The organism is Amnibacterium sp. (assembly GCF_051956055.1).
Taxonomy (GTDB): domain Bacteria; phylum Actinomycetota; class Actinomycetes; order Actinomycetales; family Microbacteriaceae; genus Amnibacterium.
Genome location: NZ_JBQCGC010000001.1, coordinates 1 through 56,167, shown reverse-complemented (window position 1 = coordinate 56,167; position 56,167 = coordinate 1). Strand labels below are relative to the sequence as shown.

At 73.4% G+C, this 56,167-nt stretch carries 53 protein-coding genes and 4 tRNA genes (1 of these 57 cut by a window edge); 43 read left to right on the top strand and 14 right to left on the bottom strand.

Annotated elements, in window-relative coordinates; genetic code table 11:
- Window positions 1-12, bottom strand: the beginning of a protein-coding gene (locus tag ACTHLI_RS00285; RefSeq protein WP_440180609.1) for a sulfurtransferase. Its footprint begins 894 nt before the window's first position; 12 of the gene's 906 nt are visible here — the first part of the coding sequence; the start codon lies at window positions 10-12; the stop codon falls past the left edge of the window.
- Between the two features lie 196 nt (window positions 13-208).
- On the opposite strand from ACTHLI_RS00285, the gene zapE reads away from it, so the two are divergent.
- Together zapE and ACTHLI_RS00275 are read left to right on the top strand one after the other, a co-directional pair.
- Window positions 209-1,174, top strand: coding sequence for a cell division protein ZapE (zapE, locus tag ACTHLI_RS00280; RefSeq protein WP_440180627.1), 966 nt, complete (start codon window positions 209-211; stop codon window positions 1,172-1,174).
- 215 nt (window positions 1,175-1,389) lie between these two features.
- Entirely contained in the window at window positions 1,390-2,685 is a 1,296-nt protein-coding gene (locus ACTHLI_RS00275) for an ammonium transporter (RefSeq protein ID WP_440180607.1), read from the top strand.
- A gap of 287 nt (window positions 2,686-2,972) precedes the next feature.
- Here ACTHLI_RS00275 and ACTHLI_RS00270 read toward each other — a convergent pair.
- Window positions 2,973-3,045 (bottom strand) — tRNA-Val (locus tag ACTHLI_RS00270).
- Window positions 3,046-3,175: 130 nt separating this feature from the next.
- On the opposite strand from ACTHLI_RS00270, the gene ACTHLI_RS00265 reads away from it, so the two are divergent.
- The 3 genes from ACTHLI_RS00265 to ACTHLI_RS00255 all read left to right on the top strand — a co-directional run bounded on the left by ACTHLI_RS00265 (window position 3,176) and on the right by ACTHLI_RS00255 (window position 3,463).
- Window positions 3,176-3,247: transfer RNA gene (locus ACTHLI_RS00265), tRNA-Gly, on the top strand.
- Between the two features lie 47 nt (window positions 3,248-3,294).
- Window positions 3,295-3,365: transfer RNA gene (locus ACTHLI_RS00260), tRNA-Cys, on the top strand.
- 23 nt (window positions 3,366-3,388) lie between these two features.
- A tRNA-Val gene (locus ACTHLI_RS00255) sits at window positions 3,389-3,463 on the top strand.
- Between the two features lie 55 nt (window positions 3,464-3,518).
- Here the strand turns inward: ACTHLI_RS00255 and ACTHLI_RS00250 are convergent.
- Window positions 3,519-5,198, bottom strand: coding sequence for a hypothetical protein (locus tag ACTHLI_RS00250; RefSeq protein ID WP_440180605.1), 1,680 nt, complete (start codon window positions 5,196-5,198; stop codon window positions 3,519-3,521).
- Window positions 5,199-5,330: 132 nt separating this feature from the next.
- On the opposite strand from ACTHLI_RS00250, the gene ACTHLI_RS00245 reads away from it, so the two are divergent.
- Window positions 5,331-7,061 carry a hypothetical protein gene (locus ACTHLI_RS00245; RefSeq protein ID WP_440180604.1) on the top strand — a complete coding sequence of 577 codons (1,731 nt, stop codon included), beginning with the start codon at window positions 5,331-5,333 and terminating at the stop codon, window positions 7,059-7,061.
- On the opposite strand, the gene ACTHLI_RS00240 is transcribed toward ACTHLI_RS00245, so the two are convergent.
- Entirely contained in the window at window positions 7,058-8,245 is a 1,188-nt protein-coding gene (locus tag ACTHLI_RS00240) for a hypothetical protein (protein WP_440180602.1), read from the bottom strand. The two genes, ACTHLI_RS00245 and ACTHLI_RS00240, sit on opposite strands and share 4 nt — an antisense overlap.
- A 196-nt stretch (window positions 8,246-8,441) precedes the next feature.
- Here ACTHLI_RS00240 and ACTHLI_RS00235 point away from each other — a divergent pair, with 196 nt between their 5' ends.
- The 16 genes from ACTHLI_RS00235 to ACTHLI_RS00160 all read left to right on the top strand — a co-directional run bounded on the left by ACTHLI_RS00235 (window position 8,442) and on the right by ACTHLI_RS00160 (window position 25,527).
- Complete coding sequence (locus ACTHLI_RS00235; RefSeq protein ID WP_440180600.1) at window positions 8,442-10,496, top strand: glycosyltransferase; 2,055 nt, start codon at window positions 8,442-8,444, stop codon at window positions 10,494-10,496.
- A gap of 44 nt (window positions 10,497-10,540) precedes the next feature.
- Window positions 10,541-11,992 (top strand): hypothetical protein, encoded by a 1,452-nt coding sequence (locus ACTHLI_RS00230; RefSeq protein ID WP_440180598.1) that lies wholly within the window; start codon window positions 10,541-10,543, stop codon window positions 11,990-11,992.
- A gap of 184 nt (window positions 11,993-12,176) precedes the next feature.
- Window positions 12,177-13,112, top strand: a complete 936-nt coding sequence (locus ACTHLI_RS00225; RefSeq protein WP_440180597.1) for a sulfite exporter TauE/SafE family protein — start codon at window positions 12,177-12,179, stop codon at window positions 13,110-13,112.
- Window positions 13,105-14,298 (top strand): adenylyl-sulfate kinase, encoded by a 1,194-nt coding sequence (cysC, locus tag ACTHLI_RS00220; RefSeq protein ID WP_440180595.1) that lies wholly within the window; start codon window positions 13,105-13,107, stop codon window positions 14,296-14,298. The genes ACTHLI_RS00225 and cysC overlap by 8 nt, the downstream gene beginning before the upstream one ends.
- A complete protein-coding gene (locus tag ACTHLI_RS00215; protein ID WP_440180593.1) occupies window positions 14,295-15,071 on the top strand; it encodes an inositol monophosphatase family protein in 777 nt (258 codons plus the stop codon). Before cysC ends, ACTHLI_RS00215 begins: the two co-directional genes overlap by 4 nt.
- Window positions 15,068-15,982, top strand: coding sequence for a sulfate adenylyltransferase subunit CysD (gene cysD, locus ACTHLI_RS00210; protein WP_440180591.1), 915 nt, complete (start codon window positions 15,068-15,070; stop codon window positions 15,980-15,982). The genes ACTHLI_RS00215 and cysD overlap by 4 nt, the downstream gene beginning before the upstream one ends.
- Window positions 15,982-17,244 (top strand): sulfate adenylyltransferase subunit 1, encoded by a 1,263-nt coding sequence (locus ACTHLI_RS00205; RefSeq protein ID WP_440180589.1) that lies wholly within the window; start codon window positions 15,982-15,984, stop codon window positions 17,242-17,244. Before cysD ends, ACTHLI_RS00205 begins: the two co-directional genes overlap by 1 nt.
- A gap of 29 nt (window positions 17,245-17,273) precedes the next feature.
- Window positions 17,274-17,933: a hypothetical protein gene (locus ACTHLI_RS00200; RefSeq protein WP_440180588.1), complete on the top strand. Its 660-nt coding sequence runs from the start codon at window positions 17,274-17,276 to the stop codon at window positions 17,931-17,933.
- Window positions 17,934-17,992: 59 nt separating this feature from the next.
- Window positions 17,993-20,032 carry a threonine--tRNA ligase gene (thrS, locus tag ACTHLI_RS00195; RefSeq protein ID WP_440180626.1) on the top strand — a complete coding sequence of 680 codons (2,040 nt, stop codon included), beginning with the start codon at window positions 17,993-17,995 and terminating at the stop codon, window positions 20,030-20,032.
- Entirely contained in the window at window positions 20,029-20,589 is a 561-nt protein-coding gene (locus ACTHLI_RS00190; RefSeq protein WP_440180586.1) for an HIT family protein, read from the top strand. Before thrS ends, ACTHLI_RS00190 begins: the two co-directional genes overlap by 4 nt.
- 164 nt (window positions 20,590-20,753) lie before the next feature.
- Window positions 20,754-21,689: a pyridoxal 5'-phosphate synthase lyase subunit PdxS gene (pdxS, locus tag ACTHLI_RS00185; RefSeq protein ID WP_440180585.1), complete on the top strand. Its 936-nt coding sequence runs from the start codon at window positions 20,754-20,756 to the stop codon at window positions 21,687-21,689.
- Window positions 21,683-22,285, top strand: coding sequence for a pyridoxal 5'-phosphate synthase glutaminase subunit PdxT (gene pdxT, locus ACTHLI_RS00180; RefSeq protein WP_440180583.1), 603 nt, complete (start codon window positions 21,683-21,685; stop codon window positions 22,283-22,285). The genes pdxS and pdxT overlap by 7 nt, the downstream gene beginning before the upstream one ends.
- Window positions 22,286-22,419: 134 nt before the next feature.
- The gene (locus tag ACTHLI_RS00175) at window positions 22,420-23,586 is read left to right on the top strand and encodes a glycosyltransferase 87 family protein (protein WP_440180581.1); all 1,167 of its coding nucleotides are present in this window, start codon (window positions 22,420-22,422) and stop codon (window positions 23,584-23,586) included.
- Between the two features lie 80 nt (window positions 23,587-23,666).
- Window positions 23,667-24,431 carry a YebC/PmpR family DNA-binding transcriptional regulator gene (locus tag ACTHLI_RS00170; protein WP_440180579.1) on the top strand — a complete coding sequence of 255 codons (765 nt, stop codon included), beginning with the start codon at window positions 23,667-23,669 and terminating at the stop codon, window positions 24,429-24,431.
- Window positions 24,432-24,438: 7 nt separating this feature from the next.
- Window positions 24,439-25,029 (top strand): crossover junction endodeoxyribonuclease RuvC, encoded by a 591-nt coding sequence (gene ruvC / locus ACTHLI_RS00165; protein WP_440180578.1) that lies wholly within the window; start codon window positions 24,439-24,441, stop codon window positions 25,027-25,029.
- A gap of 27 nt (window positions 25,030-25,056) precedes the next feature.
- Complete coding sequence (locus ACTHLI_RS00160; protein WP_440180577.1) at window positions 25,057-25,527, top strand: hypothetical protein; 471 nt, start codon at window positions 25,057-25,059, stop codon at window positions 25,525-25,527.
- A 5-nt stretch (window positions 25,528-25,532) separates the two neighbouring features.
- Here ACTHLI_RS00160 and ACTHLI_RS00155 read toward each other — a convergent pair whose 3' ends face one another.
- Window positions 25,533-26,582 (bottom strand): hypothetical protein, encoded by a 1,050-nt coding sequence (locus ACTHLI_RS00155; protein WP_440180576.1) that lies wholly within the window; start codon window positions 26,580-26,582, stop codon window positions 25,533-25,535.
- Between the two features lie 84 nt (window positions 26,583-26,666).
- Here ACTHLI_RS00155 and ACTHLI_RS00150 point away from each other — a divergent pair, with 84 nt between their 5' ends.
- The 7 genes from ACTHLI_RS00150 (at window position 26,667) to ACTHLI_RS00120 (ending at window position 34,375) form a co-directional block, all read left to right on the top strand.
- On the top strand, window positions 26,667-26,954 hold the full coding sequence (locus tag ACTHLI_RS00150; RefSeq protein WP_440180574.1) for a hypothetical protein: 288 nt from the start codon (window positions 26,667-26,669) through the stop codon (window positions 26,952-26,954).
- A 91-nt stretch (window positions 26,955-27,045) separates the two neighbouring features.
- Complete coding sequence (gene ruvA / locus ACTHLI_RS00145; RefSeq protein WP_440180573.1) at window positions 27,046-27,636, top strand: Holliday junction branch migration protein RuvA; 591 nt, start codon at window positions 27,046-27,048, stop codon at window positions 27,634-27,636.
- Entirely contained in the window at window positions 27,633-28,658 is a 1,026-nt protein-coding gene (gene ruvB / locus ACTHLI_RS00140) for a Holliday junction branch migration DNA helicase RuvB (protein ID WP_440180571.1), read from the top strand. Before ruvA ends, ruvB begins: the two co-directional genes overlap by 4 nt.
- Window positions 28,659-28,775: 117 nt before the next feature.
- The gene (gene yajC, locus ACTHLI_RS00135) at window positions 28,776-29,201 is read left to right on the top strand and encodes a preprotein translocase subunit YajC (RefSeq protein ID WP_440180569.1); all 426 of its coding nucleotides are present in this window, start codon (window positions 28,776-28,778) and stop codon (window positions 29,199-29,201) included.
- 116 nt (window positions 29,202-29,317) lie between these two features.
- On the top strand, window positions 29,318-31,015 hold the full coding sequence (gene secD, locus ACTHLI_RS00130) for a protein translocase subunit SecD (protein WP_440180567.1): 1,698 nt from the start codon (window positions 29,318-29,320) through the stop codon (window positions 31,013-31,015).
- Window positions 31,015-32,061: a protein translocase subunit SecF gene (gene secF / locus ACTHLI_RS00125; protein WP_440180566.1), complete on the top strand. Its 1,047-nt coding sequence runs from the start codon at window positions 31,015-31,017 to the stop codon at window positions 32,059-32,061. Before secD ends, secF begins: the two co-directional genes overlap by 1 nt.
- A 55-nt stretch (window positions 32,062-32,116) precedes the next feature.
- Window positions 32,117-34,375, top strand: a complete 2,259-nt coding sequence (locus ACTHLI_RS00120; RefSeq protein ID WP_440180564.1) for a RelA/SpoT family protein — start codon at window positions 32,117-32,119, stop codon at window positions 34,373-34,375.
- 7 nt (window positions 34,376-34,382) lie between these two features.
- Here the strand turns inward: ACTHLI_RS00120 and ACTHLI_RS00115 are convergent, their stop codons facing one another.
- From ACTHLI_RS00115 to ACTHLI_RS00105, 3 genes are all read right to left on the bottom strand, one after another.
- Complete coding sequence (locus tag ACTHLI_RS00115) at window positions 34,383-34,904, bottom strand: hypothetical protein (RefSeq protein ID WP_440180563.1); 522 nt, start codon at window positions 34,902-34,904, stop codon at window positions 34,383-34,385.
- Window positions 34,905-35,000: 96 nt separating this feature from the next.
- Window positions 35,001-36,230: a DUF349 domain-containing protein gene (locus tag ACTHLI_RS00110; RefSeq protein WP_440180625.1), complete on the bottom strand. Its 1,230-nt coding sequence runs from the start codon at window positions 36,228-36,230 to the stop codon at window positions 35,001-35,003.
- An 89-nt stretch (window positions 36,231-36,319) separates the two neighbouring features.
- Window positions 36,320-37,087 carry a peptidylprolyl isomerase gene (locus ACTHLI_RS00105; RefSeq protein ID WP_440180562.1) on the bottom strand — a complete coding sequence of 256 codons (768 nt, stop codon included), beginning with the start codon at window positions 37,085-37,087 and terminating at the stop codon, window positions 36,320-36,322.
- Between the two features lie 103 nt (window positions 37,088-37,190).
- Between ACTHLI_RS00105 and ACTHLI_RS00100 the strand changes: the two genes are divergently transcribed.
- From ACTHLI_RS00100 to nusB, 14 genes are all read left to right on the top strand, one after another.
- The gene (locus tag ACTHLI_RS00100; RefSeq protein WP_440180560.1) at window positions 37,191-38,531 is read left to right on the top strand and encodes a replication-associated recombination protein A; all 1,341 of its coding nucleotides are present in this window, start codon (window positions 37,191-37,193) and stop codon (window positions 38,529-38,531) included.
- A 285-nt stretch (window positions 38,532-38,816) separates the two neighbouring features.
- The gene (gene rpsD / locus ACTHLI_RS00095; RefSeq protein ID WP_440180559.1) at window positions 38,817-39,446 is read left to right on the top strand and encodes a 30S ribosomal protein S4; all 630 of its coding nucleotides are present in this window, start codon (window positions 38,817-38,819) and stop codon (window positions 39,444-39,446) included.
- A 175-nt stretch (window positions 39,447-39,621) separates the two neighbouring features.
- On the top strand, window positions 39,622-39,795 hold the full coding sequence (locus tag ACTHLI_RS00090) for a hypothetical protein (protein WP_440180557.1): 174 nt from the start codon (window positions 39,622-39,624) through the stop codon (window positions 39,793-39,795).
- Complete coding sequence (gene alaS, locus ACTHLI_RS00085; protein WP_440180556.1) at window positions 39,795-42,452, top strand: alanine--tRNA ligase; 2,658 nt, start codon at window positions 39,795-39,797, stop codon at window positions 42,450-42,452. The genes ACTHLI_RS00090 and alaS overlap by 1 nt, the downstream gene beginning before the upstream one ends.
- 23 nt (window positions 42,453-42,475) lie before the next feature.
- A complete protein-coding gene (gene ruvX / locus ACTHLI_RS00080) occupies window positions 42,476-42,937 on the top strand; it encodes a Holliday junction resolvase RuvX (protein ID WP_440180555.1) in 462 nt (153 codons plus the stop codon).
- A 5-nt stretch (window positions 42,938-42,942) separates the two neighbouring features.
- Window positions 42,943-44,124 (top strand): endolytic transglycosylase MltG, encoded by a 1,182-nt coding sequence (mltG, locus tag ACTHLI_RS00075; RefSeq protein WP_440180554.1) that lies wholly within the window; start codon window positions 42,943-42,945, stop codon window positions 44,122-44,124.
- Window positions 44,121-44,918: a shikimate dehydrogenase gene (locus ACTHLI_RS00070; RefSeq protein ID WP_440180552.1), complete on the top strand. Its 798-nt coding sequence runs from the start codon at window positions 44,121-44,123 to the stop codon at window positions 44,916-44,918. The genes mltG and ACTHLI_RS00070 overlap by 4 nt, the downstream gene beginning before the upstream one ends.
- A gap of 110 nt (window positions 44,919-45,028) precedes the next feature.
- A complete protein-coding gene (gene aroC, locus ACTHLI_RS00065) occupies window positions 45,029-46,246 on the top strand; it encodes a chorismate synthase (protein WP_440180550.1) in 1,218 nt (405 codons plus the stop codon).
- 29 nt (window positions 46,247-46,275) lie between these two features.
- Entirely contained in the window at window positions 46,276-46,776 is a 501-nt protein-coding gene (locus ACTHLI_RS00060) for a shikimate kinase (protein ID WP_440180623.1), read from the top strand.
- Between the two features lie 88 nt (window positions 46,777-46,864).
- Complete coding sequence (gene aroB / locus ACTHLI_RS00055) at window positions 46,865-47,938, top strand: 3-dehydroquinate synthase (RefSeq protein ID WP_440180549.1); 1,074 nt, start codon at window positions 46,865-46,867, stop codon at window positions 47,936-47,938.
- A 49-nt stretch (window positions 47,939-47,987) separates the two neighbouring features.
- Window positions 47,988-48,974, top strand: a complete 987-nt coding sequence (locus ACTHLI_RS00050; protein WP_440180547.1) for a cation diffusion facilitator family transporter — start codon at window positions 47,988-47,990, stop codon at window positions 48,972-48,974.
- A gap of 9 nt (window positions 48,975-48,983) precedes the next feature.
- Complete coding sequence (locus tag ACTHLI_RS00045; RefSeq protein ID WP_440180545.1) at window positions 48,984-49,433, top strand: type II 3-dehydroquinate dehydratase; 450 nt, start codon at window positions 48,984-48,986, stop codon at window positions 49,431-49,433.
- A 58-nt stretch (window positions 49,434-49,491) separates the two neighbouring features.
- The gene (gene efp / locus ACTHLI_RS00040) at window positions 49,492-50,052 is read left to right on the top strand and encodes an elongation factor P (RefSeq protein ID WP_440180543.1); all 561 of its coding nucleotides are present in this window, start codon (window positions 49,492-49,494) and stop codon (window positions 50,050-50,052) included.
- A 2-nt stretch (window positions 50,053-50,054) separates the two neighbouring features.
- The gene (gene nusB, locus ACTHLI_RS00035) at window positions 50,055-50,477 is read left to right on the top strand and encodes a transcription antitermination factor NusB (RefSeq protein ID WP_440180541.1); all 423 of its coding nucleotides are present in this window, start codon (window positions 50,055-50,057) and stop codon (window positions 50,475-50,477) included.
- Between the two features lie 2 nt (window positions 50,478-50,479).
- Here the strand turns inward: nusB and ACTHLI_RS00030 are convergent, their stop codons facing one another.
- The 6 genes from ACTHLI_RS00030 to ACTHLI_RS00005 form a co-directional block, all read right to left on the bottom strand.
- Window positions 50,480-51,340: a glycerophosphodiester phosphodiesterase gene (locus ACTHLI_RS00030; protein ID WP_440180539.1), complete on the bottom strand. Its 861-nt coding sequence runs from the start codon at window positions 51,338-51,340 to the stop codon at window positions 50,480-50,482.
- Window positions 51,337-52,410: an ABC transporter ATP-binding protein gene (locus ACTHLI_RS00025; protein WP_440180537.1), complete on the bottom strand. Its 1,074-nt coding sequence runs from the start codon at window positions 52,408-52,410 to the stop codon at window positions 51,337-51,339. Before ACTHLI_RS00025 ends, ACTHLI_RS00030 begins: the two co-directional genes overlap by 4 nt.
- On the bottom strand, window positions 52,407-53,276 hold the full coding sequence (locus ACTHLI_RS00020) for an ABC transporter permease (protein WP_440180536.1): 870 nt from the start codon (window positions 53,274-53,276) through the stop codon (window positions 52,407-52,409). The genes ACTHLI_RS00025 and ACTHLI_RS00020 overlap by 4 nt, the downstream gene beginning before the upstream one ends.
- Complete coding sequence (locus ACTHLI_RS00015; RefSeq protein WP_440180534.1) at window positions 53,273-54,229, bottom strand: ABC transporter permease; 957 nt, start codon at window positions 54,227-54,229, stop codon at window positions 53,273-53,275. Before ACTHLI_RS00015 ends, ACTHLI_RS00020 begins: the two co-directional genes overlap by 4 nt.
- Window positions 54,230-54,233: 4 nt before the next feature.
- A complete protein-coding gene (locus ACTHLI_RS00010) occupies window positions 54,234-55,400 on the bottom strand; it encodes an ABC transporter substrate-binding protein (protein ID WP_440180532.1) in 1,167 nt (388 codons plus the stop codon).
- A gap of 62 nt (window positions 55,401-55,462) precedes the next feature.
- Window positions 55,463-56,167, bottom strand: a 705-nt coding sequence (locus tag ACTHLI_RS00005) for an FAD-dependent oxidoreductase (RefSeq protein WP_440180531.1), incomplete at its 5' end; no start/stop codon positions are given.

Sequence of the window (56,167 nt, the reverse complement as noted above, 5' to 3'; positions counted from 1 at the left end):
CTCAACCGCCATCGTTCCTCCTCGGGTCGTCCGGCCGGCTCCGCCAGGTGCCGGCGATACGCTGCCTCGGCCGTTCCCGCGGCCGATCCGACCATACGCACCCGAAGGTGACCGCCGTGCCGCGAGCCCTGTTCTGTGACGCCCGGTGGCGCCCGTGACCGCGCACCGCCGCCTGGCGGACCTCGTCCCGCAGGTCGATCCGGCGCGGATGGCCGCGTCGCTCGTGCCGCCGCGCCAGTTCGCCGACGCGCGCCTCGAGAACTACCGGCCCGACCCGGAGCACCCGTCGCAGGCGGACGCGGTGGAGGCGGTCAGGGCCTTCGCGGCGAGCTGGTCGGGCCGGCCCCGCTCCGGAGGCCTGTTCCGCAGGGCGCCGAAGGGCCAGGAGCAGCGCCCGGGGCTGTACCTGGACGGCGGGTTCGGCGTGGGGAAGACCCACCTCCTCGCCGCGCTCTGGCACCTCGCGCCCGGCCGGAAGTACTTCGGCACCTTCATCGAGTACACGGCGCTCGTCGGAGCGCTCGGGTACGCGGAGGCGGTCCGCCTCCTGTCCGGCGCCAGCCTGATCGCGATCGACGAGTTCGAGCTCGACGATCCCGGCGACACGATGCTGATGTCCCGGTTCCTCGGCGAGCTCGTCGCCGGTGGCACCCGGATCGGCGCGACCTCGAACACGCCCCCGAACGCGCTGGGGGAGGGGCGGTTCGCGGCCGCGGACTTCCTGCGCGAGATCCAGGGCCTCGCCGACCGGTTCACGACCGTGCGCATCGGCGGCCTCGACTACCGGCGGCGTGACGCCGCCGAGTCGGCGGTGGTCGCGGGTGACGCGGCGGTCGAGGCGCTCCCGGACGACCCCGGGACGACCGTCGACGAGTTCGACGCGCTCATCGCCCACCTCGCGACCGTGCACCCCGCGCGCTACGTCGGCCTGGTGGACGGGCTGCGCACGGCCGGACTGCTGGACGTCCGCGCACTGCCCGGCCAGACCGAGGCGCTGCGCTTCGTCGCGCTCGTCGACCGCCTGTACGACGCGCAGGTCCGCATCGTGGCCGGCGGTCTGCCGCTCGACCGCGTGTTCGGCGAGGACATGCTCGCCGGGGGCTACCGCAAGAAGTACCTCCGGGCCATCTCCCGCCTCGTCGCCATGACCCACGCCGCGCCCGAGTCGATCTGAAGCGCTCTCCTGGGGTCCTCGTGGGCCTTCGAAACACAGCGTTCACACACCCGGGCGATTCGTAACGCGCGGGAAACCTGGGACGTCGGGCCGCGAAACGTGCCTCCGGGACACTCGTCGCGGGTTCCTGTGCGTCGCTCCCGAATGCGGCGGCTCGCAGCGGCCGCGGCACCGGAACCTCCCTCCCGCACGCAACAGAGAGGTCCCCGGCTCCAATGGCCCCGATTGCATACGACGCGACCACGGACGCGATCACCACCAACGTCAACTCGCTGTGGCTCCTCGTGGCCGCGGCGCTCGTGCTCCTGATGACGCCCGGCGTGGCGTTCTTCTACGGCGGCATGGTCAAGGCGAAGAGCGTCATCAGCATGATGATGATGAGCTTCGGCGCGATCGCGCTCGTCGCCGTCCTCTGGGTCCTGTACGGCTACTCGATGTCCTTCAGCCAGGGCAGCGACTGGATCATCCCGCACGTCATCGGCAGCCCCTTCGCGCACGCCGGGCTGATCGACTTCCTCGGCCCGAAGGCGGACGGCACCCTGTCGCCGAACCTGAACTCGCTCGCGTTCGCCGGCTTCCAGGCGACCTTCGCGATCATCACGGTCGCGCTGATCTCCGGCGCGATCGCCGACCGCGCGAAGTTCGGTGCGTGGATGGTGTTCGCGGGCGTCTGGGTCACCCTCGTGTACTTCCCGGTCTGCTCGTGGGTGTTCAACCTCGGCGCGGACGGCGGCTGGATCCAGGGGATCGGCGTGAACGACTTCGCCGGCGGCACCGCGGTCCACATCAACGCCGGGGCCGCGGGTCTGGCGCTCGCCATCGTGCTCGGCCGCCGCGTCGGCTTCGCGAAGGGCATGGTCAAGCCGCACAACGTGCCGCTGACCCTCCTCGGCGCCGCGCTGCTCTGGTTCGGCTGGTTCGGCTTCAACGCCGGATCCGAGGCCGCGGTCGACGGCATCGCGGGTCTCGCCTGGATCAACACGCTCGCCGCGCCCGCCGCGGCCACGCTCGGCTGGCTGATCGTCGAGAAGATCAAGGACGGCAAGGCGACCTCGATCGGTGCCGCATCGGGTGCCGTCGCCGGCCTGGTCGCGATCACCCCCGCGTGCAACATCCTCACGCCGTTCTGGGGCATGGTCCTCGGCCTCCTCGTCGGCGCGGTCTGCGCGGTGGCGATCGACCTGAAGTGGCGTCTCGGCTTCGACGACTCGCTCGACGTGGTCGGCATCCACTTCGTCGGCGGGTGGATCGGCACGCTGTTCATCGGCCTCTTCGGCAACGGCCGCGGCCTCTTCTTCGGCTTCGGCCCGGCGTCGCTCGGTGAGCAGTTCGTCGGCGCCCTCGCGGTGACCGTGTTCTCCTTCTTCTCCGCGGCGCTCATCGGCTGGATCATCCAGAAGACGATGGGCTTCCGGATCACGAGCGAGGACGAGGTGGCCGGCGTGGACACCACCGTCCACGGCGAGGAGAGCTACGTCTTCGACGAGTCCGACATCCCCGTCAAGGCCTAGCGACCGCTCGGCCTGCTCGAGGCCCGTCCCGGCTCGCCGGGGCGGGCCTTCGCGCGTCCCCGCGCCCTGTTCCGCCTCGGCCGCCGGGCGGAGTATGTCGGCACCCAGGAGGGCGGAGGCGGAGCGGGCTGAGCACTTCGGCAGGCTCTGCTCACCTCGGCAGGCTGCTGGAGCCGCTTGCAGCCTGCTCACGCGAGAACAGCCTGCCGAAGTGCTCGGATGCGGGGGCTCGGCACCAGCGCGGACGACGAAGCCCCGCTCCTGCGACAGGAGCGGGGCTTCCGCGGTGGGCGATGCCGGACTCGAACCGACGACCTCTTCGGTGTGAACGAAGCGCGCTACCAACTGCGCCAATCGCCCGCGGCCACCCATGATGCCACAGCGGAGGAGGCGCCGAAGAAGCGCCCACGGCACGCGGACGGGGCGTGTCGCACGGTTCGCACCACGGCTCAGGATCGGCTACAGTCGTTCCCGCCCCGAGAGGGGCGATGCGGATGTGGCGCAGTGGTAGCGCATCACCTTGCCAAGGTGAGGGTCGCGAGTTCGAATCTCGTCATCCGCTCGGTGGGACCAGCCGGATCCCGGCGGGCCGACAGGTCAGCCCACGGTGGTGGGGTGGCCGAGAGGCGAGGCAACGGCCTGCAAAGCCGTGTACGCGGGTTCGAATCCCGTCCCCACCTCGACGAAGCCCTGTGCTTCGCTCGGGCGATTGGCGCAGTGGTAGCGCGCTTCCCTGACACGGAAGAGGTCACTGGTTCGAACCCAGTATCGCCCACCATCGGAACCCCTGCCCAGGCAGGGGTTCTTCGTTCTCCGGAGGTCGACGCGGCGGCTCACCCGGCGGCCGGGAGCGGCCCCGAGCTGAACGCATCCGGGGTCGTCGAGACGGCCCACACCACCGTCCCGCCTGGCGGGGTGCGGCTCCCGGCGGGCGCCAGGACCAGTCGCGCCGACCCGCCCGCGGGGATCGTCCGGGGGCCGGTGACGATCCGCAGCGGAGCGCCGAGCGCTCCCGGCCGTCCGACGGAGTAGCGCGGGCGCACCGGAGCCGCGCTGCGGTTCGTGACGTCGACGGTGATCACCGCCGGGCCGGAGCCCGTCGACTGCGGAGCGTGCGCCCGCAGCGCGAGCGGTCCGGGCAGGAGGACCGCGACGGCCGTGACCACGAGCGCGGCAGCGAGCAGGGCGGGCGCCAGGAGGCGGCCGGCGAGCGCGATCGGTCTCCGCTGCGCCGCGGGAGGCGGCCACCCCGCCGCGGGAGCCGGGGGCACGGCGCTCGCCCACACCATCCACACGGGTGCGAGGGCGACCAGGTACGCGGCGTTCGACCTGGCGCTGAGCAGGAAGACCGCGGCCGGGAAGACGGCGACGGCCGGCGCGACACGGCGGATCCGCGCCGCGGTGAGCACGAGCAGCCCGAGCAGCGCGAGCGCGGTGGCGACGCCGAAGAGCGAGAAGTCCCCGGCCTGGCGGAGCACCGTGAGCGGCAGCAGGACCGCCCCGGCGCCGTACGGCAGCGCGTGCTGGGTGAGCACCGCGAGCATGCCCGACAGCCAGGCCGCGGGATCCCGGACGAGGAAGGGCAGGTCGAGCAGGAGGAAGACGCCGACCGCGATCGCGGCGAAGCGTCCGGTCACTGCCAGCGCCCGGCGCGGCAGGAGCTCCCGCCACCGGAGCGCCGCGACCGCGACGACGACGAACGGGGCGACGAACCAGGCCAGCTGGTGCGCGCCGATCGCGAGGCCGAGCGCGACCGCCTGCACCGTGCCACGGCGACCGAGCGTCCCCTGCCGACCGATGTCCGCCCAGCGCCAGGCCACGACGAGCAGGAAGGGGAGGGCCACGATGACGGGGAACCCGCGCGCGGTGAACGAGTCGAGCAGTCCGAAGCCCATCACCACCGGCACGGCGAGGGCGCGGTACGGGCGCGGGAGCGCGAAGGAGGCGATCAGCAGGGCGGCGACCACCGCGAGCGCGGCCACGACCCAGGGCTCGCCGAGCGGCGCGGCCAGCACGTGCAGCACGGCACCGAGCTCGAGCGTCAGCGGCGGATACGAGTAGCGCGTGACGACGCCGCCGTCGAACAGCACCGTGCCGCCCGGGAGGTGCGCCAGCTGCGGGTAGTCCGCGCGGTAGGGGTCGCCGCCCGCGAGGAGCGTCGCAAGCGCGAAGTGGCCGAGGTACGACTCGTCGTTCGCGACCTGGGCGAGATGACCCGGCGCGAGGAAGGACCTCCTGAGCCCCAGGAACAGCACCGCCGCCATCGCGACCGCCGCGACGTCGACCCGGTCCAGCCCTCGGGGGCGCCGCACGGTGCAGGCGAGCACGACGAGCAGCACCGCGGCGGAGAAGCCGAGGAGCACAAGCACGGCGCCGGACGGGGTCGAGGCCGTGGTGCGCCAGGCCGGCAGGAGTACGGCGAGCAGCGACACGCCGCCGACGAGGCTCACCGCCCGGCGCGGGCCGTCGACCAGGCCGGGTCCGGGCACCGGCGGCTCCGTGGGCGGTCGCACGCTCGGAGTGTAGGAACGCCGATCGTCACGGAGGCCCTCGAGGCCGCCGCCCGGCGGGTTCGTCGGCACCCCGTCACGAACCGGACACCGGACGGCCGCCCGGCGGCCACCTCCGGTCCGCATCGTCGCCGGGTGCCAGCGATGCGAAGGCGATCCAGCACCGTGCGGCAGGACGGGATCGGAGCCGCTCGTCGCGCGGTGACCCTCGTGGCGGTCGCGCTGCTGCTCGTGCAGGCGCACGGCTGCTGGCTCGCCGCGACCGCACCGGTCGACCCGTCGCTCGGGCGCCTGCAGGGGAGCCAGGTCACGCACACCGTCGGGACGCTGCTCGCGGTGGCGGCCACCGCAGCGCTGCTCCTCCTCGGCATCGTCGCGTTCGGCGTCCGGACGCGGCGCTGGGCCGCGGTCGTCGACGCCGCGCTGCTCGCGACGGGCGCCGTCCTGGCCATCGCCCTGCTCGTGATCGACCACGTCGTGAGCGACGAGGGCGTGCTGACGAACCGCGCCGCCGGGGCCCTGCTGAGCGGCGCACCGGTCTACGACGCCCCGTGGCCGCACCTGTTCACCGGGCTCATCCCGGTGACGCCGACGATGGACGGCGGGATCGACGACACCTACGGGTATCCGCCGGGCGCGGTGCTGCTCGTCGCGGGCTTCCGCGCCGTGGCCGGCCACGCGTCGATCGCGCCCGCCGCCGTCGGCACCGTCGCGCTGCTCGCGATCGCGCTGACGGCCTGGCTCGCCGTCCCGGTCGAGTGGCGATCCCTCGTCACGATCATCGTGCTCGGGGTGGAGGTCCTGCCGGCCGACGCCCGGGCCGGGTTCCCGTCCGTGATCGCACTGGCGCTGCTCGTGCCGGTGCTCGTGCGCTGGCATCGGATCGGTGAAGGCGGCCGGCTCGGTCGGGGCGGGGTGCTCCGCGGCGTCCTGCTCGGGGCCGCGTGCGGCACGCAGCAGCTCGCGTGGTTCCTCGTGCCGTTCCTGCTCGCCGGACTGCTGTCGCTGCGGCTGCCGGAGGTCGGCGTGCGGCGGACCGCGGGTCTGCTCGCCCGGTTCGCCGCCGTCGCCGCGGGCGCCTGCGTACTCCTGAACGCGCCGTTCCTTCTCACCGAGCCGGTGCGCTGGGCGAAGGGCATGCTGCTGCTGCTCACCCAGGGTGCGATCCCGCACGGCCAGGGGATCCTCGAGGTCGCCCGGCTCCTCACCGGCGGCAGCGGTGCGCTGTGGGCGTCCACGGCTGCGGGCCTCGCCGCGCTGCTCGGCCTGCTCGCCGGGATGCTCCTCCTGCCGGAACGGCTCGCGCCCGCGCTGCCGCTGCTGCCGTTCGCCCCCTTCTTCGTCGGCCCGCGCTCGGCGTGGGAGTACTTCCTCGTCTTCAGCTGCCTCTGGATCGTGACGGCCCTGACCGTGCCGCGCGGAGCCTTCGACGGGGCGTGGCGCCCGCTGCCGGTCCACACCGATCGACTCGGCGCGGCGCTCATCGCGCTGCTGCTCGCGCCGGCCGCCGCGCTCGTGGCGGTCGCCCTGCTCACCCCCGCCCCGTTCGTGGTCCGCGCGGCCGCGGCGCGCACGGCGGGAGGCGCGGTGACCGAGGTGGAGGTGGCGGTCGCGAACCGGTCGGGGACGGCCCTCCGACCGCATTTCCTGTGGTCCGCGGGGACGACCCCGTCGACGTGGTGGCCGGTCCGCTCCGGGCCGCTCGCCGTGCCGCCGGGCGCCACGGCCCACTACGTGCTGCGGCCGCCGTCCGCGTCCGTCGCGCGACGCGCGGCGGGCAGCGGCTCGCTCGCGTCGCTCGTCGTGTTCACCGATCGGCCGGCGACGATGACGGTGACCGCGATGCCGGCGGCGTCGCCCGGCTAGCGCTCCGGGCGCGCGACGACCCCGAGGCGGCGCGTGACGGCCGGCCGGACCCCGAGGACCCTGTCGGCGAGGCATCGGAGCGGCGGGATGCGGCGGACCGTCGCGCGGGCGAGCGCGAGCCGGAGGTCGACCGGACGGCTGCGTGTGCGGTACTGGCGCTCGATCGCGCCGGCGAGCGCCGCGACGGCCGCGTCGAGCACCTGCTCCGGGTCGGCGTCCTCCGGGCCGAGTCCCGGCCCGTCGGACTCGGCACCGACGAGCTCGGCCGGCGCACCCACGACGCTCCAGGGGCCCGTCGCGATCCGGTCCGCCAGGTCGGCGCCGTAGGCCCTGGCCCAGGCGCTCCGCTCCGGAGGGAGGCGCAGCCTGCCGCTCTGCGGCCGCTGCCCGAGGACCCCGTGCGCGAGCGGCTCCTTCACGGCGTGCATGTAGAACCAGTCGGGCACGTCCGCGCCGAGCCGCTCGTTCATGCGACGGAGGAGCTCCGCCTCCGCGATGCCGAGGGAGGCGTTCCCGCGAGCGCCCGCGAGATCGATGCCGCTGCCGTCGACCCCGACCAGCTCCGCGAAGCGGTCCCACAGGAGGCTCCTCGGGGCGGACGGCGGCGGCAGGGTCAGGACGTGGATGCGGCTCGGGTCCACGTGACGCGACCACAGCTCGAGGAGCGCCGCGGTGTCGTGCGCCTGCCAGAACCCGAACCGCCGCCGATCCGGGTCGACGGACTCGACGTCGATCACGCTCGACACCCACTCGGTCCAGGGCACGGTGCTGCGGTGCTTGACCGTCTCCTGCCATTCGGCGGGCACGAGCGACACCATGTCCCTGACGGACAGCACGACGTGCAGCTCCGCGCCCGTGAACGGGGCGACCGCGCGCGCGATGCCGCGCTCGTCCGCGAGGCAGATGAGCTCGTGGGAGATCACGGCGGTGCCCGGCGCGGCCGCGGCCTGCGCGGCGAGCGCCTCCCACGCCCCCTCCCACGCGGGCGCCGGATCGCCGTCGACCCGCCGCATGCCGAGGAGGTCCTGCGTGGCGCGGAAGTGGTCGTGCGGCGTCGCGCCCGGGAGGAGCAGCCCCCGATCGGCGAGCAGCGACCGGTTGTGCCACAGCGTCTGCTGGATGAAGGTCGTGCCGGTCTTGGGTTCGCCGATCTGCAGGAAGACCGTGCCCGTCGGGCTTGACATTCCAGGGACGCTAGCGCCGCGGCGGGGCCCTGGCGGGGCGGCAACCGGATGGCCCTCCACGGGGAATCCGGCGGTCACGTCGACGTCACCGCCCGTTCACGTCGGCGAGGCGCCCTGGAGGGCACGACGCGTGCACCTCGCGCGCCACCGGAGGGAGACCACCCATGGGCCACAGCAGGACGACGGGTCGCATCGCGTGAGCCCCGCGCAGCAGGAGCTCCTGATCGGTCACCGGACCGGCGGCCCCGCCACGGTCGAACCGGTGCGGGGACGCACGGTGCTGCAGCGGGTGGTGCTCCCCGCCTCCGCGACCGCCGATCCGGACGTGCTGCCCCTGTACGTGGAGACGCGGCCCGACCGGGGGATGGAGGCGCCGAGCGAGGAGCCCCGCCGCAGGCGGCCCGACGCCCAGGCGGAGGACTCGGGCACGCGGGCCGCCGCGGTCGGGCTCGCCCAGGACTCCGTGCGCTTCGGCGCGGTCCCGGGACCGGCCGGCCGGGGCTCGTGCGTCGTCGAGGCGCAGCGCCGGGTGTCGTTCGCGACCTACTTCAACGCGTTCCCCGCCGCATACTGGCGCCGCTGGACCCCCGTGCGGCGCGTGAGCCTGCAGCTCCGCGTCGAGGGCGAGGGATCGGTCCTGCTCTACCGCTCGACGGCGTCCGGCCGCAGCCACCGGGTCGCCGTGCACCACCTGCGCGGCGGCGTCGAGGACGTCACGCTGGCTGCGCCCCTCGACGGGTTCGCCGACGGCGGCTGGTACTGGTTCGACGTGATCGCCGGCGCCGGGCCGGTGCGCCTCCACGAGGCGGCGTGGACCACCGCCGTGGAGCCGCAGCCCGATGCGCGCATCAGCATCGGGATCACCACCTACAACCGTCCGGAGTCGGTGACCGAGCTGCTCGCCGCCATCGGGTCGAGCCCCGAGCTCCTCGCGATCCTCGACGCGGTCTACCTCGTCGACCAGGGCGACCGGCATCCCGACGAGACGGCGGCGTGGGCGGTCTCGGTGGCCCCGCTCGGCGACCGGCTGCGACTCGTCCGGCAGGCCAACGTCGGGGGATCCGGCGGCTTCGCGCGGGCGATGCTCGAGGCCGTCGAGGCGGACCGGAGCGACCAGCTGCTCCTGCTCGACGACGACATCGAGCTCGAGCCGGAGGGCGTGCTGCGCGCCGTCGCGTTCGCCGGGCTCGCCACCGACCCGACCATCGTCGGCGGCCACATGTTCTCGCTCCACGACCGCTCCGTGCTGCACGCGCTCGGGGAATCGGTGGAGCCGCGCCGGTTCTGGTGGGGGCCCGCGCCGGCCACCAGGCCGTCGCACGACTTCGGCCGGCGCGGCCTCCGGCACACCCCGTGGCTTCACCGTCGGGTGGACGTCGACTACACCGGGTGGTGGACCTGCCTCATCCCGGTGAGCGTCCTGAAGCGGATCGGCCTCTCCGCGCCGATGTTCATCAAGTGGGACGACGTCGAGTTCGCCCTGCGGGCGCGGAAGGCGGGCGTGCCGACGGTGACCCTGCCGGGCGTCGCCTCGTGGCACGTCCCGTGGGAGGACAAGAACGACGAGCTGGACTGGCAGGCGTACTTCCACGTGCGCAACCGCCTCATCACGGCGCTGCTGCACTCGCCGTTCGAGCGGGGCGGCGCGGTCGTCAGCGAGGTGCTGCAGGTGCAGCTCCAGCACCTGCTGTCGATGCAGTACAGCACCGCGGCGCTCCGGATCCGGGCGATCGAGGACGTGCTCGCGGGGCCGGAGGCGCTGCACGCCGGGCTGGCGACCAAGCGCGCGGAGCTGCGGGCGCTCACCGAGCACCTGCCGGACGCCGGGCTCGCCCCCGACGCGGCGCAGTTCCCGCCCGCCCGTCAGCGGCGCCCCCAGCGGAGCGGTGCCCGGGCCCCCCGCAACCCCGTCGACCTCCTCGTCAAGGCGGCGCTCGCGACGGCGCACCAGCTGGTGATGCCGGTCGGCGCCGCGTCCAGGACGAGCCCGGCGTCGGAGGTGGCCTACCAGGACGCGGTGTGGTGGCGGCTCACCGACCTCGACAGCGTGCTGGTCTCCGCCGCGGACGGCACGGGCGTCGCCTGGTACCGCCGCGACCCGGCGGGGTTCCGGCGTCAGCTGGCCAGCAGCGTCGCGCTGCACACGCGGCTCTGGAGGCGGTGGGGGAGGCTGGCGGCCGTCTACCGGGCCGCCATGCCCGAGCTGACGTCGCCCGAGCGCTGGGACGAGACGCTGCGGAGCAGCGACTGAACGCGTCGGCCGACCGGCCGATCGCGAGGCGCACGGGCATCGCGGTGGCCGGTGTCGCCGCCGCGGCGGCGGCCGCGGTCGGCCTCGATCGGCCCGGCCTGGGGTACGACGAGTCGGCCAGCCGCTGGGCCGCGGGACTGCCGGTCCCCGAGCTGTTCCACCTGCTCGGGAACATCGACGCCGTGCACGGGCTGTACTACCTCCTCCTGCACGCCTGGGCGGCGCTCGGATCGGACCCGACGTGGCTGCGGGTGCCGTCCGCGCTCGCGTCGGTGGCGGCCGCGGTGTGCGTCGCCGCCCTCACCGCGGGCCTGACCGGTTCCGCGGTCGCCGCCGCGGTCGCGGGGGTGCTGCTGGCGGCGTCGACGAGCGTCGTCTACTACGCCCAGACGGCCCGCTCCTACGCGGTCGTGCTGTGCGCCGTGTGCCTCGGCACGCTGCTGCTCGCGGGGCTCGTGGCCGGCGGCGAGCCGGGACGCCGCCGCGGTGCGCGATGGGTCGGGTACGCACTCTGCATGCTGGCGGCCGCCTGGCTGAACGAGCTGTCGGTGCTTGCGCTCGTGGCCCACGGCACGACCGTGCTGCTCCTGAAGCCGGGGCGACGCCGGATCGCCGCGTGGGCCGCGGTCGCGGTCGTGGTCGCGGTGCTCGTGCTCCCGCTCGTCCTGGTGAGCCGCACGGAGGCGGCCGCGATCGCGTTCCTCCGGCGCCCGGGGTTCGCGGATGCGATCACGCTCGCCCGGGCGGACCTCGGCGCCGACGCCGGCACGATGGGGCTCGTCCTGGTCCTCGCGGTCGTCGGGGCGGTCGTCCCGCGCCGTGCCGCCACGCGTCCACGAGCGGTCGCCGCGGTCGCGCTCCCGCTGGTGCTGCTGCCGCCCGCGATCCTGGCGATCGCGTCGAGACTCGGCCCGCAGTCGTACTACTCCGAGCGCTACGTGCTGTACACCGTGGCGGGGGTCGCCGTGCTCGCCGGCGCGGGCGCGGGGGCGGTCGCCCGGGTCCTCGCCGGGGCGACCCGGCGACGATGGGTCGAGGCGGTGCTCGCCGTCGCGGTCTGCGTCGCGCTCCCTGCGACCCAGCTCGGCGCCGAGCTGCGGGTCAGGTCCCCGCAGGCGCGCCAGTTCGACTTCGGTCCGCCCACCGCGCTCGTCGCCGCGCAGAAGCGGCCGGGCGACGTGGTGCTGTTCGCCGGGCGGTTCTTCCGGATGGCCGCGCTCGGGTACCCGGAGCGGTTCGCCGGGGTGCGCGACGTCGCGATCGCCGTCCCGCCCGCCGCCGCCGGCAGCTTCACCGGCATCGAGTCGTCCTGGCCCGCGGTGGCGGAGCGGGTGCTCGCCGCGCGGCGGGTCTGGGTCGTCGGCGCCCTGCCGGTCGACCCCGACGCCGCGCGGCGCATCGGCCAGGAGGCGCGGCTGCTGACCGAGCGGTACCGGCTCGTCCGGGCCGAACGGGCGAAGGGCGTCACCGCGTCGCTCTGGGAGCGTGCCGGATGACCGCGCGGGACGCAGCGCGCGTCGCCACGCCAGGCGCCGCTCGGTCGTTCATGTTCCAGCCATGGATTCGCGAGGTATCGGCGCGTCGGGTGGACCCGTCCTCCGATCGTCGGGTTGCGTGCCCGTGGACGGGGACCCACCCGTCGTCTCGCGCCCGCGAGCCGCTGGACCTGGCTGGAGCCGCATGAGCATCGACCCGGCGATGACCGTCGTCGGTCTCGTCATCGGCGCGCTCGTCGGCCTGACCGGGATGGGCGGCGGTGCGCTGATGACGCCCGTGCTCGTGTTCCTCTTCGGCGTCGACGCCCTCACCGCGATCTCCAGCGACCTCGTGATCAGCCTGTTCATGAAGCCGTTCGGCGGGATCGTGCACCTCGTGCGGCGCACCGTCGACCTCCGGCTCGTCGGGCTGCTCATGATCGGCAGCGTGCCGGCCGCGTTCGTGGGCGCCTTCGCCACGACGCTGCTGCCAGGCGACCGCGTCCAGTCGGTGCTCCTCGTGCTGCTCGGCGGCGCGCTGCTCCTCGCCGCCGCCGGGCTGATCGTCCGCGCCTGGATGCAGATGGTGCGCGCGCGCACCCCGCTCGGCGAGGGCGCGGCCCGCATGGGGCGCCCCGCCGTCCGCGTCCGTCCCGCCTCCACGATCGCGCTCGGCGCGCTCGCGGGCCTCATGGTCGGCCTCACCTCGGTCGGCGCCGGATCGGTCGTCATCGTCGTCCTCCTCCTGCTGTACCCGGCGATGAAGGCCTCGCAGCTCGTCGGCACCGATCTCGTGCAGGCCGTGCCGCTCGTCGCCGCCGCGGCGCTCGGGCACGCCCTCACCGGCACGGTCGACCTCGGCATCGCGGGTTCGGTGCTGATCGGCGCGATCCCGGGTGTCGTCGTCGGTGCCTGGCTGTCCTCGCGCGTGCCGGGCGGGATCATCCGGCGCGTGCTGGCGGTGCTCCTCGTCGCCAGCGGCCTGAAGCTCCTCGGCGTGCCGACACCGGTCGTGATCGCGACCGCCGTCGCGGCGATCGTCGTCGGCAACGCGCTCTGGATCGTGCTGCGCCGTCGGTTCAGCGCGACGCTCCGTGCGGCGCGCGAGGCGACCCCGAGGTGCGAGGAGCGGCATGCCTGACCTCGTCGTGTCGGGCGCCGACCTCGACCTGCTCGAGCTCGCGCTGCTGCCCGGCGGCCCCCGGCTGCCCCTCCGGTCGTCGGCCGTACTCACCGATCCCGAACGCACGCCCGTCGCCGAGGTCGGTCAGGACGGCGGCGTCCGCGCCGTGCGGCCGCTCGCGCCCCGGCCGGAGCTGCTCGTGACCCCGGCCAGCAGGCCGGAGGATCCCGCGGTCCGCGCGGCGCGTTCCGCGCTCGTCCTCGACGTGCTGCCGAGCCGGTCGCAGATCGCGCTCGCGGACGCCCTGCCCGAGGGACCGGTCGCCTGGGTCGCGCTCGTCGGCCGCGAGCGCCGCGGCGTCCAGGCCGGCCCCCTGCTCGCCGCCGTCCACGCCGCAGCCGAGGCCTGGGCGGCGAGGACCGGGCGCGAGGCGATCGTGGTGGCGCTGCCGTGGACGCTCGACGCGGCGCCGCGGGTCCTCCCGCTCCCCGACGCGCTCGCGGACGGAGCGGCGCTCGCGACCTGGCTGGCCGGCGCGCTCGGCCTCGACGAGGTCGTCGTGCTCGGGGAGAGCGACGAGCACCGCGCCCTCGCGGCCCTGGAGGCGGACGCGGCCGGGGCGGCGCGCGCGCTGCTGAGCCCGGAGGTGCTGCCGTTCCACCGCGGCCGGGACGCGGGCGGTCTCGTCGTCCTGTTCACCGGCCTGTCCGGATCCGGCAAGTCCACGGTCGCCCGAGCCGTCGCCGCCCGGCTGGAGGAGCGCGGGGAGGTGGTGAGCGTGCTGGACGGCGACGAGGTGCGCCGGCTCCTGTCCGCGGGGCTCGGCTTCGACGCCGAGAGCCGAGCGCTCAACGTGCGGCGCATCGGGTGGGTCGCCGCGCAGATCGGCAGGGCGGGCGGTGCGGCGATCGCGGCGCCGATCGCGCCCTTCGCGGCCGGCCGGGCCGAGGTGCGGCGGATGGCCGAGGAGGCGGGGGCCCGGTTCGTGCTCGTGCACGTCGCGACGCCGCTCGAGGTCTGCGAGGCGAGGGACCGCAAGGGGCTCTACGCCGCGGCCCGGGCCGGCCGGGTGGCCGAATTCACCGGTATCTCGTCGCCCTATGAGGCCCCTTCGGACGCGGATGTGACCATCGACACCGCCATCGGCACGGTCGACGACGCGGCGGCGGCGGTGCTCGCCGTGCTGCGGGAGGGAGCGCGATGACCACCACGGAGGACGCGGCGCTCGCCGCGGCGCTGGCGGCGGAGGCCGTCACGGCGCTCGAGGCGCTCCAAGCCGATTCCGACCTCGAGGGCCGGGCGCTGAAGGACGCGGGCGACGCCGCGGCGCAGCGCCTCCTCGCCGCACGGCTCGCCGCCCTGCGGCCGGACGACGCCGTGCTGTCCGAGGAGGCGGCGGACGGTCCGCGGCGTCTCGCCGCGGACCGGGTGTGGATCGTCGACCCCCTGGACGGCACGCGGGAGTTCTCCGAGCGCCGGGACGACTGGGCGGTGCACGTCGCGCTCTGGGAGCGCGGCACCGGGCTCACCGCGGGCGCGGTCGCGTCGCCCGGCTCGGTGCACGCCACGGCGACCCCCGCGCCGGTCGCCCGCGACGTCGACCCGGTGCTGGCAGGGGACCGCCCGCTCCGGCTGGCGGTGAGCCGGAGCCGCCCGCCCGCCCTGGTCGCCGAGCTCGCCGATCGGCTGGGCGCCGAGACCGTCCCGATGGGCTCGGCCGGGGTGAAGACGATGGCGGTCGTCGACGGCGTCGTCGACGCCTACGTGCACGGCGGCGGCCAGTACGCGTGGGACTCCGCGGCTCCGGTCGCGGTCGCGCGCGCCGCCGGCCTGCACACGAGCCGGCTCGACGGCCGGGCGCTGGAGTACAACCGCGCGGATCCGTGGCTGCCCGACCTCGTGGTGTGCCCGCCCGCGCTCGCCGGGCTGCTGCTCGCCGCCATCGCGGGGATCCACGACCAGGAGGAGGACGCATGAGCACGACCGCGAGGAGCTACGCCCTCCCCACCCTCCGGGCGCTCGAGGCGGAGAGCATCGGGATCATCCGGGAGGTCGCCGCGGAGATGCAGCGGCCGTGCCTCCTGTTCTCCGGCGGCAAGGACTCGGTCGTGCTCTCGTACCTGGCGAGGAAGGCGTTCGCGCCCGCGCGGGTGCCGTTCCCGATCATGCACGTGGACACCGGGCTGAACTTCCCCGAGGTCATCGCGTTCCGCGACGAGTGGGTCGCGGCGCAGGAGCTGCGGCTCGTCATCGCCTCCGTGCCGGACGCCATCCGGCGGGGGCTCGTGCAGGAGGAGCCGAACGGCTCCCGCAACCGGATCCAGACCCCGGTGCTGCTCGAGGCCGCCGAGGCGAACGGGTTCGACGCGCTGTTCGGCGGCGCGCGGCGCGACGAGGAGAAGGCGCGGGCGAAGGAGCGGGTCTTCTCCTTCCGCGACGAGTTCGGTCAGTGGGACCCGAAGGACCAGCGCCCGGAGGTGTGGTCGCTCTACAACGGCCGCGTGCACGCGGGGGAGTCGATCCGGGTCTTCCCGCTGTCGAACTGGACCGAGCTCGACATCTGGAGCTACATCGAGGCGGAGGGGATCCCCCTGCCGTCGCTGTACTACGCGGCCGAGCGGGAGGTGATCGACCGGGGCGGGATGCTCTACGCGGTGAACGAGTTCGTCCCCCTCCTGGACGGGGAGACGAGTCAGCGGCGCTCCGTGCGCTACCGCACCATGGGCGACGCCAATCTGACCGCCGCGGTGGCGTCCGACGCCGCCGACGTGCACGCGGTCGTCGCCGAGATCGCCGCGGCGCGGGTCACCGCGCGCGGCGCCCCCCGCGCCGACGACCGGGTGAGCGAGGCCGCGATGGAGGACCGCAAGCGAGAGGGGTACTTCTGATGGCCGACCTGGTCCGCTTCGCCACCGCAGGCAGCGTCGACGACGGCAAGAGCACGCTGATCGGGCGGCTGCTGTACGACTCGAAGTCGCTGTTCGACGACCACCTCGAGAGCGTCGAACGCGTCAGCCGCGAGCGCGGCGACGATTACACCGACCTGGCGCTGCTCACCGACGGCCTCCGCGCCGAGCGGGAGCAGGGCATCACGATCGACGTGGCGTACCGCTACTTCGCGACGCCGAAGCGGAAGTTCATCGTCGCCGACACGCCTGGCCACGTGCAGTACACGCGCAACATGGTGACGGGCGCGTCCACCGCCGATGTCGCCCTGATCCTCGTGGATGCGCGCAAGGGCGTCTCGGAGCAGTCGAGGCGGCACGCGTTCCTGGCGAGCCTGCTCGGGGTGCCGCACCTCGTCCTGCTCGTCAACAAGATGGACCTCGTCGACTGGGACCAGGAGGTGTTCGAGCGCATCGCGCAGGAGTTCTCGGACTTCGCGAGCCGGCTCAGGATCCACGACCTGACCTTCATCCCGGTGTCGGCGCTGCTCGGCGACAACGTCGTGGACCGGAGCGCCCACATGCCCTGGTACGAGGGGAGCACGCTGCTCGGTCATCTCGAGCGCGTGCACGTGTCGTCGGACCGCAACCTCGTCGACGTGCGGTTCCCGGTGCAGTACGTCATCCGCCCGCAGTCGGCCACGGCGGTCGACTACCGCGGGTTCGCGGGCACGATGGCGTCCGGCGTGCTGAAGCCGGGCGACCGCGTGGTCGTGCTGCCGAGCGGGTTCGAGACGACGGTCGCGGGCATCGACGGGCCGACCGGTCCGGTCGACGAGGCGTACCCGCCGATGTCCGTGGTGGTGCGGCTGACGGACGAGATCGACGTGAGCCGAGGCGACATGCTCTGCCGGCCCGCGAACGCGGCGACCGCGACGCAGAACCTCGACGCGCAGCTGTGCTGGATGGACGAGCGCGCCCCGCTCACCGCCGGGCGGATCTACAGCCTCAAGCACACGACCAGGTGGGCGCGAGCGAAGGTCGCCGAGATCGCCTACCGGGTCGACGTGAACACCCTCCACCGCGACCTGGAGGCGACACAGCTGGGGCTCAACGAGATCGGACGGGTGCGCCTCCGCACCACCACCCCGCTGTTCGTCGACGCCTACCAGGACAATCGCACGACGGGATCGTTCATCCTGGTGGACGAGTCGACGAACCGGACGGTGGCCGCCGGCCTCCTCACGGGGGCGCACGGCGCCTGACCGCGGTCGCCGGCCGGCAGGGGGAGGCGATGAGCGAGCGCGTGCCGGACGATCTGACCGGACCCGTGTGGGTGCGGCGCGCCGTCGAGGAGGAGGCCGACGAGGGGCTCCTGCTCGCGGAGTACGCGACCCGGATGCGCCTGAAGAACCGGATCATCGTCGACACGGTCACCGCGGAGGGCTCGGTGGACCCCGCCGCGTGGGCGGACGAGGTGCGGCTCGCGCTCGGATCCCTCCGCATCGAGGCGGAGGGATCCGCCAGGCGGATGGAGCAGGAGGCCTCGGTCGCCAGGCTGACGGAGGGCAGCGCGCTGCACGAGCACGACTACCGCGCCTCCGACGCCGACAACCTGGACCGACGACGCCGGGTGTACCGCCTGGTGGCGAGGCGGCTGCTCAGCTGGGAGAACGACGCCACGCAGGTGGCCGCGCTCCTCGAGGCGGCGCGACGCGATGCGCAGGAGGAGATCGATGCGGCGCTCACGCGCGCGGTCAGCGGCGACCCGGTGGCCCATGTGGAGGACGCGGCGCGACTGCAGCAGCGGCTGCGCCTGATCGCCACGGTCGACCTCCCCGCGCTCGAGGCGGCCGTGCGGGGGGAGGCGCCGAGGATCCCCGTGCCCCCGCCGCGCCGCCCCTGGTGGCGGCGCCTGCTCGGCGGGTCGGACCGTCCGATGCGCGGCGCCTAGGCTTGAGGACCGCACCCCGACCGAGGAGGAACGTCGACGTGAGCGCCACCGACCCCAGCATCGTCCCGCAGGGCGAAGGGCCGCAGGTGACGACGGGACGGACGCTCTTCGGCGAGGACCGCGAGATCATCGCCGCGCGGGTCGACGGCGCCCTGTGGGACCTCGACCGGCCCCTGCCGGGCGGCGCCCACGTCGAGCCGGTCCCCATCGGGTCGCCGGACGGGCTGGCGATCCTCCGGCACTCCACCGCGCACGTGCTCGCGCAGGCCGTGCAGCGCATCAACCCCGAGGCCCGGCTCGGCATCGGGCCGCCGATCACCGACGGGTTCTACTACGACTTCGACGTCGCCCGGCATTTCACCCCGGAGGACCTGAAGGCGCTGACGAAGGAGATGGAGCGCATCCAGCGCGCGGGTCAGCGCTTCCAGCGCCGGGTGGTGACGGAGGAGGAGGCCCGCGAGCTGTTCGCGGACGAGCCGTACAAGCTCGAGCTCATCGGCCTGAAGGGCGGCACCGCCGCGTCGTCGGAGGAGTCCGTGGAGGTCGGCAGCGGCGAGCTCACCGTCTACGCCAACGTCGACCGCTCGAGCGGCGAGGTGGTCTGGCAGGACCTCTGCCGCGGTCCGCACCTGCCGAACACCGGCCTGATCCGCAACGGCTGGGCGCTCACCCGCGTCGCCGCCGCCTACTGGCGCGGCAGTGAGAAGAACCCGCAGCTGCAGCGCATCTACGGCACCGCCTGGCCCTCGAAGGACGAGCTGCGCGAGTACCAGCACCGCATCGAGGAGGCCGCGAAGCGCGACCACCGCAAGCTCGGCGCCGAGCTCGACCTGTTCAGCTTCCCCGACGAGATCGGGTCGGGCCTCGCCGTGTTCCACCCGAAGGGCGGCATCGTCCGCCAGGAGATGGAGCAGCACGCCAGACGGCGTCACGTCGAAGCCGGGTACACCTACGTCTACACGCCGCACATCGCGAAGGAGGACCTCTTCCTCCAGTCGAACCACCTCGTCACGTACCGGGAGGGCATGTTCCCGCCGATCGTGATGGACGAGGAGGTCGACGCGGCGGGCGAGGTCGTGAAGCAGGGCACCGACTACTACCTGAAGCCGATGAACTGCCCGATGCACATCCTCGTCTACAAGGCGCGGGCGCACAGCTACCGCGACCTGCCGATGCGCCTCGCGGAGAACGGCACGGTCTACCGCAACGAGCTGTCCGGCGCCCTGCACGGGCTCACCCGCGTGCGCGGGTTCACGCAGGACGACTCGCACCTGTTCGTCACGCCCGACCAGCTCGAGGCGGAGGCGACGAAGGTCCTCGAGTTCGTGATCTCGATGCTCCGCGACTTCGGCCTCGACGACTTCGAGCTCGAGCTCTCCCTCCGCGACGACGAGAAGTCGAAGTGGATCGGTTCGGACGAGTTCTGGGACTACTCGACGAACGCCCTCCGCAACGTGGCCGCCGCGAGCGGGCTGAAGCTCACGGAGATCCCGGGTGAGGCGGCGTTCTACGGCCCGAAGATCGACCTGAAGACCCGCGACGCCATCGGGCGCACCTGGCAGCTGTCGACCGTGCAGGTGGACGTGAACCTGCCGGAGCGGTTCGAGCTCGAGTACACCGACCGGGACGGCACGCGGAAGCGGCCGATCATGATCCACCGCGCCCTGTTCGGCTCCATCGAGCGGTTCTTCGCGATCCTGCTCGAGCACTACGCGGGCGCGTTCCCGGTGTGGCTCTCGCCCGTCCAGGCGGTCGGCATCCCGGTCGCCGACGAGTACCTGCCCTACCTGGAGGGGGTGCTGGCCCGACTGGCGTCCGCAGGCGTCCGCGTCGAGCTCGACGCCTCCGACGACCGCATGCAGAAGAAGATCCGCACGCACACGCTGCAGCACGTGCCGTTCCTGCTCATCGCGGGGGAGCAGGACCGGGACGCGGGCGCGATCAGCTTCCGCTTCCGGGACGGCACGACCCGCAACGGCGTGCCCGTCGACGAGGCGATCACCCTGATCACGGAGGCGATCCGCGGTCACCTGCAGGTGTCGACGGCCGACGACCTCGAGCCGGACGGCGCGGACGCCGCGGCCGCGGGCGCGATGTGACCGAGGACGCGGAGGTCGACGCGGGCGGCGCCACCGGCGTCCCCGACGCCTACCAGCGCCTGTGGGTGCCGCACCGGATGGCCTACATCGCGACCAACCACACCGGGCCGGCGGCCGGGTCGTCGCCGGACGGCTCCTGCCCGTTCTGCGATGCGCCCGCGCGCAGCGACGAGGACGCGCTCATCGTGCACCGCGGTGAGCACGCCTACGTGCTGCTCAACCTCTTCCCGTACAACTCCGGCCACCTCCTCGTGTGCCCGTACCGGCACGTCGCCATGTACGACGACGCGACGGAGGAGGAGACCGCGGAGATCGCGTCGCTGACGCAGACGGCGATGCGGGTGCTGCGCGACGACTCGCGGTGCGACGGGTTCAACATCGGGATGAACCAGGGGGCCGTCGCCGGCGCGGGCGTGGCCGGCCACCTGCACCAGCACATCGTGCCGAGGTGGGCAGCCGACGCGAACTTCTTCCCGATCATCGGCGGCACGAAGGCGCTCCCGGTGCTCCTCGGGGAAACCTGGCGCTCCCTCAGCGAGGCCTGGCCCACCTCCTGACCGTGTTCGCGGATCCGGAGATCGTCCGCGGTTCCGGAGTTCCTCCGCGACACGCCGACTCGATGCCCCGAGCGTCGGCGCGTCGCCGGGTTTCTCCGGATCCGCGAAGGGTGCCGACGGGTCGTACGCTTGATGACTGACTTCCAGTGGTTAGGACGCACCCCATGACCGACACGCTCACCCCCTCCACCGCCTCCGGCAGCGGCGACTCCGCAGGTCCCGGCACCGGGACCGCCCGAGTGAAGCGCGGTCTCGCCGAGATGCTCAAGGGCGGCGTGATCATGGACGTGGTCACCGCCGAGCAGGCGAAGGTCGCCGAGGACGCCGGCGCGGTCGCGGTGATGGCGCTCGAGCGGGTGCCGGCCGACATCCGCGCGCAGGGCGGCGTCGCGCGCATGAGCGACCCCGACCTGATCGCCGACATCGTTGACGCGGTGTCGATCCCGGTGATGGCGAAGGCCCGGATCGGGCACTTCGTCGAGGCGCAGGTGCTGCAGCACCTCGGCGTCGACTACATCGACGAGTCCGAGGTGCTCTCGCCGGCCGACTACGTCAACCACATCGACAAGTGGCCGTTCACCGTGCCGTTCGTGTGCGGGGCGACGAACCTCGGGGAGGCGCTCAGGCGCATCACCGAGGGCGCCGCGATGATCCGCTCGAAGGGCGAGGCCGGCACCGGCGACGTCTCCGAGGCGACCAGGCACATCCGCACCATCCGGGGCGAGATCGCGGCCCTCACGGCGAAGTCGCCCGACGAGCTGTACGTCGCGGCGAAGGAGCTGCAGGCCCCCTACGAGCTGGTCGCGGAGGTCGCGCGCCTCGGCAAGCTCCCGGTCGTCCTCTTCACGGCGGGCGGTGTCGCGACCCCGGCGGACGCGGCGATGATGATGCAGCTCGGCGCGGACGGTGTGTTCGTCGGCTCCGGCATCTTCAAGTCGGGCGACCCCGCCAAGCGCGCGGCCGCGATCGTGAAGGCGACGACCTTCTTCGACGACCCGGAGGAGATCGCGAACGCCTCCCGGGGGCTCGGCGAGGCGATGGTCGGGATCAACGTCGCCGACGTGCCCGCGCCGCACCGGCTCGCCGAGCGCGGTTGGTGACCGGCCCGCGCGTCGGCGTCCTCGCCCTGCAGGGCGACTTCCGGGAGCACCTCGCGGTGCTCGCGGGCCTCGGCGCGGACGCCGTGCCCGTCCGGCGGGAGCGCGAGCTCGACCTCGTGGCCGGCCTCGTGATCCCGGGCGGCGAGTCGACGGTGATGGACAAGCTCTCGCGCGCCTTCGGGCTCCGGGACCCGCTCAGGGCGCGGATCGCCGCGGGCATGCCGGTCTACGGCACGTGCGCGGGCCTGATCATGCTGGCCGACCGGGTGCTGGACGCCCTGCCCGACCAGCAGACGCTGGGCGGCCTCGACGTGACGGTGCGCCGGAACGCGTTCGGGAACCAGCTCGACTCGTTCGAGACCGACCTCGCGGTCCCGCTGTTCGGCGGTCCTCCCGTGCACGCCGCGTTCATCCGCGCACCCGTCGTCGAAGCGGTCGGGCCGGCCGCGGAGGCGCTCGCGACGCTCGACGGTGCACCGGAGGGCGCGAGCGGCCGCGTCGTCGCGGTGCGGCAGGGCAACCTGCTCGGCACCGCGTTCCACCCGGAGATCACGGGCGACACCCGCTTCCACGAGCACCTCCTCTCGCTCCTCTGAGCAGGGAGCGCCGGCGCCCCCGCCGACCTGCTCGATCGCACCGGAGACGGCGGATGGGCAGGGCGCCGTCGCGCCCGTTGCGATGGCAGTCATGCTGCGATTGCGTGGATCCGGTGCCGGGAGAGCATGATCGCGTGGTGCAGCGGATCGTGCGCTCGGGCGCGGGCCGGGCGGTCGATGCCGTCTGGGGTGTCCTGCTGCGCCGACCCGCGCTCTGGCTCGCGATCTGGTCGGTGCTGCTGATCGGCGTGCAGGGCGCGGCCGACAGCCGGTCGATGAGCTCGTGGTTCTACATCGTCCGCGGCGTCCACACGATCCTGGGTCCGCAGCCGCTCAGCCTCTTCGCCATGCATCCCGAGCTCCAGATGGGGCCGCTCGCGTTCGTGCTGAGCGCGCCGTTCGTCCTGCTGCCGCACCCCGCCGGGACCATCGCGGCAGCAGTGATGATGCAGGGCGCCGGCCTCCTCGCGGTCCTCGCGGCGCGCGGGCTGCTGCGCCCCTCCGATCGGTTCGGCGACCGGCGCTGGTTCGCCGGGGCCGTGATCACCATGGCCGCCTGGACCGAGCTCGCCGTCCGGTACGGACACGCGGACGACGTGCTCGCGCTGCTGGGAGGCGTGCTCGCGCTGCGCCTGCTGCACGACGGGGCCGTGCTGCGCGCGGCCCTCCTGATCGGGCTGGCCGTGGACTGCAAGCCGTGGATCGCGCCGCTCGCCTTCGTGCTGCTCATGGCGCCGCGGCGCCGCTGGCTGCCGGCGGCGAGCGTGGTCGTGCTCGTCGTCGCAGCGGTCTGGGTGCCGTTCTTCATCGACCCCCACTGGGTGCGCGCGCTCCGCTTCACCATCGCGGTGGATCCGACCGCGACCATCCGCCTGCTCGGTCTCGCCGATGCGCGCACGCCGGCGTGGTGCCGGCCCGCCCAGATCCTGCTGGGGGCCGGTGCCGTCGCGCTCGCCGCACGGCGCGGCAGGCCGGAGTCGACGCTCCTGCTCGTGGTGGTCACGCGCCTCCTGCTCGATCCCGGCGCCCACCTCTACTACGCCGCGGGCGCCGTGCTGGGCGGCTGTCTGCTCGACCTGACCGCCGTGGTGCCGGTCGCCGCTTCGCTGGCGCTGCTCGGCCTCGAGCTGCCGCCGTACGTGTTCCCGTTCCAGGACCTGACGCAGGCGGTCATCCGGGTCGTCACGCTCGGCCTGCTCGGCGTGCTGGCGATCGCGGGGCCGCGCCGCAGGTCTGCGGTGCGGGTCGGTGCGTCGACCGCCTCGTCGCGGTCGGAGCGCGTCGTCTCCGTCCCCGGCTGACGCGCGCCCGTCCGGGCACCGCGGCCGCACCTCTACAATCGATCCCCGAATCCGTGGGACGAACACTCGAGGAGGTGCAGATGTCCGGACACTCCAAGTGGGCGACCACCAAGCATCAGAAGGCGGTCAAGGACGCCCGTCGCGCGAAGTCCTTCGCGAAGCTGATCAAGAACATCGAGGTCGCGGCCAAGATGGGCGGCGCCGACCTCTCCGGCAACCCGACGCTCGTCGACGCCGTGCAGAAGGCGAAGAAGACCTCGGTCCCGAACGACAACATCGACCGCGCGATCAAGCGCGGAGCGGGCCTCACCGGCGAGACGATCAACTACGACACGATCATGTACGAGGGCTACGGCCCGAGCGGCGTGGCCCTGCTGATCGAGTGCCTCACCGACAACCGCAACCGCGCCGCGGCCGAGGTCCGCACCGCGATGAGCCGCAACGGCGGCACGATGGCCGACCCCGGCTCGGTCGCGTACAACTTCAGCCGCAAGGGCGTCATCCGGGTCGCGAAGACGGACGGCGTCACGGAGGACGACGTGCTGGGTGCCGTGCTCGACGCGGGCGTCGAGGACGTGGCCGACCACGGCGAGGAGTTCGAGGTCGTCACGGAGCCGAGCGACCTGGTCGCCGCCCGCACCGCGCTGCAGGGCGCCGGCATCGACTACGAGTCGGCGGACAGCGAGTTCGTGCCCGGCGTCACCATCGAGATCGACGACGTCGACGTGGCGAAGAAGATCCTGCGGCTCGTCGACGCGCTCGAGGAGAGCGACGACGTGCAGAACGTGTTCGCGAACTTCGACTTCTCGGAGGACGTGTCCTCGGCGCTCGACGAGGACGAGTAGTCCTCGCGTGCGGGTCCTCGGCGTCGACCCGGGACTGACCAGGTGCGGCGTCGGCGTCGTCGACGTCGCACCGGACCGCACCGCGCGGCTCGTGCACGTGTCCGTGCTGCGCACCCCGGCCGATCAGGCGCTGGAGCTGCGCCTCCTGCACATCGCGCGAGGGCTGCAGGCGCTGCTCGACCAGCACCGTCCTGACGCGTTCGCGATCGAGCGCGTGTTCGCGCAGGCCAACCTGCAGAGCGTGATGGGCGTGGCGCAGATCAGCGGGGTCGCGCTGCACCTCGCGGCGGAGCGCGGCCTGCCGATCGGCCTGCACACGCCGAGCGAGGTGAAGGCCGCGGTGACCGGGTACGGCAACGCGGACAAGCGCCAGGTGACCACCATGGTGACCCGGCTGCTCGGGCTCGCGGAGGCGCCGAGACCGGCCGACGCCGCCGACGCGATCGCGATCGCCGTGTGCCACGCGTGGCGGCAGGGCCCGGTCGCGCCTGCCCGAGGCGGGGCCGCGACCACCCCCGCGCAGCGGGCCTGGCAGCAGGCGGAGGCGTCCGCCCGGGCAGGCGGCCATCGCGCAGCTGGCCGACAAAACTGGCGCTGACCAGGAGACACGCTCTACAGTGCGCGGATGTCGGTCATCCGCAGGACGCTCGCCGTGCTCGGCGCGCTGCTCGCGGTGGCGGTCGTCGCCGGGTCGGCGGTCGCGGTCGCCGCGTTCGTGGTCGGATCGCCGACGCCGACCGCGGCTCCCGCACCCGCCGCCGGCGTGATCGCGAGCTCGATGGCCTCCGTGCAGGCCCCGCAGGCGTTCCGGGACCGGCCCCCGTTCCGATCCTGCGGGCGGATCGATCTCGGCCGGGGCGAGGCGCTGCCCGCCGACCGGGTCGCCTGCCTCTCGGCGACGCCGACCGAGGGGCGCGAGCTGATCGTCGTGTCGACGACGACCGAGGGCGACCGGGTGATCCGCTACTTCCGGACCGGGCCCGGCATCCACGGGATCGAGGTGTTCGAGGACGCGACGGGCGACCGCTTCGACGGCCGGTGGCACCACACGGTGTGCGGATCGGGGGAGATCGACCAGTTCGGCGCCTGCGCCTGAGCGCTTCAGCCGCGCGGGGACGCCGAGGGCGCGGCGGTCGGCGTGACCCCGCGGGTCGTCCGCGGTGCGGGCGCGGCGGTGGGGCTCGTCGACGGCGCGCTCGTGCGCGGCGCGGTGGGGACCGGGGTTGCGCTCGCCGACGGCGCGCTGCCGCCCGCGCTGCTCGTCGGGGCGGGCGTCCTGCTCGGGGCCGGGGTCCTGGCGGGCGCGGGGCGGGCGCCGGACGTCCGGTGGGTCGTCGACGGGTCGGGCACCGGAGCCGCGGCCCGCGTCGGGACCGGGACGGAGCGGGCCGGCGCGCGCGACGGCACGGCCGCTGCGCTCGGGACGGCGGTGGGCGACGCGGATGCGGGCGGGGTGTCCCGCAGCGACGGGGTCGGGGTCGGCAGGAGCCGGTCGGATCGCGCCGGCAGCTCCGGAGCCGCGGCCTGGGCGGTGGGGTGCGGTCCGGTGCCCGTGGGCGCCCAGCCGGGGCCGCCCGGCACGCCGGCGAGGAGCAGGACGATCCCGGCCGTCGTCGCTCCGCTGAGCACGGCGACGGCCGTCCCCGCGGCCCGGCGCGCGGCTGGCGGGACGACGGCGAGCGGACCGGGCCAGCGGGAGCCGATCCCACGCTCCGGCGGCGCCGCGCCGCCCGGAGGAGCGTGCTCGAGGTCGCGGAGCGCCGCCGCGAGCGCCGCGGCGGGGACCGCCCGCGTCTCGGCGACCCGGAGGAGCTCGGCGAGACGCGCCGGCACGGCTCCGCCGTCCGGCGAGCCGAGCGCGAGGGCGAGCACCGCGCCGAGGGCGTGCAGGTCGGCCGCTCGCGCGCCGGCGGGGGCCGTGACCCCGTCCCGTGCGACCGGCTCATCCGCGATCCGCACCACGCCGCCGGGGAGCAGCACGAGGCGCTCAGGGTCGAGGCCCCCGAACGCGTCCCCGCGAGCGTGCGCGCGGGCGACGGCGTCGGCCGCACCGATCGCGAAGCGCAGGGCCTCGCCGACCGGCAGCGGACCCTCCCGTACCGCGGACGCGAGCGTCCGCTCCCTCGTCCGGCTCGATCGTGCCGCGTCCATGTCGGACCCCCTCCGCGCGAGCACCCCATGATGCGACCGCAGAATGGGAGGACGGCGCGCGGGGCGCCGGAGGGGAGCGTCGTCATGCCGTCGTACCGGGTCGTCCTCACGGTCGGGCGCGTCCATCCGGGCGGCAACGCGCAAGCGGTGCTGCCCGCGGCGGCCGGTGCGGTGGAGGAGCTGACGACGGTCGAGGCGAAGTCGGTCGGGGTCCGGCAGGGACGCGCGGAGGCGACGGTCCGGTTCACGGCCTCCGACGACGAGATCGCGAAGCAGATCGCCCCGGTCGCGGCGGACGGCGCCGGCGCGCACGCGGAGATCCTGGCGGTCGCGCTGCGGCGGCAGGCGGGCACGAGGTGGCTGCTCGTCTGAGGCGCCCCGCGCAGCGGCCGATCGAAGCCGTGTTCGACGTCGCCCGTGGGTCGCGCCGGCGGCGTCGGACGGGTCGCCTAGCCTCGACCGCATGATCGCGTCGCTCCGCGGGACCGTGCTCGAGGCGCTCGGGACGACCCTCGTCGTCGACGTGCACGGTGTCGGCTACGCCGTGACCGTGACGCCCGACCACGCGCTCGCCGTACGGCCGGGGGAGGAGGTGCTCGTGCACACCGCGATGGTGGTGCGCGAGGACGACATGTCCCTGTTCGGCTTCCCCGATCGGGAGCGCCTCGCCGTGTTCGACCTGCTCCGCGGCGTCACCGGGGTCGGCCCCAAGTCCGCGATGGGGGTGCTCGCCGCCCTCACCCCCGAGGAGATCGCCGCCGCCGTCGCGAACGACGAGGACGCGGTGTTCCGGCGCGTGTCGGGCATCGGCCCGAAGACCGCGAAGCTGATCGTCGTCTCGCTGACCGGCAAGCTCGTCGCGGTGCGGACGTCGGCACCTCGACCCGTCGCCCGCGGTGCCGACGTGCTCGTCGCGCTCGTCGGGCTCGGCTACCAGGAGCGGGCGGCGCAGTCCGCGCTCGACGACGTCCTCGCGGAGCGGCCGGACGAACGGCAGACGGCGGTCCTCCTCCGCGCGGCCCTCGCCCTGCTCGGTCCGCAGGCGGTCCGATGAGCGCCGTCGACCCGGTGCCGCAGTCCGACGCGGAGCTGGCCTTCGAAGGTGCGCTGCGCCCGCGCACGCTCACCGAGTTCGTCGGCCAGGCCAACGTCCGCAAACAGCTCGAGGTGCTGCTCCAGGCCGCCGCGATGCAGAACCGGACGCCCGACCACATCCTGCTCGCGGGGCCGCCGGGGCTCGGCAAGACCACGCTCGCGATGATCGTCGCCGAGGAGTCGAGCAGGCCGCTGCGGATGTCGAGCGGCCCCGCCATCCAGCACGCGGGCGACCTGGCGGCGGTCCTGTCGTCGCTCACCCCCGGCGAGGTGCTCTTCATCGACGAGATCCACCGGATGGCCAGGAGCGCCGAGGAGATGCTCTACCTCGCGATGGAGGACTTCCGCATCGACATCATGGTCGGCAAGGGCGCCGGCGCGACGTCGATCCCGCTCGACCTCGCGCCGTTCACCCTCGTCGGCGCCACGACGCGATCCGGGCTGCTGCCGAACCCGCTGCGCGACCGGTTCGGCTTCACCGCGAACCTCGAGTTCTACGCCACCCACGAGCTCGAGCAGGTGCTCCTCCGGGCGGCCACGATGCTCGAGCTCGAGGTGAAGCCGCCGGCGCTGCGGGAGATCGCAAGCCGCAGCCGCGGCACACCGCGCATCGCGAACCGGCTCCTGCGCCGGGTGCGGGACTGGGCGCTGGTCCACGGCGGGATCGCGGATCACGAGGCGGTGCAGGCCGCGCTCGCCCTGTACGACGTCGACCAGGACGGCCTCGACCGGCTGGACCGGGCGGTGCTCGACGCGATCCTCGAGCGGTTCGACGGCGGCCCGGTCGGCCTCAGCACGCTCGCGGCGAGCGTGGGGGAGGAGCAGGACACGATCGCCTCGGTCGTCGAGCCGTTCCTCGTGCGGATGGGGCTCCTGACCAGGACGCCCCGCGGTCGGGTCGCCACCGCGACCGCCTGGCGGCGCACGGGCAGGGTGCCGAAGGTCCCGGGAACGCAGCCCCTGTTCGACGAGCCGGTATGATGCCGGGCTGAGCACCGGGCGGAGGATCCTCCGCCGCGGCGCCGCGCAGGACCGCCGCGGACGGCGGCGGAGGCCGGCCCGTGCATCGCCGGCCGACCCATCCGAAAGGCTTCCCGCATGAACCCGAACACCGCGCAGCTGCTCTTCTTCGGCGTCATCATCCTGATCGTCATCGGCCTGATGTTCCGCAACGGCCGCAAGCGCCAGCGCGACGCCGCCTCGATGACCTCGGGCCTCAAGCCGGGTGCGGAGATCATGACCGCGTCGGGCATCTTCGGCAGGATCACGGCGATCGACGAGGCGGAGAACCGCATCACGCTGCAGACCGGCCCGACCTCGGAGCTGACCGTGCACCGGCAGGCCATCAGCCGCATCGTCACGCCCGTCGCCGAGGACGGCACGTCGCTGAACGGCGAGCCGGTCGTGCTCGAGGACGCCGGCGCGGACCCGGCGTTCGGCGAGCGCGTCGAGCCGGCGAAGCAGTCGGACGAGGACGCGACGCGACGCTCCGGCGGCGGTGCCGCGAAGGGGTCGGGGGAGTAACCCGTACCATGGCTCGGCCCGCTCCCCGCTGAGGGGTGCGGGCTCGTGCCGCCGAAGGGCCGAGTCCCCGGCAGCACCCCGACCGTCCCGACCGAAAGGCCTCCGTGCCGAGCACCGTGACTCCGAAGCGACACGCCCGGCGTGCGCTCACCGGCCTCGTGGTCGTGATCCTGGCCGGGATCGCGCTGAACTTCGTGGGCGTCTGGACGGCACCGGGGTCGACCTTCGCGGTGAAGGCGCAGTCCCTGCTGCCGAAGCTCGGGCTCGACCTCGAGGGCGGGACGCAGATCATCCTGCACGCCACGCAGAACAGCGGGGCGGACGCGACGAACGCGCAGCTGCAGCAGTCGGTCTCGATCATCCGCCAGCGCGCCGCCGCGGGCGGGAGCCCGGACGCGCAGATCTCCACCGCGTCGGGCGGCAACATCGTGGTGTCCCTGCCCGGCACGCCGTCGCAGGCGACGATCAACAGCGTCCGCCAGGCGGCCCGCATGGACTTCCGCGCCGTGCTCCTCACCGACGCCGCGCCGACCTCGTCGGCGGGCAAGGGCGGTGCGCCGTACACGCCGCCCGCGTCGCTCGCGAACACCCCGAGCGCCTCGCCGACGAACGGCAGCGATCTCGCGCAGGTCACGCCGTACCTGCAGAACCTCTACGACAACTACAACTGCGCGGCCGACAACCAGCCGAGCAAGGCCGATCCGTCGAAGCCGCTCGTCACCTGCTCGACGGACGGGTCCGTGAAGTACCTGCTCGGCCCGGTGGAGGTGCCCGGCACCGACATCTCCGGAGCGCAGGCCGGCCTCCAGACGACGACGCAGGGCGCGACCACCGGCGAGTGGGTCGTGAACCTCAGCTTCAACAGCAAGGGCACCACCGAGTTCGCGGCCATCTCCGAGCGGCTCGTGGCGCTCACCGGGGTGCGCAACCAGTTCGCGATCCTGCTCGACGGCAAGGTCATCGAGGCGCCGACGATGAACGCCGCGATCACGAACGGCAAGGCCACGATCTCGGGCAACTTCACCGACGCGAGCGCGAAGGCCCTCGCCGACCAGCTGAAGTTCGGCGCACTCCCCGTCAACTTCGCGGTGCAGAGCCAGAACACCATCTCGGCGACGCTCGGGTCCTCGCAGCTGATCGCGGGGCTCATCGCGGGCCTGATCGGCCTGATCCTCGTGTTCGTGTACGCGGTGTTCCAGTACCGGGCGCTCGCGTCCGTCGTGCTCGCGAGCCTCGGCACCTCGGCCGTGCTCACGCTGATCGTGCTCGACTTCCTGTCCTGGCGGGAGGGCTACCGGCTCTCGCTCGCCGGCGTGACGGGCATCATCGTGTCGATCGGCATCACGGCGGACTCGTTCATCGTCTACTTCGAGCGGATCCGCGACGAGCTGCGGGAGGGCCGGAGCCTCGAGGGCGCCGTCGAGCAGGGCTGGCGGCGCGCCCGCCGGACGATCCTCGCCTCCGACGCCGTGAACCTGCTCGCGGCATCGGTGCTGTTCATCCTCGCGGTGGGCGACGTCCAGGGCTTCGCCCTGACGCTCGGCCTGTCGACGCTCATCGACGTGCTCGTCGTCACCCTGTTCACCCACCCCGTGCTGCAGCTGCTGGCCAGGCGGCCGTTCTTCGCCGACGGCCACGCCTTCTCGGGGCTCGACCCCCGCGCCCTCGGGGCCGTCTACCGCGGTCGCGGGCAGTTCCGGGAGCCGGTGCTGGCCGGGCGGGCCGTGCGCGCCTCCGGTGAGGCACAGCGCCGCCAGACGATCGCCGAACGCAAGGCCGCCGAGCTCGGCGACGACCGGAAGGGACGCGACTGATGCCCGGCGGACTCACGCGGTTCGGCAACGACCTCTACACCGGGGCGCGGTCGATCGACTTCATCAAGCGGCGCCGGATCTGGTACCTGGTGTCCGGCATCGCCGTGCTCCTCTCGCTCGTGCTGCCGCTCCTGGTGCTGCCCGCGTTCGGGCACGGGTTCCGCTTCGGCATCGAGTTCACCGGCGGCTCGCAGTTCACGATCTCGAACTCGACGAAGAACCTGTCCGACGACAGCATCGCGATCGACGCGGTCCAGTCCGTGACCGGCCCGTCGGTGACGCCGCTCGTCGCGGTCGTGGGCGGCAAGGACGTGCGGGTGCAGACGACCCAGCTCGACCCGACCGGAGGGGGCACGCAGAAGTCCGACGCGGTCTCCGCGGCCCTCGCCAAGGCCTACGGCGTCCCGTCGAGCGATGTGAGCCAGTCGTTCATCGGCCCGACCTGGGGCGCCGACATCTCGGGCGGTGCGATCCGCGGCCTGATCATCTTCCTGGTGCTCGTCGCGATCGTCATGGCCGTGTACTTCCGCACCTGGAAGATGTCCGTCGCCGGGCTCGTGTCCCTGCTCCACGACCTGATCATCACCGCAGGCGTCTACGGCATCGTGGGCTTCGAGATCACGCCGGCCGCCGTCATCGGCTTCCTCACGATCCTCGGCTACTCGCTGTACGACACCGTGGTGGTCTTCGACAAGATCCGCGAGAACACCTCGCGCCTCAGCGAGCGGTCCACGCGGACGTTCGCCGAGACGGTGAACCTCGCGGTCAACCAGACGCTCGTGCGGTCGATCAACACGTCCGTCGTCGGCCTGCTGCCGATCGCCTCGATCCTGTTCATCGGCACGACCCTGCTCGGGGCGGGCACGCTGCGGGACATCTCGCTCGCGCTCTTCATCGGCATCATCGTCGGCACGTACTCGACGATCTTCGTCGCGGCGCCGCTGTACACGGACCTGCGGGCCACCGAGCCCGCCATCAAGCTGCAGGCGCGCCGGGTGCTCGCGGGTCGCCGCACCGCGTCAGCGCCAGGGCAGGTCGGCGTCTGACCGGGAAGTCCGGCGCTCGCGCGACTGTTAGCCTCCTCGACACGGGAGGTGGCCAGTGACCGAGACGCGGGACGCGGCGCCGACCACCGCGTCGCTCCGGCGGCGCGTGCCGAGGCTGTTCTCTCGGTCGCAGCCGATCGACGCGGTCGACACCCTGATCCGCACGGTGCGGCAGCACCACCCTCGCGCCGACACCGCGGTCATCGAGCGCGCGTACACGACCGCCGAACGCGCCCACCGCGGGCAGCAGCGCAAGAGCGGAGAGCCCTACATCACCCATCCCGTCGCCGTCTCGCAGATCCTCGCCGAGCTGGGCATCGGCCCGCGCGGTGTCGCGGCCGCCCTCCTCCACGACACGGTCGAGGACACCGACTACACCCTCGACGAGCTGCGTGCCGACTTCGGCGACGAGGTCGCCCTGCTCGTGGACGGCGTCACGAAGCTCGACAAGCTGAAGTACGGGGACTCCGCGCAGGCCGAGACCGTCAGGAAGATGGTCATCGCGATGTCGAAGGACCTCAGGGTCCTCATCATCAAGCTGGCCGACCGCCTCCACAACGCCAGGACCTGGGGCTTCGTGCCCGCGGAGAGCGCGCAGCGGAAGGCGAAGGAGACCCTCGAGATCTACGCGCCGCTCGCGCACCGCCTCGGGATCCAGACGATCAAGCTGGAGCTCGAGGACCTGTCGTTCGCGGTGCTCTACCCGAAGCTGTACCTCGAGATCGAGTCGCTCGTCCGCAGACGCACGCCCATGCGCGAGGAGTTCGTCGCGCAGGTCATCGACCGGGTCACGGAGGACCTGAAGGCCGCCCGCATCAAGGGCAAGGTCGTCGGCCGGCCGAAGCAGTACTACTCGATCTACCAGAAGATGATCGTGCGGGGTCGCGAGTTCGACGAGATCTACGACCTCACCGGCATCCGGGTGCTCGTCGACTCGGTGCGGGACTGCTACGCGGTGCTGGGCTCGATCCACGCCCGCTGGACGCCGGTGCCCGGGCGGTTCAAGGACTACATCGCGACGCCGAAGTTCAACCTCTACCAGTCCCTGCACACCACGGTGCTCGGGCCGGAGGGGCGGCCGGTCGAGATCCAGATCCGCACGCACGAGATGCACCAGCGGGCGGAGTTCGGCGTCGCCGCGCACTGGAAGTACAAGGAGCAGGTCGCCGGCCGGTCCACCGGGCCGATGACGACCGGCGACGAGGACATGGCGTGGCTCGCGCACCTCTCCGACTGGGAGAGCGAGACGGCCGACCCGCAGGAGTTCCTGGAGGGACTGCGCTTCGAGATCGGGGCGAAGGAGGTCTACGTCTTCACCCCGAAGGGGAAGGTCATCGGCCTGCCCGCCGGCGCCACCCCGGTCGACTTCGCGTACGCCGTGCACACCGACGTCGGCCACCGCACCATGGGGGCGAAGGTGAACGGGCGGCTCGTGCCGCTGGAGTCGCAGCTCGCGTCCGGCGACGTGGTCGAGGTCTTCACGTCGAAGAACCCGGACTCGGGCCCCTCGAAGGACTGGCTGCAGTTCGTCCGCAGCCCGAGGGCGCGCACGAAGATCCGCCAGTGGTTCACCAAGGAGCGGCGCGACGAGGCGATCGAGCAGGGCAAGGACGCCATCGCGCGGGCGATGCGCAAGCAGAACCTGCCGCTCACCAAGCTGATGAGCCAGGACGTGCTCGTCGGGATCGCGACGTCGATGCGCTACGAGGACGTCTCCGCGCTCTACGCCGCGGTCGGCGAGGGCCACGTCTCGACGCAGTCGATCATCGAGCGCGTCCTCGCCCAGCTGCAGGACACGCAGGAGGCGGACGAGCCGGAGTTCGAGGCGCCGACGACCGGTCGGCAGCGCGCGATGCGCTCGAGCGACTCCGGCGTGCTCGTGCGGGGGGCGCCGGACATCCTGGTCAAGCTCGCGAAGTGCTGCACCCCGGTGCCGGGCGACGAGATCCTCGGCTTCGTCACCCGCGGCTCGGGCGTCTCGGTGCACCGGTCGGACTGCAACAACGTCACCGCGCTGCGGCAGGAGCCCGAGCGCATGGTCGAGGTCGAGTGGGCGCCGACCTCGAAGAGCGTGTTCCTCGTGCAGATCCAGGTCGAGGCGCTCGACCGGTCGGGGCTGCTCTCCGACGTGACCCGGGTGCTGTCCGAGCACCACGTGAACATCCTCTCGGCGACCGTGTCGACCTCCTCCGACCGCCTCGCGCTCAGCCGGTTCGTGTTCGAGATGGGCGACACCACGCACCTCGACCGGGTGCTGAACGCGGTGCGCCGCATCGAGGCCGTGTACGACGTGTACCGGGTGTCCGCGGGCTGACGGTCGCTCAGCCGGGGAGCGCGGCGAGCCGGTCGATCGCCCGCTGCTTGTGCGGGCAGCGGACGAACAGCTGCGCCAGCCCCGCGGCGATGCCCGGCGTCAGGCCGGCGATGCGCAGCAGCGCGGCGGCGACCTCGTCCGACGCGGGCCCGGGCTCCAGCCGGACCAGGTCGAACGCGGTGCGCAGGGGCGTCGTCACCAGCACCCCGCCCTGCCGCACCAGATCGGACGGCCGGAACCGCACCTCCCGCGCTCCGGGGGAGCGGAGGGCGACGCGCCTGCCCTGGCCGACCGCCACGGCGAGGTGCAGCGGCTGCGGCAGCGCCGCGACGGCTCCGTGCACCCATGCCGCGCTCGCGAGCTCGACGACCAGGTCGTGACGGCCTGTGGCGGGCGCGAGGGAGGCGGCGCGCACGACCGGCCCGACCGGGGTGCCGACGGGCACGTCGGTCAGCCCGAGCGGGACGGCGTCGCCGTCCAGCCGGAGCACCGAGCGCTCCGTGGCGGGCAGCTGCTGGAGATCGAGCACGGGACCGCATCGCACGGCGACGAGTGTCGTCGGATGCCGTCCGGTCGCGGGTGCAGCAGCCGGCCGCTGTGGAGAATCCCGCCTGTGGAGGGAGGGTCAGCCGATCGCGTCGAGCCAGATGCGGCGGGCGTTCAACGCCTCCTCCGCATCCTTGATGCGCTTCGCGTCGCCCGACGCCCGCGCGTCCGCGAGCTCGTCCTCGAGCTTCGCGATCGCAGCGGTGAGCTGGGAGGCGAGCCCCTCCGAACGCGCCTTCGTCTCCGGGTTCGTGCGCCGCCAGTGCTCCTGCTCGAGCGACGCGACGTGCTGCTCCACCTTGCGCAGCCGGTCCTCGACGTGCCGGACCTGGTCGCGCGGCACGCGGCCGGCGGCATCCCAGCGGCGCTGGATCGACGTGAGCCGGCTCCGCGCCGACTGCGCATCGGTGGACTGCAGCAGCGGTTCCGCCTCCGTCAGCAGCGCGAGCTTCGCCTCGAGGTTGCCGCCGTACTCCGCGTCCTGCTCGGCCTGCACCTGCGCCTTCGCGGCGTAGAGGGCGTCGCCCGCGGCGCGGAACCGGGCCCAGAGCGCGTCGTCGACCCGCTTGCCTGCGCGGCCCGCGCGCTTCCAGTCCTCGAGCAGCGAGCGGTAGGCGCCGATCGCGTCGCCGCCCGACCCGGCGAGGGCCTCGGCGCGCTCGACGATCCGCTCCTTCTCCTCGCGCGCGGCGCTCTGCGTCGCGTCGAGCTCGGCGAAGTACGCGCGGCGCTGGCCGTCGATCGTGGACCGCGCGTCGCGGAAGCGCTTCCACAGGTCGTTCGCCTCGCTCTTCGGCAGGCGCGCACCCGTGCGCTGCGCCTCCTGCCAGCGTGCGAACAGCGCGTCGACGGTCTGCCCGGTCGCCTTCCACTGCACGGTCGCGGGGTCGCGGGAGGCGAGTGCCTCGATCTCCTCGACGATCGCGACCCGCTCCGCGCGGGCCTGCTCGACCTGCGCGCGGTGCTCCTCCGAGCGCTGCGCGGTGAGGTCCTCGACCGTGCCGGACAGGGCGGCCACCCGATCCCGCAGCGCCTGCAGGTCGCCGACCGCGGCGGGCGCCTCGAGCGTCTCCGCGAGCCGGTGCACCGCACGGGCGACCTCGGCGGGCGGGGCCCCGCGCCTGGCGCGCTGCTCGAGCAGCGCGACCTGGCTCGCGAGGTCCTGGTACTTGCGCTCGTAGTAGGCGATCGCCTCCGCCGGTTCGGCGTCGGGGTACTCGCCGACCTGGCGCTCCTCGTCGCCGTCCCGGACGAACACGACTCCGTGCTCGTCCACTCGGCCCCATGGGCGCGTCGAAGACTCGGCCACCTCGGCCGCCGGTCCGGTCTCGGGCGTGGTCACAGCGCTCACCTCGGTGCCCGAGGGTACTGCACCCGGCGGAGCGGCGGACGACGCCGTCACTTGACGAGGATGGGGCCGAGCGTCGCCGTCACCTTGGGCTTGCCGTCCGTCGATCCGTTGGCGGTGCCCTTGCTCGTGATCGTCGACTTCAGGGCGGACAGGCCGCTCGTCACCGTGCCGAAGACGGTGTAGCCGGGCGCCGGCAGCTTCGAGTCCTTGTAGACGATGAAGAACTGGCTGCCCTGGCTGTCGGTCGCGGTGCCGCGGGCCATCGCGATCGTGCCCGCCGGGTAGACGCCGTCCTTCGGCACGTTCTCGAGCGGCCCGAACGTGTAGCCGGGGCCGCCGCTGCCGTCCCCGTTCGGATCGCCGCACTGGAGCACGTAGATGACCGCCGTGGTCAGCCGGTGGCAGGTGAGCCCCGTGTAGAAGCCGGTCTCGGCGAGGTCGATGAAGTTCGCGACCGCCTGAGGTGCCTTCTTCCCGTTCAGCGAGACGCCGAGCTTGACCGAGTCGATCGCCATCGTGCCGGTCCATGTCCGGTTCTCGGAGAGGGACTTCGGGGCGACCGTGCGGGTCGGGGTCGGGGTGGGCGACGCGGAGGCGCTGGGCGACGGCTTCGGTGCACCGGGGCCGAGCGTGAAGAACCCGACCTGCGCGGTTGTGGCGAGCCCCACGATCAGCACGAACGCGATCACCGCAACGACGTCGTCCCGGCGCCGGCGGCGACCGCGCAGCTCGTGGACCTGCTGCCGGATCGAGTAGGACCGCGCGCGCTTGCGTGCCTCCCGCTCCGCCTTCTCCCGCGCGCTGCGATTCGCCACGCCCGCCTCCCTCCCGCCGTTCGGCGACACCCGATCGTAGGAGAGCGGCGGGATGGGCTCCCCGCGGCACGGGCTGTCCGCCCGGATGCATAGGGTGGCGCGCATGGAGGCGAGGACCGCGCTCAGGCAGGGGCCGGTGCCGCTCGCGGTGCGGATGCGCCCCACATCGCTCGACGACGTGGCCGGGCAGGCGCACCTGCTCAGGCCCGGTTCGCCGCTGCGCAGGCTCGCGTCGCCCGACGGCACGAGCGGCGCCGTCTCGGTGATCCTCTGGGGACCGCCGGGCACCGGCAAGACCACGCTCGCGCAGGCGGTCGCCGCGAGCTCCGGGCGCCGCTTCGTCGAGCTGTCCGCCGTCACCGCCGGGGTGCGCGACGTCCGGGCGGTGATGGAGAAGGCGCGGGAGCAGGCGGACCTGTACGGCCTCTCCACCGTCCTGTTCCTCGACGAGATCCACCGGTTCTCGAAGGCGCAGCAGGACGCGCTGCTGCCCGGCGTCGAGAACGGCTGGGTGACGCTCATCGCCGCGACGACCGAGAACCCGTCCTTCTCGATCATCGCGCCCCTGCTGTCGCGCTCGCTGCTGCTCACGCTCCAGCCCCTCGCGGAGGAGGACCTCGGGGTACTCGTCGACCGAGCCGTCGCCGACCCGCGCGGCCTCGCCGACCGGTACCGGCTCGACCAGGCGGCCCGGGCGGCCCTCGTGCGGCTCGCCTCCGGCGATGCGCGTCGGGCGCTCACCGCGCTGGAGGCCTCCGCGACCCTCGCCGACGACGGCGACGACGAGCAGCCCCTGATCACGGAGGAGCTCGTCGCGCAGGCCGTGGACCGCGCGCTGCTCCGCTACGACCGGGACGGCGACGAGCACTACGACGTGATCAGCGCCTTCATCAAGTCCGTGCGGGGCAGCGACGTCGATGCGGCCGTGCACTACCTGGCCAGGATGATCGAGGCGGGGGAGGACCCGCGGTTCATCGCCAGGCGCATCATCGTGCTCGCGGCCGAGGACATCGGCATGGCCGATCCCCAGGCGCTGCCGCTCGCGGTCGCCGCCGCCGACGCGGTGCAGTTCATCGGCATGCCGGAGGGGCGGATCCCGCTCGCGGAGGCGGTGGTCTACCTGGCGCTCGCGCCGAAGTCGAACGCCTCGTACCTCGCGATCGACGCGGCGCTCGCGGACGTGCGCGCGGGCCGGATCGGGCGGGTGCCCGTGCACCTCCGGGACGCCCACTACCCGGGCGCGAAGCGGCTGGGGCACGGCAAGGGGTACCGGTACGCCCATGACGGCGAGCACGGCGTCGTGGAGCAGCAGTACCCGCCCGACGAGCTCGTGGGCCGCGACTACTACCTCCCCACCGGCAACGGCTTCGAGCGGGAGACCTCCGCGCGCGTCGACCGCCTCCGCACGCGCGTGCGCGGCGAGGGGAGCACCTCGGCAGGCTGATCCCGCTCGAGCAGGCCGCAGCGGGCGCCCGGAGCCTGCCGAAGGGCGAGGAGCCTGCCGACGTGCTCGGGAGGGAGGCGCGGGACGGCTGCGACGAGCGCCCCGCCTCCTGCTATCCTTGTCGGCGGCCTGGAACGGGCCCGATCGTCGTGCGGCTGCGACCTCGGGATCCGCGAGGGGACCGCAGCCTGTAGCCGGCTGGTCCTCGCACGGCCGATCCCTCGCGACGACTTCCGTCCGCGCTGTGCGCGGGCGGCTCCGATCTCGAATCCGTAAAGGAACCGCATGTCCACCAAGGCCCGCACCCGCGGCAAGGTCAAGCTCTCGCGCGCGCTGGGCGTCGCGCTCACCCCGAAGGCCGCCCGCTACCTGGAGAAGCGTCCCTACGCGCCGGGCGAGCACGGCCGCACGAAGCGCAAGGCCGACAGCGACTACGCCGTCCGCCTGCGTGAGAAGCAGCGGCTGCGCGCCCAGTACGGCCTGCGTGAGAAGCAGCTCCGCATCGTCTTCAACGAGGCGCGCCGCACCCAGGGCCTGACCGGTGAGAACCTGGTCGAGCTCCTCGAGATGCGTCTCGACGCGCTCGTGCTCCGTGCCGGGTTCGCCCGCACGACGGCGCAGGCCCGCCAGGCAGTCGTGCACCGCCACATCCTCGTCGACGGCAAGCTCGTGGACCGCCCCTCCTTCCGCGTGAAGCCGGGCCAGACGATCCACGTCAAGGCCAAGAGCGAGCAGCTCGAGCCGTTCCAGGTCGCGGCCGCCGGCGGTCACGCCGAGGTGCTCCCGAAGGTCCCCGGCTACCTCGAGGTCGAGCTCGACAAGCTGCAGGCCAAGCTGGCCCGCCGCCCGAAGCGCGCCGAGGTCCCGGTGACCGCGGACGTCCAGCTCGTCGTCGAGTACTACGCCGCCCGCTGACCTCTCGTCCCGTCGAGCGCCCGCCCGGTCCACCGGGCGGGCGCTTCGTCGTTCCCGCGCATGAAGGTGTTCGTTGATCCGGGGAGCGGGCGCAGTCCCCGGATCGACGAACACCTCGGCGGGAGGGAGGCGGCCGGGCGCCGGGTAGGCTTGCTCGCTGATTCTTGGAGGAGCCATGGGCAAGGTGCTCGTCTTTCTCGTCGGCCTGCTCGCAGGCGCGGCGCTCGCGCACGTCGCGTCTCGCACGCCGACGGGCGCCCGCGTCCTGGCCGTGGTGAACGGCGTCACGGACGAGTTCGTGGCCGCCGTATCCGACTCGTACCGGGCGCGCCTGGCGGAGGGCGAGTAGTGCAGACCGCCGAGATCCGCCGTCGGTACCTGCAGTTCTTCGCCGACCGCGGCCACACCGTCGTGCCGAGCGCCTCGCTCGTGTCACCCGACCCCTCCCTCCTGTTCACGGTCGCGGGCATGGTCCCGTTCATCCCGTACCTGAACGGCACCGTCCCCGCGCCGTACCCGCGCGCCGTGGACAGCCAGAAGTGCATCCGCACCCTCGACATCGAGGAGGTCGGGCGCACCCCGCGGCACGGCACGTTCTTCCAGATGCTCGGCAACTGGTCGTTCGGCGACTACTTCAAGCGCGACGCGATCGCGTGGGCGTGGGAGCTGCTCACGACCCCGGAGGCGGACGGCGGGTTCGGCTTCGACCCCGCCGACCTCTGGGTCACGGTGTTCCAGGACGACGACGAGGCCGAGGCGATCTGGCGCGACGAGGTCGGTCTGCCCGCGGAGCGCATCCAGCGGCTCGGCTACGCGGACAACTACTGGATGACCGGCCAGCCCGGCCCGGCCGGTCCGGACTCCGAGATCTTCTTCGACCGGGGGCCCGCGTACGGCGTCGACGGTGGTCCGGCCACCGGCGACGACCGGTACGTCGAGATCTGGAACCTCGTGTTCATGCAGTACGAGATCGCGAACATCCGGTCGAAGGAGGACTTCGACGTCGTCCGCGAGCTGCCGAACAAGAACGTCGACACCGGCATGGGGCTCGAACGCGTCGCGTTCATCAAGCAGGGCGTCGAGAACATCTACGAGATCGACCAGATCCGCCCGGTGATCGACGCCGCTGCCCGGCTCAGCGGGAAGGCGTACGGCGCGGAGCACGAGGACGACGTGCGGATGCGCGTCGTCAGCGACCACGTCCGCAGCGCCATGATGCTCATGCTCGACGGCATCACGCCGTCGAACGAGGGCCGCGGGTACGTCCTCCGGCGCCTGCTGCGCCGCACGGTCCGCGCGATGCGCCTGCTCGGCGTCGACGGCCCGACCTTCGGCGAGCTCTTCCCGGTCTCGCGGGACGCGATGAGCGACGCCTACCCGGAGCTGCTGCCCGAGTTCGGCCGCATCCAGCGGATCGCGAACGCGGAGGAGGAGAGCTTCCTGAAGACGCTCGTCGGGGGCACGAACATCCTCGACACCGCCATCGCGCGCACCCGCGCGGCGGGCGCCGCCCAGGTCGCGGGCGACACGGCGTTCCTCCTGCACGACACGTACGGGTTCCCCATCGACCTCACGCTCGAGGTCGCGGAGGAGGCGGGCCTCACCGTCGACCGCGCGGCGTTCGACCGTCTGATGCAGGAGCAGCGCTCCCGGGCGAAGCTGGACGCCAAGGCCAAGAAGCGGGCGCTCGCCGACCTCTCGGTGTACTCGGACTTCCGTGCGAAGGGCGAGACCGCGTTCCTCGGCTACACGGAGCTCGTCACGGACGGCACCGTCCTCGGCCTGGTCCGGGACGGCGCGGCCGTGTCCTCGATCTCGCTCGGCGACATCGCCGAGGTCATCCTGAGCGAGACGACGCTGTACGCGGAGTCGGGTGGCCAGGACGCGGACCAGGGCGAGATCGCGGGTCCCGGCTACCGCCTCGAGGTGCTCGACGTGCAGCGCCCGGTCGCGGGGCTCGTGAGCCACACCGTGCAGGTGCTCGAAGGTGAGGTGGCGGTCGGGGACCAGGCGCGGACGATCGTCGACCCGCTCTACCGCCGCGGCGCGACGCAGGCGCACTCCGCCACCCACCTGATCCACGCGGCGCTGCGCCAGGTGCTCGGCCCCGACGCGCACCAGGCCGGCTCCTACAACCGCGCGGGCTACATGCGGCTCGACTTCAGCTGGAACGCGCCGCTCAGCCCGGAGACCCGCAGCGAGGTCGAGGACATCGCGAACCTCAGGGTGAACGAGGACCTCGAGGTCGTGACGAGGGTCCTGCCGATCGACGAGGCCAGGGCCGCGGGCGCGATGGCGCTGTTCGGCGAGAAGTACGGCGACGTCGTGCGCATGGTCGACATCGGCGGCCCCTGGTCGCGGGAGCTGTGCGGCGGGATCCACGTCGCCCACTCCTCCGAGATCGGGCTGATCAACGTCGTCGGCGAGTCGAGCGTCGGCGCGACCAGCCGCAGGATCGAGTCGCTCGTCGGGCCGGAGGCGTTCAAGCAGTTCGCGACCGAGCGCGCCCTCGTCGCGGAGCTCGGCGCGAACCTGAAGGTGCCGCCGGCCCGCATCGCGGAACGTGTCCAGGACCTCGCCGCCAGCCTCAAGGCCGCGGAGAAGCGGATCGCGGAGTTCGAGCGGCAGGCGCTCGCGCAGCGCGTCCCGGCGCTCGTCGCGCAGGCGAAGCCGGTCGGCGGGGTCACCGCGGTGCTCGAGCAGGTCGGGGACCTCGGCGGCTCCGACGACCTCCGGGCGCTCGTCACCGACGTGCGCGACCGGTTCGGTGTCACCCCTGCCGTGGTCGGTCTCGCCGCGACGGTCGACGGGCGACCCGTCGTCATCGTGGCGACGAACGCGGCGGCCCGCGACGCCGGGGCGAAGGCGGGCGCGCTCGCGAAGCGCGCGGCGACGGTGCTGGGCGGCGGCGGCGGTGGCCGCGACGACCTCGCGCAGGGCGGCGGCAGCGATGCGACCGCGATCGAGGCGGCGCTCGCCGCCATCGGGCAGGGGCTCTCCTCCTGACCGGGGCTGCGGCGAGCGGGGTCATGCGCACGGGGGTCCGGCTCGGGATCGACGTGGGCAAGGTCCGGGTCGGCGTCGCGCGGTCGGATCGCGACGGGCTGCTCGCGACGCCCGTCGAGACCGTCCAGCGGCGCGGCGCCGACCTCGAGCCGGTCCTCGCGCGCATCGCGGCGATCGCCGCGGAGGTCGACGCCGTCGAGCTCGTGGTCGGTCTGCCGCTCGCGCTGTCCGGGCGCGACACCCCATCCACCGCGGACGCGCGCGCGGTCGCGGACCGGCTCGCCGATGGGCCGCTTCCCGTACGGCTCGTCGACGAGCGGCTGACCACCGTGAGCGCCCAGTCCGCGCTCCACGCCTCCGGCAGGGCCACGCGGGGATCGCGGCGGGTGATCGACCAGGTCGCGGCGGTGATACTTTTGCAGCACGCCCTCGACGCCGAGCGCGCCCGAGGCGAGGCGCCCGGCGCACTCGTCGAACGGAAGTAGCGCAGGTGGCCCCTGATCTCGGACCCCGGTACTCGCGCTCGTCCACCATCGACGAGTTCGACCGCATCCTGACGCTGCCCTCCGACGACGATCCGGTGGAGCCGCCCCGGCACGGCCGCGGGCACGGGCCGCGTCGCCGCATCTGGCCGTGGGTGCTCGCGATCCTCCTGGTCGTGCTGCTCGCGATCGGCGGCGCCGGCTGGTGGGCGTACTCCACCTATCCCGACCAGGTGAAGTCGCTGTTCGGGTGGAGCAACGACTACACCGGCAGCGGGACGGGCACCGTGGAGGTGAAGATCAAGCCGGGCGACCTCGGCTCGGACGTCGCCGACACGCTCGTCGCGGACGGCGTGACGAAGACGAGGGCGGCGTTCTACGACCTGCTCGTCGCCACGAGCCCCGAGCCGTCGCTCCAGCCGGGCACGTACCGGCTCAAGGAGCACATGAGCGCGAAGTCGGCGCTCGCGGCGCTCGAGGACCCGAGCAACCGGATCCAGGCCGTCGTGGCGATCCCGGAGGGGAGCACCGCGGCCCAGATCCTCCGGCTGACCGCCTCCGCGACGGGCAAGCCGCTCTCCGAGCTCCAGGCGATCGCGAAGGACCCCACCTCGCTCGGTGTGCCGAAGAGCGCTCCGAACATCGAGGGCTGGCTGTTCCCGGCGACGTACACGTTCCAGCCGGGCGTCACGAGCCGCGAGATGCTGCAGCAGATGGTCGACCGCATGAAGCAGGCCCTCGACCAGGCCGGGGTGCCCTCGGCGAAGCGGCAGCAGGTCCTCACCCTCGCGGGACTCGTGCAGAAGGAGGGCAACGGCGACGCGTCGGAGGACGCGAAGGTCGCCAGGGTCTTCCTCAACCGGATCGCGCAGGGCATGCCGCTGCAGTCCGATGCGACCGTCAGCTACGGCGCGGGCGGCACCACGGTCGTGCCGACCAAGAAGCAGTACGCGAACGACAACCGGTACAACACCTACCTCCACAAGGGGCTCCCCGCCGGCCCGATCTCGAGCCCGGGGGACACCGCGATCCAGGCGGCGCTGCACCCCGCCTCCGGCAGCTGGCTCTACTTCGTGACCGTCAACCTGGCGACCGGTGAGACCGTGTTCTCCGACACGTTGGCGCAGCACGACAAGGCGGTCGCCCAGTTCTCGCGCTGGCTGAACGCGCACCCGAGCTACAAGAAGTGACGCAGCGCCTCGCGGTGCTCGGGTCGCCGATCGCGCACTCGAGGTCACCGCTGCTGCACGGCGCCGCCGCGTCGGTGCTCGGGCTCGACTGGACGTACGAGCGCATCGAGGCGACGGAGGCGACGCTGCCCGGCATCCTGGCGGCCCTCGGCCCGGAGTGGGTCGGGCTCTCCCTGACGATGCCGCTGAAGCGCAGCGTGCTGCCGCTCGTGCCCGAGCACGCGCCGCTCGTCGACCGGCTGGGGCTCGCGAACACCGTGCGGCTCGGTGCGCGACCTCGGCTCGCGAACACCGACGTGGGCGGCATCGAAGCGGTGCTCGGTGCCCGAGCGGCCGTCCGGCGCGCGATCGTGCTCGGCGGTGGCGCGACGGCGGCCAGCGCGCTGGAGGCGTTGCGGCGGCTCGGGGTCGAGGACCGCGTGGTCGCCGCGCGACGGCCCGATGTCGCGGCGGTCGAGCTGGCCGGGCTCGCCGACCGCTTCGCGCCGCTCGACGAGGTCGACCTGCGCGCGGCCGAGCTCGTCGTCTCCACCCTGCCCGGCACCGCCGAGGCGGCGGTCCGGGTGCCCGACCGCGTCGACGGCACGCCGTTGCTCGACGTCGCCTACGACCCGTGGCCCACCGCGCTCGGCGCGCGCTGGGCGGCGGCGGGCGGCCGGCTCCTGCACGGCCTCGACATGCTGATCGAGCAGGCGCTGCTGCAGGTGCGGATCTTCACGGACTCGGATCCCGACGTGCCGATGCGCCAGGAGGAGGCCGTGCGCGGCGCGATGCGCGCCGCGGTCGGCCGCTGACCTTCGAGGTTCGCAACGCCGGGTGCATTTTGAAGGGGTTTCTGCGCGGCTTCGCCGGAGCAGAAACCCCTTCAAAATGCACCTGCGGTTCCGTGGGAGGATGCTCGGCGATGTTGCGCTGGCTGACCGCCGGTGAGTCGCACGGCCCGAGCCTCACCGCCATCCTCGAGGGCCTGCCCGCCGGCGTGCCCGTGACGGGCGACGCGATCCGCCGCGATCTCGCCAGGCGCCGCCTCGGCGCCGGCCGCGGATCCCGGCAGAAGTTCGAGCAGGACGAGCTCGGCGTCGTCGGCGGGGTGGTCCACGGCCGCACGATCGGGGCACCCGTCGCCCTCACGATCGGCAACACGGAGTGGCCGAAGTGGGCGGAGGTGATGAACGCCGAGGACGTCCCGCTCACGGACGCCTCCCGCGGTCGCGCCGCACCGCTCACGCGGCCCCGGCCGGGTCACGCCGACCTCACGGGCATGCAGAAGTACGGCTTCGACGAAGCCCGGCCGGTGCTCGAGCGCGCCAGCGCCCGCGAGACCGCGGCCCGGGTCGCCCTCGGCGCCGTCGCGCGGGCGTTCCTCGCCGAGCTCGGGATCGGCGTCGTCAGCCACGTCGTCGCGATCGGGCAGGTCGCCGTCCCGGAGGACGCCCCCGTGCCGCTCCCCGGCGAGGCCGACCGGATCGACGACGACCCGGTTCGCTGCGCCGACCCGGGCACGAGCGAGCGCATGGTCGCCGAGATCGACGACGCGCACCGCGCCGGCGACACGCTCGGCGGCGTCGTCGAGGTCGTGGTCGCCGGGCTGCCGCCCGGGCTCGGCTCCTACGTGCACTGGGATCGCAGGCTGGACGCCCGGCTCGCCGCGGCGCTGATGGGCATCCAGGCGATCAAGGGCGTCGAGGTCGGCGACGGCTTCCGCACGGCCGCCAGGCGCGGCTCCGCGGCGCACGACGAGCTCGTGCGCGCCGAGACCTCCGGCGACCCCGGCGTGATCGAACGCGTCACCGACCGGGCGGGCGGCATCGAAGGCGGCATGAGCACGGGCGATCTGCTGCGTGTGCGGGCCGCGATGAAGCCGATCTCGACGGTGCCGCGGGCGCTGCGCACGGTCGACGTCGCCACAGGCGAGGCCGCCTCCGCGCACCACCAGCGCTCCGACGTGTGCGCGGTGCCCGCCGCCGGGGTGGTCGCGGAGGCGATGGTCGCCCTCGTGGTCGCGGACGCGGTCGTCGAGAAGTTCGGCGGTGACTCGCTCGCCGAGGTCCGCCGCAACCGCGACGCCTACCTCGCCGCGATGCCGGCCACGCTCCGCACGGCGACGGCGCCCGTCAGGTGACGACCCGCACCGTCGCGCTCATCGGGCCGATGGGAGCGGGCAAGACCTCCGTGGGCAGGAAGCTCGCGAAGCGGCTCGGCCGGCGGTTCGTCGACACCGACGCGGTGATCGCGACCGAGCACGGCGCGATCCCGCACCTGTTCGCCACGGTCGGCGAGGGCGCCTTCCGGGCGCTCGAGCGCGAGGTCGTGCAGCGCGAGCTGCGGGCCGGCGGGGTCGTCGCGCTCGGCGGCGGCGCGGTGCTCGACCCGTCGACCAGGGAGGCGCTGCGGGCGTGCACGGTCGTCCTGCTGACGGTGTCGGAGGAGGCGGTGCTCGAGCGCCTCGCGGGCGGCAGGCGCCCGCTGCTCACCGAGGGCATCGCCTCCTGGCGGCGGATCGCCGGCGAGCGCGAGCCGATCTACCGCGCCCTCGCCGACGTGACGGTCGACACCTCCCGCCGCCCGATGACCCGGATCGCCGCGGAGCTCGCGGCGCAGCTCGAGCAGGCTCCCGACGGAGCACCACAGCAGGAAGGAACGAGCACATGAGCAGGACCCAGGACGTTCGGCAGGACGGAGCGGGCCGTTCCGTCCTGCTGATGCGGCTCGTTCCTGCTGTCGTGCTCGGCGGTGCGCGATGAGCCCGGTGCGCGTCCCCGTCCGGCACGCGGGGGAGTACGACGTCGTGATCGGGCGCGACCTCGGCGCCGAGATCGACGCGGCCGTGCCCGCAGGCGCGAAGAAGGCGCTCCTCATCCACCAGCCGGTGCAGGCGAGGCGGGCGGAGGCGATCCGGGAGCGGCTCGCCGGCCGGGTGGAGGTGCTGCTCGCCGAGGTGCCCGACGCGGAGGACGCGAAGCGGATCGAGGTCGCGGCCTTCTGCTGGGGCATCCTCGGACAGGCGGACTTCTCGCGCAGCGACGCGGTGATCGGGCTCGGCGGCGGCGCGGTCACGGACGTCGCCGGCTTCGTCGCCTCGACGTGGCTGCGCGGCGTGGCCTTCGTGTGCCTGCCCACGAGCGTGCTCGGCATGGTGGACGCGGCGGTCGGCGGCAAGACGGGGATCAACACGACCGAGGGGAAGAACCTCGTCGGCACGTTCACCGCCCCGGTCGCCGTGATCGCGGACCTCGACGTGCTCGACACGCTGCCGCGCAACGACCTCCTCGCCGGGTTCGCGGAGGTGGCGAAGTGCGGGTTCATCGCCGACACGGCGATCCTCGACCGCCTGACGATGGACCTGGAGCGCGCGACGGATCCCGCCTCGCCCGTGTTCGCCGAGCTCGTCGAGCGTGCGGTGCGCGTCAAGGCGGAGGTGGTGAGCGACGACTTCAGGGAGTCCGGCCGTCGCGAGATCCTCAACTACGGGCACACGCTCGGGCACGCGATCGAGTACGCCGAGCGCTACCGGTGGCGGCACGGCGCGGCGATCTCCGTCGGCATGGTGTTCGCGGCGGAGCTCGCGCGACTCGTGGGGCGCCTCGACGACGACGGGGTGCAGCTCCACCGCGACGTGCTCGGGTCGCTCTCGCTGCCGCTCGGCTACCCGGCGGGCAGGTGGGAGGCGCTGACGGCCGCGATGCGACGCGACAAGAAGTCCCGCGCCGGCATGCTCCGGTTCGTGCTCCTCGACGGCATCGGCCGCACGAGCATCCTGAACGGGCCGGAGGACCACCTGCTCTTCACGGCGTACGGCGAGATCGCCGAGTAGGGCGCCGACGACCAGCGGGTCGGCAGCGGGACGCGAGGAGGATGGTCGCGTGAGCGACGGGGACGGCGGCCGGCCGAAGCAGGGAGGCTCGTTCGTCACCGTGGTCGTGGCGCTCGCCGCGAACGTCCTGATCGCCATCGCGAAGTCCGTGGCCGCGGTGCTCACCGGATCCGCCTCGATGACGGCGGAGGCGGCGCACTCGTGGGCGGACTCCGGCAACGAGGTGTTCCTCCTCGTCGCGGAGCGCCGCGGCGCGAAGGCCCCGGACCGCGCCCATCCCTACGGCTACGGGCGCGACACGTACGTCTGGTCCCTGTTCGCCGCGGTCGGGCTGTTCACCGTCGGCGCGGTGCTGTCCATCCAGCACGGCATCAGCCAGCTCACCTCCGCGGAGCCGAGCGGCAACCTGCTGATCGCGTACCTGGTCATCGGCGTCTCCTTCGTGCTCGAGGGCGTGTCCTTCCTCCGGTCCCTCCGGCAGCTGCGGGGCACCGCGGCGGCCGCCGAGCAGGACGTGCTCGAGCACGTCCTGAAGACCTCCGACCCCACCGTCCGCGCGGTGTTCTTCGAGGACGCCGCCGCGCTGATCGGCCTGCTGCTCGCGGCCGCGGGCATCGGTCTGCACGCGATCACGGGCTCCGCGGTCTGGGACGCCGTCGGGTCCATCGCCATCGGCGTGCTGCTCGGGGTGGTCGCGATCGTGCTGATCCAGCTGAACCGCCGCTTCATCATCGGCCAGTCGCCCACGCCGCGGGTGCGCGCCGCGGTGCTGCGTCTGCTGACGGACAGCGAGCACGTCGCCTCGGTGTCCTATCTGCACCTCGAGTACGTGGGACCGTCGCGCGTGTACCTCGTCGCCGCCGTCGATCTCGCGGGCGACGCGAGGGAGCACGAGATCGCGGGCCGGCTCGCCGCGATCGGCCGGTCGCTGGAGGAGGACGAGCACGTCGTCGAAGCGGTGCTGACCCTGTCCCGGCCGGGGGACGCCCCGCTCCCGGTGCCGGCGGAGCGGGAGGCGGCCCCGCTCCACGGGTAGCGTCGTCCCGTGCGCCGCGTGCTCGTGCTGAACGGACCGAACCTCCAGCGCCTCGGGACGCGGGAGCCGGACGTGTACGGCGTCGTGTCGCTGCCGGAGGTGGCGGCGGCCCTCGCCGCGGCGGCGCCGGCCGGGCTCGAGGTCGAGCTGCGGCAGACCGACGACGAGGCCGAGCTGATCGGCTGGCTGCACGAGGCCGCGGACACCGCGTCGCCCGTGATCCTCAACCCGGCCGCCTTCACCCATTACTCCTACGCGCTGCATGACGCCGTGCGGATCGTCACCGCCGCCGGGCTGCCGGTCGTCGAGGTGCACGTCACGAACCCCGCCGCCCGGGAGGCGTTCCGCCGCGAATCGGTCGTGTCGCCGGTCGCGACGGGCGTGATCGCGGGCTTCGGGACGGACGGCTACCTCCTGGCCCTCGACTGGGTCGGGAAGCACCCCGCCGCCGCCGGGTAGACTGCCCGGTCGGCCTGCCCGCCACGCAGGCGGCCGCACGACCTCTGAAGGGAACCTCATGGCGAGCACCGCGGACATCCGCAACGGCGTCGTCCTCTCGATCGACGGCCAGCTCTGGAACGTCGTCGAGTTCCAGCACGTCAAGCCCGGCAAGGGCGGCGCGTTCGTGCGCACGAAGCTGAAGAACGTCGTCACCGGGAAGGTCGTCGACCGCACCTACAACGCGGGCGCGAAGGTCGACATCGAGAACGTCGACCGTCGCGACTACCAGTTCCTGTACAAGGACGGCGACGACTTCGTCTTCATGGACGGCGAGACCTACGAGCAGCTGCCGATCCCGGCAGCCACCGTCGGCGGGGCCGCCGACTACCTGCTCGAGAACCAGTCCGCGACGGTCGCGATCAACAACGGCAACCCGCTCTACGTCGAGCTGCCCGCCTCCGTCGTGCTCGAGGTCACGTACACCGAGCCGGGCCTGCAGGGCGACCGCTCGAGCGCGGGCACGAAGCCCGCGACCCTCGAGACCGGTGCCGAGATCCAGGTGCCGTTGTTCCTCGAGACCGGCACCAAGGTGAAGGTGGACACGCGGACCGGCGACTACCTGGGCCGCGTCTCCTAGTCGTGTCCGCCAGGTCGAAGGCGCGCAAGCGCGCGCTGGACGTGCTGTTCGCCGCCGATGTGCGGGGCGAGACGCAGGAGCAGGCGCTCGAGGCGGAGGCGCTGCGTGCGGCCGCCCGCCCCGAGCGGGCATCCAGCTGGCCGTACGCCCGGGAGATCGTGCAGGGGGTCATCGATCACGGCGAGGAGATCGATGCGCTCATCTCGGCGCACTCGACCTCCTGGCCGCTCGACCGGATGCCCGCGGTCGACCGCGGGATCCTGCGCATCGCCGTCTGGGAGGCGCGCTGGAACCCGGAGGTGCCCGTCGGCGTCGCGATCGACGAGGCCGTGGAGCTCGCGAAGGAGCTCTCGACCGACGACAGCCCGAAGTTCGTGAACGGGCTCCTCACCGCGATCGCCCACGAGGCCGAGCCGACCGCCTGAGGTCAGCGCCCGTCGCGGAGCGCGACCGCGAGGTCGGGGTGGTCGGCGAACACCGCGTCGACGCCCGCCCCGAGCAGGGTCGACCAGTACCCGCGCCAGTCGCCGAACGCGGCGTCGTCCGCGCTCGACCGCCAGGCGGGCGGCAGGAAGGCGTTCTCCGGGCGCAGCGTCCACGTCCAGACGGCGAGCCCGGCCGCGTGCAGCGCCGCGACGCGTTCGGGCGTCACGAGGCGGGTGCTGAGGCTCACCCCGTCGAAGCGGGCGAGCGACCCCGGGTCGGCGAGCTCCTCCGCGTACGACCGCACCTCGTCCGGTGCGGCGCCCTCGTCGTCGACGAGGTAGAAGCGGGGCAGCCCGAGGTGGGCGAGCGCGTCGAGCGGGGTCTTCTCGAAGCTCTCGAGGACGATGCGGCATCGCGCTCCCGCGAGGTCCCGGGCGACGAGCGGCGCCGGATCGCGGCCACCGGCCGCGAACCGGGCGGCCTCCTTGATCTCCACGACGAGCAGCAGATCGAGCTCCTCCGCGATCCGGACGGCGTCGGGGAGCAGCAGGAGGGGCTCCTCGCCGTCGTGGGCCGCGCTCGACGGCCGGAGGGCGGGGAAGCGCTCCCGTGCCCGCAGGCGCCTGAGCGCCGCCCACGGGTGCTCGTCCACCCGCGCGGACGGGCCGAGCACCCCGGCCGCGTCCGTGGTCGGCGCCAGCAGCGCGTCGTGCCGGAGGACGAGCGCGCCGTCGCGCGACGGCACGACGTCGATCTCGATCCCGTCGGCGCCCTGCTCGGCCGCGAGCCGGAGGGCGCCGGCGGTCAACTCCGGCAGCGACCCGGACGCGCCCCTGTGCCCGAGGACGAGGGGCCGCGTCACGCCTGCGCCGCGACCGCGACCGGCCGGTCCGAGAACGCCACGTGCACGAGGTCGCCGGGTGCAGGGCGGTCGGCCGCCGGGTGCTGCACGGTGAGCGCGACCCCGGCCTCGAGCCGGACCACCGTGCGGCGGGCGGCGCCGAGGAAGCTCGTCGACACCACGATCGCGGGCAGGCCGTCCCCGTCGAGCCGGACGTCCTCCGGCCGCACGAAGACGGTGACGGGGCCGTCAGGGACGTCGCTCGGCAGCGCGGCCAGGTCCTGCCCGACGACCGCCACCCGCCCGTGCTCCAGCGTCCCGTCGAGCCGGTTGCTCTGACCGATGAAGCCGGCGACGAACGCGGTCGCGGGCCGGAGGTAGAGGTCCTCCGGGGTGCCGATCTGCTCGATCGCCCCCGCGTTCATCACCGCCACCCGGTCGGCGACGGCGAGCGCCTCCTCCTGGTCGTGGGTGACGAACACCGCGGTGATGCCGGTCTCCTGCTGGATCTTGCGGATCTCGTCCCGCAGCTGGACGCGGACCTTGGCGTCGAGCGCCGACAGCGGCTCGTCGAGCAGCAGCACCCGCGGCCGCGTGACGAGCGCGCGGGCGAGCGCGACGCGCTGCTGCTGGCCGCCCGACAGCTGGTGGGCGTACCGCTCGCCGAGGTGGCCGAGACCGACGAGGTCGAGCGCCTCCTGCACCCTGCGGGTGCGCTCCGGCCCGGTGACCCTGCGCATCTGCAGGCCGAACGCGACGTTCTGCGCGACGGTCATGTGCGGGAACAGCGAGTACGACTGGAACACCATGCCGATGTCCCGCTTGTGCACCGGGACGGCCTCGACGTCCGCGCCGCCGATGCGCACGTGGCCGCCGTCGATCGTCTCGAGCCCGCTGATGGCGCGGAGGGCGGTCGTCTTGCCGCAGCCCGACGGGCCCAGCAGCGCGACGAACTCGCCGGGGCGCACGTCGAGGCTGATCGCGTCGAGGGCGCGGCTGCCGGTGCCGTAGTCCTTCACCACGTCGACGAGCTCGACGGGGGTGCCGTGGACGACGAGGGACTCCGCCGCTGCGGGGACAGTGCTGGTCATGACTTCTTCCTCCGGGGACGTCCGATCGAGCCGGCCGTCGAGATCACGACGAGCAGCACGAACACGAAGAGCAGGGCGGCGAGCGCGAAGATCGTCGCCACGTACGGGTCGGTCTGCTGCAGAAGCAGCAGCGCGGTCTGGAAGGTGTTCTGGCCGAGGAAGTTCGCGATCGTGAACTCGCCGAACACCACCGAGATGGTGAGCAGGGTCGCCGAGAGCAGTCCGCGGCGCAGGTTCGGGAGCACGACGCGCCACACGGCGACCGGCCAGGAGGCGCCGAGCGATCGCGCGGCCTCGGTGAGCGTCGTGAGGTTCAGCACCCCCAGATTCGCCTGGATGGGCCGGTACGCGTAGGGCAGCACGATGATGCCGATGGCGAACGACAGCGTCCAGGGATCGCTCCCGAGCACCCCCTGCACGACCTGGTACACCGGCACGAAGCCGACCACGAGCACGACGGTGGGCACCGTGATCGGGAGCAGGCACACGGTCTCGAGCGCGCGGTGGGCCTTCGGGAACCGCAGCTCCGCGAGCAGCATCGCGGGCAGGAGCAGCAGGAGGACGATCGCGGTCACGATCACCGCGAGCACCAGCGAGTTGCTCATGCCCGCGAAGAGGTCGCTGTAGTTCGTCGCCTGCGCCGGGTCGAAGATCGCGGTCCAGTGCGCGAGCGTGAACGCGCCCGTGCCGACGGTCTGCAGCGTGAACCAGGTCATCGCCGCGAGCGGGATCAGGAACAGGACGCCGATCACGATCAGCACGACCGCGCCGGTCGCGCGCGACGGCACGGCACCGAACCGGGATCGACGCGGGCGCCGGCGGGGGGCGACCACGTCGGCCACGCGCGCCCCGGCTGCGGTCGTCATCGCTGCCACCTCCTCGTCCGTCGGTCGAGCACCGAGTACAGGCTCATCAGCACCGCCATGATCGCGACCATCCCGAGCGCCAGGACCCCGGCGGTGTTGGCGACCCCCACGATCGTCTCGCTCGTGAGCTGCTGCTTGATCGCGAGCGGGATGATGCCGCCCTGCGAGATGAGCGCCGCGGCGGTCGCGTAGGACGAGAACGCGTTCGCGAACAGCAGGATCAGGCTGCCGAAGAAGGCCGGCGCGAGCACCGGGATGCCGACGCGCGTCCAGAAGTGGAACCGCGTGCCGCCGAGCGTGGCGACGGCCTCGCCCCACTGGGGGCGGAGCCCGTCCATCGCGGGCATGAACGACAGCACCATGAGCGGCAGCCCGAAGTACACGTAGGGGAACAGGAGGCCGGGGATCGAGTAGAGGATCGGTCCGTTCCCGTTGATGTCGACGCCCGTCAGCGCCTTGATGACGACCGGGACCAGCGCGTTCTGGCCGATCGTGGCGATCCAGGCGAACGCGAGCATCACGCCGCCGAACTGCGCGAACACGCTGCTGGCCGAGTCGACGACGGCGCGCACGAGCCCGTCCGGCTTCGCCGCGGTGAGCGCCCAGCAGACGAGCACGCCGAGCACGGCGCTGATCAGCGCCGAGATCGCGGAGAGCCAGATCGAGTTGAGGAAGTTCGATCGGATCGTCGGGTCCGCGAAGGTGGCGAAGTTCGCGAACGTGAACCGCCCCTCCGCGTCGAAGAAGCCGCTCGCGATCGCGACGACGCCGGGGATCGCGAGGAACAGGAGCACGTACACGCCGAACGGCGCGAACCCGAGCCAGCCGGCGCTGCGGCGCCCGGGAGTCCGCTCCCCGGCCCCGCGGCCGACCCGCTCGGTCCCGGCCGGGGTGGACGCGACGCCGCGCGGCGCGCCCACCCCGGCCTCCGGGGACTTCGCAGTGGTCGTCATCGGATCAGCCGACGGCCTTCGACCAGCCGGACTTCAGGAGGTCGGCGGCCTTGCCCGCCTGGTCCGCGGTCAGCTGCACCAGGTTCGACGGGGGCTCGCCGACGGACTTCAGCGTGGCGGTGTCGACCGTGCCGGCCTTCTGCATGGCCGCGAGCTCCGCCGGGTAGGCGCCGGCGGCGAGGTACAGGTTCTGCACCTCGGGGGAGTACAGGTACTCCTCCCACAGCCGCGCGGCGGCCGGGTGCGGCGCGGTCTTGCTGATCGACTGGTTGTAGTAGCTGCCGATCGCGGTGCCCGGCAGGATCACCGTCTTCCAGTTCGGGTTCCCGCTCGAGCCCCCCGCCGCGCCCCACGCGACGTTGTTGAACGACCACTGGATCACGACCGGCGTCTGGCCGGAGTTCACCGTCGCCTGCGTCGGCAGGACGGAGATGAAGTTGCCCGCCTTCTTCAGCTTCCCGAAGAAGTCGATGCCGGGCTGGATGTCGTCGGCGCTGCCGCCGTCCTGCACCGCCGCGAGGTACACGGCGCTCGCGGCCTCGTTCGCCTGCGTCGGGTCGCCCTTGATCGCGACCTTGCCCTTGTAGCCGGAGCCGAGCAGGTCGTCGAGCTTGGTCGGCGCGGCGACCTTGGACGAGTCGTACCCGATCGACATCAGGCCCGTGTAGTCGTAGTACCAGAGCCCGTTCGGGTCCTTGTCGGCCGTCGGGATGTCGTTCCAGGACGCGACCTTGTACGGGGTGAAGAGGTCCGTGTTCGCGTCGAGCACGGCCGTGCCGATGTCGACCACGTCGGGCGCGTTCGATCCGCTGCCCTGCGACTTGATCGCCGCGACCTCGTCGGCGGAGGAGCCGTTCGGGGTCTGCGAGGTGATCGTGATCCCCGGGTACTTCTTCTCGAAGCCGGCGATGATCTTGCCGTAGTTCGCCCACGACGGCGGCAGCGTGATCACGTTCAGGTGCCCCTCCGCCTCCGCGGCGGCGACGAGGCCCTTCATCCCGCCGAACGCGGCGGCGGAGGTGGCGACCTGTGCGGAGGCCTTCGGGATCGAGCTGGTGCCGCCCGCGGCGGCGGAGCCGGAGCACGCGGCGAGCGATGCGGCGGCGAGGCCGGCGAGGGCGAGGGCCGATGCGGCCCGCGCGACTCCCCGGCGGGTGAGGCTGCTGTGCATGTGAGGGGTTCCTCCTGGTGGGGGACCGGCCCGGCGGTCGCCGGATCCGGGATCGGGACTCGTCAGGTGGTGACGAGGAGCGTGCGGACGGTCCGCTCGGCGAGGCCGAGCGCGGTGGTCATGCCGATGCCGGTGGTGACCGAGGCGACGGTCGTCCCCTCCATCGGCTCCGTCACGAGGAAGGGCGCGACCGTGCTGGACGCGTAGACGCCGCGCCACCGGCGCCGGACCGTGAGGGGCGCGCCGAGCAGGCGCTCCATCTCCGCGAGCACGAGGGCGTCGGACCGCTCGTCCTCGAACGGCTCCTCGGTGACGCCGTACCGGTGGGTGTCGCCGATCACGAGCCGGCCCCCGGGCCGCTGCGTGAGCATGAGGTTGACGCCCTCCTCGAGCAGGGCGGGGGCCTCCGCCGCGAGCTCCGCGCGCACGGCGGCGGCGGAGGGCTGCTGCGCCAGGCCGTCGTAGCGGAGCATCGAGCTGCCGGTCAGCACCGCAGGCGGCACGGCACCGGTGGGCGCGTCGACCACCAGCATCCGGAGGCGGCAGCGCACGAGGCGGTGCGCGTCCGCGACGTCGGGGAAGAAGCGGTCGACGTCATGCCCGACCGCCACCACGGTGCGGGCCGCGCGGATCGTGCCGCGCGTGGTGCGCACGAGCCCCGGCTCGAGCGCGAGCACGTTCGTGCGCCACGCGAACCCGACCCCGAGCGTCTCGAGGTGCGCGGCGATCGCGGCGCTCGCCGTCAGCGGGTCGACGCGGAGGTCCTC

What these genes read in the sequence shown, in the direction of transcription:
- ruvB (WP_440180571.1), top strand. Translation starts at nt 27,633, where the DNA reads ATGAGCGCCGTCGACCCGGTGCCGCAGTCCGACGCGGAGCTGGCCTTC.
- pdxS (WP_440180585.1), top strand. Translation starts at nt 20,754, where the DNA reads ATGACCGACACGCTCACCCCCTCCACCGCCTCCGGCAGCGGCGACTCC.
- ACTHLI_RS00060 (WP_440180623.1), top strand. Translation starts at nt 46,276, where the DNA reads ATGGGAGCGGGCAAGACCTCCGTGGGCAGGAAGCTCGCGAAGCGGCTC.
- ruvX (WP_440180555.1), top strand. Translation starts at nt 42,476, where the DNA reads ATGCGCACGGGGGTCCGGCTCGGGATCGACGTGGGCAAGGTCCGGGTC.
- efp (WP_440180543.1), top strand. Translation starts at nt 49,492, where the DNA reads ATGGCGAGCACCGCGGACATCCGCAACGGCGTCGTCCTCTCGATCGAC.
- cysD (WP_440180591.1), top strand. Translation starts at nt 15,068, where the DNA reads ATGAGCACGACCGCGAGGAGCTACGCCCTCCCCACCCTCCGGGCGCTC.
- ACTHLI_RS00225 (WP_440180597.1), top strand. Translation starts at nt 12,177, where the DNA reads ATGAGCATCGACCCGGCGATGACCGTCGTCGGTCTCGTCATCGGCGCG.
- zapE (WP_440180627.1), top strand. Translation starts at nt 209, where the DNA reads ATGGCCGCGTCGCTCGTGCCGCCGCGCCAGTTCGCCGACGCGCGCCTC.
- ACTHLI_RS00205 (WP_440180589.1), top strand. Translation starts at nt 15,982, where the DNA reads ATGGCCGACCTGGTCCGCTTCGCCACCGCAGGCAGCGTCGACGACGGC.
- rpsD (WP_440180559.1), top strand. Translation starts at nt 38,817, where the DNA reads ATGTCCACCAAGGCCCGCACCCGCGGCAAGGTCAAGCTCTCGCGCGCG.
- aroB (WP_440180549.1), top strand. Translation starts at nt 46,865, where the DNA reads ATGAGCCCGGTGCGCGTCCCCGTCCGGCACGCGGGGGAGTACGACGTC.
- ACTHLI_RS00090 (WP_440180557.1), top strand. Translation starts at nt 39,622, where the DNA reads ATGGGCAAGGTGCTCGTCTTTCTCGTCGGCCTGCTCGCAGGCGCGGCG.
- ACTHLI_RS00160 (WP_440180577.1), top strand. Translation starts at nt 25,057, where the DNA reads ATGTCGGTCATCCGCAGGACGCTCGCCGTGCTCGGCGCGCTGCTCGCG.
- ACTHLI_RS00020 (WP_440180536.1), bottom strand. Translation starts at nt 53,276, where the DNA reads ATGACGACCGCAGCCGGGGCGCGCGTGGCCGACGTGGTCGCCCCCCGC.
- secF (WP_440180566.1), top strand. Translation starts at nt 31,015, where the DNA reads ATGCCCGGCGGACTCACGCGGTTCGGCAACGACCTCTACACCGGGGCG.
- ACTHLI_RS00100 (WP_440180560.1), top strand. Translation starts at nt 37,191, where the DNA reads ATGGAGGCGAGGACCGCGCTCAGGCAGGGGCCGGTGCCGCTCGCGGTG.
- ACTHLI_RS00215 (WP_440180593.1), top strand. Translation starts at nt 14,295, where the DNA reads ATGACCACCACGGAGGACGCGGCGCTCGCCGCGGCGCTGGCGGCGGAG.
- ACTHLI_RS00240 (WP_440180602.1), bottom strand. Translation starts at nt 8,245, where the DNA reads ATGTCAAGCCCGACGGGCACGGTCTTCCTGCAGATCGGCGAACCCAAG.
- ACTHLI_RS00150 (WP_440180574.1), top strand. Translation starts at nt 26,667, where the DNA reads ATGCCGTCGTACCGGGTCGTCCTCACGGTCGGGCGCGTCCATCCGGGC.
- ACTHLI_RS00025 (WP_440180537.1), bottom strand. Translation starts at nt 52,410, where the DNA reads ATGACCAGCACTGTCCCCGCAGCGGCGGAGTCCCTCGTCGTCCACGGC.
- ruvA (WP_440180573.1), top strand. Translation starts at nt 27,046, where the DNA reads ATGATCGCGTCGCTCCGCGGGACCGTGCTCGAGGCGCTCGGGACGACC.
- ACTHLI_RS00275 (WP_440180607.1), top strand. Translation starts at nt 1,390, where the DNA reads ATGGCCCCGATTGCATACGACGCGACCACGGACGCGATCACCACCAAC.
- ACTHLI_RS00015 (WP_440180534.1), bottom strand. Translation starts at nt 54,229, where the DNA reads ATGACGACCACTGCGAAGTCCCCGGAGGCCGGGGTGGGCGCGCCGCGC.
- cysC (WP_440180595.1), top strand. Translation starts at nt 13,105, where the DNA reads ATGCCTGACCTCGTCGTGTCGGGCGCCGACCTCGACCTGCTCGAGCTC.
- ACTHLI_RS00200 (WP_440180588.1), top strand. Translation starts at nt 17,274, where the DNA reads ATGAGCGAGCGCGTGCCGGACGATCTGACCGGACCCGTGTGGGTGCGG.
- ACTHLI_RS00170 (WP_440180579.1), top strand. Translation starts at nt 23,667, where the DNA reads ATGTCCGGACACTCCAAGTGGGCGACCACCAAGCATCAGAAGGCGGTC.
- ACTHLI_RS00010 (WP_440180532.1), bottom strand. Translation starts at nt 55,400, where the DNA reads ATGCACAGCAGCCTCACCCGCCGGGGAGTCGCGCGGGCCGCATCGGCC.
- ACTHLI_RS00155 (WP_440180576.1), bottom strand. Translation starts at nt 26,582, where the DNA reads ATGGACGCGGCACGATCGAGCCGGACGAGGGAGCGGACGCTCGCGTCC.
- aroC (WP_440180550.1), top strand. Translation starts at nt 45,029, where the DNA reads ATGTTGCGCTGGCTGACCGCCGGTGAGTCGCACGGCCCGAGCCTCACC.
- yajC (WP_440180569.1), top strand. Translation starts at nt 28,776, where the DNA reads ATGAACCCGAACACCGCGCAGCTGCTCTTCTTCGGCGTCATCATCCTG.